At 62.5% G+C, this 55358-nt stretch carries 60 protein-coding genes (1 of these 60 running past the window's edge); 35 read left to right on the top strand and 25 right to left on the bottom strand.

The genetic code is table 11. The features are described 5' to 3' along the window. The 20 genes from CU669_RS15125 to CU669_RS15030 form a co-directional block, all read left to right on the top strand. Positions 1-983, top strand: the 3' portion of a protein-coding gene (locus tag CU669_RS15125) for a portal protein (RefSeq protein WP_112146179.1). 679 nt of this gene lie to the left of the window's left edge; the window shows 983 of its 1662 coding nt (coding positions 680-1662); its start codon lies beyond the left edge, outside the window; it ends in the stop codon at positions 981-983. Between the two features lies 1 nt (position 984). Further along, complete coding sequence (locus CU669_RS15120) at positions 985-1290, top strand: Bbp19 family protein (protein ID WP_112146177.1); 306 nt, start codon at positions 985-987, stop codon at positions 1288-1290. A 51-nt stretch (positions 1291-1341) separates the two neighbouring features. After that, the gene (locus CU669_RS15115) at positions 1342-2067 is read left to right on the top strand and encodes a hypothetical protein (protein WP_112146175.1); all 726 of its coding nucleotides are present in this window, start codon (positions 1342-1344) and stop codon (positions 2065-2067) included. Positions 2068-2125: 58 nt separating this feature from the next. Beyond that, a complete protein-coding gene (locus CU669_RS15110; RefSeq protein ID WP_112146173.1) occupies positions 2126-3148 on the top strand; it encodes a major capsid protein in 1023 nt (340 codons plus the stop codon). A gap of 33 nt (positions 3149-3181) precedes the next feature. Then, entirely contained in the window at positions 3182-3652 is a 471-nt protein-coding gene (locus CU669_RS15105) for a Bbp16 family capsid cement protein (RefSeq protein WP_112146171.1), read from the top strand. Between the two features lie 7 nt (positions 3653-3659). Further along, a complete protein-coding gene (locus CU669_RS15100; RefSeq protein ID WP_112146169.1) occupies positions 3660-3842 on the top strand; it encodes a hypothetical protein in 183 nt (60 codons plus the stop codon). Between the two features lie 46 nt (positions 3843-3888). Beyond that, positions 3889-4215 carry a hypothetical protein gene (locus CU669_RS15095; RefSeq protein WP_112146166.1) on the top strand — a complete coding sequence of 109 codons (327 nt, stop codon included), beginning with the start codon at positions 3889-3891 and terminating at the stop codon, positions 4213-4215. An 88-nt stretch (positions 4216-4303) separates the two neighbouring features. Further along, positions 4304-4996: a hypothetical protein gene (locus CU669_RS15090; protein WP_146747745.1), complete on the top strand. Its 693-nt coding sequence runs from the start codon at positions 4304-4306 to the stop codon at positions 4994-4996. Continuing rightward, a complete protein-coding gene (locus CU669_RS15085) occupies positions 4993-7344 on the top strand; it encodes a ubiquitin-activating E1 FCCH domain-containing protein (protein ID WP_112146162.1) in 2352 nt (783 codons plus the stop codon). Before CU669_RS15090 ends, CU669_RS15085 begins: the two co-directional genes overlap by 4 nt. Then, on the top strand, positions 7341-8264 hold the full coding sequence (locus CU669_RS15080) for a GNAT family N-acetyltransferase (protein WP_112146160.1): 924 nt from the start codon (positions 7341-7343) through the stop codon (positions 8262-8264). The genes CU669_RS15085 and CU669_RS15080 overlap by 4 nt, the downstream gene beginning before the upstream one ends. Continuing rightward, a complete protein-coding gene (locus tag CU669_RS15075; RefSeq protein WP_205119467.1) occupies positions 8257-8706 on the top strand; it encodes a hypothetical protein in 450 nt (149 codons plus the stop codon). The genes CU669_RS15080 and CU669_RS15075 overlap by 8 nt, the downstream gene beginning before the upstream one ends. A 1-nt stretch (position 8707) precedes the next feature. Then, positions 8708-9253, top strand: a complete 546-nt coding sequence (locus CU669_RS15070; protein WP_112146158.1) for a virion core protein, T7 gp14 family — start codon at positions 8708-8710, stop codon at positions 9251-9253. Continuing rightward, positions 9253-11646 carry a hypothetical protein gene (locus CU669_RS15065; RefSeq protein WP_112146156.1) on the top strand — a complete coding sequence of 798 codons (2394 nt, stop codon included), beginning with the start codon at positions 9253-9255 and terminating at the stop codon, positions 11644-11646. Before CU669_RS15070 ends, CU669_RS15065 begins: the two co-directional genes overlap by 1 nt. Positions 11647-11649: 3 nt before the next feature. After that, positions 11650-17439, top strand: coding sequence for an LPD3 domain-containing protein (locus CU669_RS15060; protein ID WP_112146154.1), 5790 nt, complete (start codon positions 11650-11652; stop codon positions 17437-17439). 85 nt (positions 17440-17524) lie between these two features. Beyond that, complete coding sequence (locus CU669_RS15055; RefSeq protein WP_112146152.1) at positions 17525-18928, top strand: hypothetical protein; 1404 nt, start codon at positions 17525-17527, stop codon at positions 18926-18928. A gap of 1 nt (position 18929) precedes the next feature. After that, positions 18930-19256, top strand: a complete 327-nt coding sequence (locus CU669_RS15050) for a hypothetical protein (RefSeq protein ID WP_112146150.1) — start codon at positions 18930-18932, stop codon at positions 19254-19256. 84 nt (positions 19257-19340) lie between these two features. Then, positions 19341-19772 carry a hypothetical protein gene (locus tag CU669_RS15045; RefSeq protein WP_112146148.1) on the top strand — a complete coding sequence of 144 codons (432 nt, stop codon included), beginning with the start codon at positions 19341-19343 and terminating at the stop codon, positions 19770-19772. Positions 19773-19897: 125 nt separating this feature from the next. After that, the gene (locus tag CU669_RS15040; protein ID WP_161539672.1) at positions 19898-20314 is read left to right on the top strand and encodes a hypothetical protein; all 417 of its coding nucleotides are present in this window, start codon (positions 19898-19900) and stop codon (positions 20312-20314) included. Further along, positions 20314-20745, top strand: coding sequence for a lysozyme (locus CU669_RS15035; RefSeq protein WP_112146145.1), 432 nt, complete (start codon positions 20314-20316; stop codon positions 20743-20745). Before CU669_RS15040 ends, CU669_RS15035 begins: the two co-directional genes overlap by 1 nt. Next, on the top strand, positions 20745-21152 hold the full coding sequence (locus tag CU669_RS15030) for a hypothetical protein (RefSeq protein ID WP_112146143.1): 408 nt from the start codon (positions 20745-20747) through the stop codon (positions 21150-21152). Before CU669_RS15035 ends, CU669_RS15030 begins: the two co-directional genes overlap by 1 nt. A 146-nt stretch (positions 21153-21298) precedes the next feature. Here CU669_RS15030 and CU669_RS15025 read toward each other — a convergent pair whose 3' ends face one another. The 10 genes from CU669_RS15025 to CU669_RS21390 form a co-directional block, all read right to left on the bottom strand. Then, positions 21299-21589, bottom strand: a complete 291-nt coding sequence (locus CU669_RS15025; protein WP_112146142.1) for a hypothetical protein — start codon at positions 21587-21589, stop codon at positions 21299-21301. Positions 21590-21944: 355 nt separating this feature from the next. After that, positions 21945-22202 (bottom strand): hypothetical protein, encoded by a 258-nt coding sequence (locus CU669_RS15020; RefSeq protein WP_112146140.1) that lies wholly within the window; start codon positions 22200-22202, stop codon positions 21945-21947. Beyond that, entirely contained in the window at positions 22202-22552 is a 351-nt protein-coding gene (locus tag CU669_RS15015; protein ID WP_112146138.1) for a hypothetical protein, read from the bottom strand. The genes CU669_RS15020 and CU669_RS15015 overlap by 1 nt, the downstream gene beginning before the upstream one ends. Continuing rightward, positions 22549-22731, bottom strand: coding sequence for a hypothetical protein (locus tag CU669_RS15010; RefSeq protein WP_112146136.1), 183 nt, complete (start codon positions 22729-22731; stop codon positions 22549-22551). The genes CU669_RS15015 and CU669_RS15010 overlap by 4 nt, the downstream gene beginning before the upstream one ends. After that, on the bottom strand, positions 22728-23099 hold the full coding sequence (locus CU669_RS15005) for a hypothetical protein (protein WP_146747743.1): 372 nt from the start codon (positions 23097-23099) through the stop codon (positions 22728-22730). The genes CU669_RS15010 and CU669_RS15005 overlap by 4 nt, the downstream gene beginning before the upstream one ends. A gap of 113 nt (positions 23100-23212) precedes the next feature. Beyond that, positions 23213-24394: a hypothetical protein gene (locus CU669_RS15000; RefSeq protein ID WP_112146132.1), complete on the bottom strand. Its 1182-nt coding sequence runs from the start codon at positions 24392-24394 to the stop codon at positions 23213-23215. Next, on the bottom strand, positions 24391-24582 hold the full coding sequence (locus tag CU669_RS14995; RefSeq protein ID WP_112146131.1) for a hypothetical protein: 192 nt from the start codon (positions 24580-24582) through the stop codon (positions 24391-24393). Before CU669_RS14995 ends, CU669_RS15000 begins: the two co-directional genes overlap by 4 nt. Continuing rightward, positions 24579-25259, bottom strand: coding sequence for a pentapeptide repeat-containing protein (locus CU669_RS14990; protein ID WP_112146129.1), 681 nt, complete (start codon positions 25257-25259; stop codon positions 24579-24581). Before CU669_RS14990 ends, CU669_RS14995 begins: the two co-directional genes overlap by 4 nt. Further along, positions 25256-25576 (bottom strand): hypothetical protein, encoded by a 321-nt coding sequence (locus tag CU669_RS14985; RefSeq protein ID WP_112146127.1) that lies wholly within the window; start codon positions 25574-25576, stop codon positions 25256-25258. Before CU669_RS14985 ends, CU669_RS14990 begins: the two co-directional genes overlap by 4 nt. Further along, on the bottom strand, positions 25573-25749 hold the full coding sequence (locus CU669_RS21390; protein WP_161539671.1) for a hypothetical protein: 177 nt from the start codon (positions 25747-25749) through the stop codon (positions 25573-25575). The genes CU669_RS14985 and CU669_RS21390 overlap by 4 nt, the downstream gene beginning before the upstream one ends. A 149-nt stretch (positions 25750-25898) precedes the next feature. On the opposite strand from CU669_RS21390, the gene CU669_RS14980 reads away from it, so the two are divergent. Continuing rightward, a complete protein-coding gene (locus CU669_RS14980) occupies positions 25899-27968 on the top strand; it encodes a PAS domain-containing protein (RefSeq protein ID WP_239988732.1) in 2070 nt (689 codons plus the stop codon). Positions 27969-28157: 189 nt separating this feature from the next. Here the strand turns inward: CU669_RS14980 and CU669_RS14975 are convergent, their stop codons facing one another. Continuing rightward, complete coding sequence (locus tag CU669_RS14975; RefSeq protein WP_112146126.1) at positions 28158-29465, bottom strand: radical SAM protein; 1308 nt, start codon at positions 29463-29465, stop codon at positions 28158-28160. 97 nt (positions 29466-29562) lie between these two features. Between CU669_RS14975 and CU669_RS14970 the strand changes: the two genes are divergently transcribed. Further along, the gene (locus CU669_RS14970) at positions 29563-33111 is read left to right on the top strand and encodes a response regulator (protein WP_239988731.1); all 3549 of its coding nucleotides are present in this window, start codon (positions 29563-29565) and stop codon (positions 33109-33111) included. Positions 33112-33191: 80 nt separating this feature from the next. Here CU669_RS14970 and ykgO read toward each other — a convergent pair whose 3' ends face one another. Beyond that, positions 33192-33317 carry a type B 50S ribosomal protein L36 gene (ykgO, locus tag CU669_RS14965; protein ID WP_008614494.1) on the bottom strand — a complete coding sequence of 42 codons (126 nt, stop codon included), beginning with the start codon at positions 33315-33317 and terminating at the stop codon, positions 33192-33194. A 151-nt stretch (positions 33318-33468) separates the two neighbouring features. On the opposite strand from ykgO, the gene CU669_RS14960 reads away from it, so the two are divergent. Next, positions 33469-34260: an N-formylglutamate amidohydrolase gene (locus CU669_RS14960; protein WP_192884622.1), complete on the top strand. Its 792-nt coding sequence runs from the start codon at positions 33469-33471 to the stop codon at positions 34258-34260. Here CU669_RS14960 and CU669_RS22055 read toward each other — a convergent pair. Beyond that, positions 34257-34379 (bottom strand): hypothetical protein, encoded by a 123-nt coding sequence (locus tag CU669_RS22055; protein WP_275667818.1) that lies wholly within the window; start codon positions 34377-34379, stop codon positions 34257-34259. The two genes, CU669_RS14960 and CU669_RS22055, sit on opposite strands and share 4 nt — an antisense overlap. 104 nt (positions 34380-34483) lie before the next feature. On the opposite strand from CU669_RS22055, the gene CU669_RS14955 reads away from it, so the two are divergent. Next, the gene (locus CU669_RS14955) at positions 34484-34747 is read left to right on the top strand and encodes a DUF2312 domain-containing protein (RefSeq protein WP_112146124.1); all 264 of its coding nucleotides are present in this window, start codon (positions 34484-34486) and stop codon (positions 34745-34747) included. A gap of 7 nt (positions 34748-34754) precedes the next feature. Here the strand turns inward: CU669_RS14955 and CU669_RS14950 are convergent, their stop codons facing one another. The 3 genes from CU669_RS14950 to CU669_RS14940 all read right to left on the bottom strand — a co-directional run bounded on the left by CU669_RS14950 (position 34755) and on the right by CU669_RS14940 (position 35939). Further along, positions 34755-35168: a dihydroneopterin aldolase gene (locus CU669_RS14950; protein WP_192884621.1), complete on the bottom strand. Its 414-nt coding sequence runs from the start codon at positions 35166-35168 to the stop codon at positions 34755-34757. A 78-nt stretch (positions 35169-35246) separates the two neighbouring features. Beyond that, positions 35247-35732 (bottom strand): 2-amino-4-hydroxy-6-hydroxymethyldihydropteridine diphosphokinase, encoded by a 486-nt coding sequence (gene folK, locus CU669_RS14945; RefSeq protein WP_112146122.1) that lies wholly within the window; start codon positions 35730-35732, stop codon positions 35247-35249. Further along, positions 35733-35939, bottom strand: coding sequence for a YdcH family protein (locus CU669_RS14940; RefSeq protein ID WP_112146120.1), 207 nt, complete (start codon positions 35937-35939; stop codon positions 35733-35735). It abuts the gene before it with no gap. Positions 35940-36029: 90 nt separating this feature from the next. On the opposite strand from CU669_RS14940, the gene CU669_RS14935 reads away from it, so the two are divergent. Continuing rightward, complete coding sequence (locus CU669_RS14935) at positions 36030-37115, top strand: ATP-dependent 6-phosphofructokinase (protein ID WP_112146119.1); 1086 nt, start codon at positions 36030-36032, stop codon at positions 37113-37115. 50 nt (positions 37116-37165) lie between these two features. Then, complete coding sequence (msrA, locus tag CU669_RS14930) at positions 37166-37801, top strand: peptide-methionine (S)-S-oxide reductase MsrA (RefSeq protein ID WP_112146117.1); 636 nt, start codon at positions 37166-37168, stop codon at positions 37799-37801. An 8-nt stretch (positions 37802-37809) separates the two neighbouring features. Here msrA and CU669_RS14925 read toward each other — a convergent pair whose 3' ends face one another. Genes CU669_RS14925 through purM form a run of 7 tightly spaced genes read right to left on the bottom strand, consistent with a single transcriptional unit; the run spans position 37810 to position 43796 of the window. After that, positions 37810-39822, bottom strand: a complete 2013-nt coding sequence (locus CU669_RS14925; protein ID WP_112146115.1) for a sensor histidine kinase — start codon at positions 39820-39822, stop codon at positions 37810-37812. Between the two features lie 21 nt (positions 39823-39843). After that, positions 39844-40368: an adenine phosphoribosyltransferase gene (locus CU669_RS14920; protein WP_112146114.1), complete on the bottom strand. Its 525-nt coding sequence runs from the start codon at positions 40366-40368 to the stop codon at positions 39844-39846. A 56-nt stretch (positions 40369-40424) separates the two neighbouring features. Then, entirely contained in the window at positions 40425-41381 is a 957-nt protein-coding gene (locus CU669_RS14915; protein ID WP_112146112.1) for a glycosyltransferase family 9 protein, read from the bottom strand. Beyond that, positions 41374-41988 carry a phosphoribosylglycinamide formyltransferase gene (purN, locus tag CU669_RS14910; RefSeq protein ID WP_112146110.1) on the bottom strand — a complete coding sequence of 205 codons (615 nt, stop codon included), beginning with the start codon at positions 41986-41988 and terminating at the stop codon, positions 41374-41376. The genes CU669_RS14915 and purN overlap by 8 nt, the downstream gene beginning before the upstream one ends. Continuing rightward, positions 41985-42407, bottom strand: coding sequence for a type II toxin-antitoxin system VapC family toxin (locus tag CU669_RS14905; RefSeq protein WP_112146109.1), 423 nt, complete (start codon positions 42405-42407; stop codon positions 41985-41987). The genes purN and CU669_RS14905 overlap by 4 nt, the downstream gene beginning before the upstream one ends. Then, positions 42407-42667 carry a type II toxin-antitoxin system Phd/YefM family antitoxin gene (locus tag CU669_RS14900; protein ID WP_112146107.1) on the bottom strand — a complete coding sequence of 87 codons (261 nt, stop codon included), beginning with the start codon at positions 42665-42667 and terminating at the stop codon, positions 42407-42409. The genes CU669_RS14905 and CU669_RS14900 overlap by 1 nt, the downstream gene beginning before the upstream one ends. A gap of 58 nt (positions 42668-42725) precedes the next feature. Next, positions 42726-43796 (bottom strand): phosphoribosylformylglycinamidine cyclo-ligase, encoded by a 1071-nt coding sequence (gene purM, locus CU669_RS14895; protein ID WP_239988730.1) that lies wholly within the window; start codon positions 43794-43796, stop codon positions 42726-42728. 72 nt (positions 43797-43868) lie between these two features. Here purM and CU669_RS14890 point away from each other — a divergent pair, with 72 nt between their 5' ends. From CU669_RS14890 to CU669_RS14875, 4 genes are read left to right on the top strand one after another with little or no spacing between them, the layout of a single operon-like run. Continuing rightward, positions 43869-44945, top strand: a complete 1077-nt coding sequence (locus tag CU669_RS14890; RefSeq protein ID WP_239988729.1) for a DUF2066 domain-containing protein — start codon at positions 43869-43871, stop codon at positions 44943-44945. Then, entirely contained in the window at positions 44924-46042 is a 1119-nt protein-coding gene (locus tag CU669_RS14885; protein WP_239988728.1) for an AI-2E family transporter, read from the top strand. The genes CU669_RS14890 and CU669_RS14885 overlap by 22 nt, the downstream gene beginning before the upstream one ends. Next, on the top strand, positions 46039-46752 hold the full coding sequence (locus tag CU669_RS14880) for an HdaA/DnaA family protein (protein WP_112146104.1): 714 nt from the start codon (positions 46039-46041) through the stop codon (positions 46750-46752). The genes CU669_RS14885 and CU669_RS14880 overlap by 4 nt, the downstream gene beginning before the upstream one ends. Next, a complete protein-coding gene (locus CU669_RS14875; protein WP_112146102.1) occupies positions 46727-47506 on the top strand; it encodes an SDR family oxidoreductase in 780 nt (259 codons plus the stop codon). Before CU669_RS14880 ends, CU669_RS14875 begins: the two co-directional genes overlap by 26 nt. Here CU669_RS14875 and CU669_RS14870 read toward each other — a convergent pair. Further along, positions 47503-48024, bottom strand: coding sequence for a SixA phosphatase family protein (locus CU669_RS14870; protein ID WP_112146100.1), 522 nt, complete (start codon positions 48022-48024; stop codon positions 47503-47505). The two genes, CU669_RS14875 and CU669_RS14870, sit on opposite strands and share 4 nt — an antisense overlap. A gap of 88 nt (positions 48025-48112) precedes the next feature. Between CU669_RS14870 and CU669_RS14865 the strand changes: the two genes are divergently transcribed. The 3 genes from CU669_RS14865 to CU669_RS14855 all read left to right on the top strand — a co-directional run bounded on the left by CU669_RS14865 (position 48113) and on the right by CU669_RS14855 (position 52311). Further along, positions 48113-50257 carry an RNA degradosome polyphosphate kinase gene (locus CU669_RS14865; protein WP_407671595.1) on the top strand — a complete coding sequence of 715 codons (2145 nt, stop codon included), beginning with the start codon at positions 48113-48115 and terminating at the stop codon, positions 50255-50257. Between the two features lie 10 nt (positions 50258-50267). Then, positions 50268-51752: a Ppx/GppA family phosphatase gene (locus tag CU669_RS14860; protein ID WP_112146096.1), complete on the top strand. Its 1485-nt coding sequence runs from the start codon at positions 50268-50270 to the stop codon at positions 51750-51752. A 106-nt stretch (positions 51753-51858) separates the two neighbouring features. After that, on the top strand, positions 51859-52311 hold the full coding sequence (locus tag CU669_RS14855; protein WP_456095312.1) for a YaiI/YqxD family protein: 453 nt from the start codon (positions 51859-51861) through the stop codon (positions 52309-52311). Here the strand turns inward: CU669_RS14855 and CU669_RS14850 are convergent. Beyond that, complete coding sequence (locus CU669_RS14850) at positions 52308-53081, bottom strand: amidohydrolase family protein (protein ID WP_112146094.1); 774 nt, start codon at positions 53079-53081, stop codon at positions 52308-52310. The two genes, CU669_RS14855 and CU669_RS14850, sit on opposite strands and share 4 nt — an antisense overlap. A gap of 70 nt (positions 53082-53151) precedes the next feature. On the opposite strand from CU669_RS14850, the gene CU669_RS14845 reads away from it, so the two are divergent. Both CU669_RS14845 and CU669_RS14840 read left to right on the top strand, forming a co-directional pair. Beyond that, positions 53152-53889: a GntR family transcriptional regulator gene (locus tag CU669_RS14845; RefSeq protein ID WP_112146092.1), complete on the top strand. Its 738-nt coding sequence runs from the start codon at positions 53152-53154 to the stop codon at positions 53887-53889. A 38-nt stretch (positions 53890-53927) separates the two neighbouring features. Then, complete coding sequence (locus tag CU669_RS14840; protein WP_112146090.1) at positions 53928-55211, top strand: MFS transporter; 1284 nt, start codon at positions 53928-53930, stop codon at positions 55209-55211. The last annotated feature ends 147 nt before the right edge of the window (positions 55212-55358 follow it).

Below are 55358 nucleotides of genomic sequence, written 5' to 3'. Positions count from 1 at the left end.
ATCCCCTACTGAACAAGAAGGCCTTTCTCTCGGCCTATTGGGAGATGGGGCAGCGCACGGACGAGTTCTTGGAACTGAAGGGCTATGACGAACTGCCGTTCATGGCGTTCCGCTGGCGCACCTTGTCCAATGAGCCTTATGGCGAAAGCCCTGGCATGGCCTGCCTGGGCGACGTGAAGGCGCTGCAAAAGATGCAGTTGAAGTCGGCCCAAGCCATAGACAAGCACGTCGATCCGCCGATGGTCGCTTCGGTCGATATGAAGAATGAGGCTGCCTCGCTTCTGCCCGGCGGCATCACCTATGTCCCGAACCAAAGCCAGGTCGGGTTCAAGCCCGCCATCGAGATCCAGCCCAACATCCAGGGCATCGAGGCCAAGATCGCGGAATGCCAGAAGCGCATCAAGACTATGTTCTATGAGGATCTGTGGCTGATGCTACAGAACATGGAAGGCGTGCAGCCGCGGAACCAGATGGAGATCGCAGAGCGCAAGCAAGAGAAGATGCTGATGCTCGGCCCGGTGCTGGAACGTCTGCAATACGAATTGCTCGACCCTCTGGTGGATCGCGTCTTCGCCATCATGCAGCGGGCCGAACTGCTGCCGGTTCCGCCCCCCGAACTGACGAGCGGCAAGATTGATGTCGAGTACGTCTCGACCTTGTCCGAGGCTCAGAAGGCGGTTGATACCGGCTCGGTCGAGCGCATGGTTGCGTTCATCGGCAACCTGGCCGGTGCGCGTCCCGATGCGCTGGACAATCTGAATGTCGATGAAACCATTGCGCTTTATGGCGACATGATCTCGGCGCCGCCCAAACTGCTGATGGATGCGGATCAGGTGGCGGCGATGCGGCAGCAGCGTGCGCAGCAGGCCCAGCAGCAGCAGATGATGCAGCAGTCGATGGCGGCAACGCAGGGCGCCAAGAACCTGGCCGATACCGATGTCGGCGGCGGCATGAATGCCCTTCAGAAGATGATGGGGGGCTGACATGAGCGATGACGCGTTCAATGCGGCTGATCCCGAGAAAGTCCAGGCCCGCACCAAGACCGAGAAGCAGAAGGCGTATGCCCGTGACCGGGCGTTTCTGGCGTTGATGAACACGCAGGATGGGCGGGCCTGGGTCTGGAACATCCTGTCTGGCTGCCAGGTCTATGGCACGTCGTTCCATCCGTCCAATGCGCAGACGGCTTTCAATGAGGGCAAGCGCAATGTCGGCCTGATCCTGATGGCCGATGTCCACCGGCTTTGCCCCGATCTCTATCCCTTGATGGTCAAGGAGGCCAACGGGGGCTGACTGCATCGAGCGTCGTGATGACGCCCGATCCCATAGAAGGAGAGAACCTTAATGTCTGACGCTCCTGTTGATGCCGCTACGCCTGTAACCGAGGCGGCACCCAGCCAGGACAACGGTCTGACCGTATCCAACATGCTGGGCGAGGCGAAAGCCGAACCGACAACCGACACCACCATCGCCACCGAGGCTGAACAGCCCGGGGAAGCGAAGGCGGCTGACGAGAAGGAAGCGGAGAAGGCGGAAGGCGCTCCCGAGGAATACACGGACTTCACCATGCCGGAAGGCTTGGAACTGAAGGCCGAGGTACTGACCGACTACAAGGCATTGGCGAAGGATCTCAACCTGACCCAGGACGCTGCCCAGAAGTTGGTCGAGTTTGGCACTACGTCGCTCAAGGAGGCTGCCGAGGCGCCTTACAAGCTGTGGGCCGATACGCAGAAGTCGTGGCAAGACGCGGTGAAATCCGATGCGGACATTGGCGGTGCCAAGCTGCAAGAGAGCCTCGCCCTGTCTGCCAAGGCCATCGACGCCAGCGTCGGTGATGCTCTGCGCGAGGGCTTGAATGTCACCGGGGCGGGCAACCACCCGGCGATGGTCAAGCATTTCACCGAGGTCGGTCGGGTCGTTGAGGCTGCGACAGCCGCCAACCTGATCTCGAAAGGCCAAGGCTTGAAGGACTTGGTCAAGGTTCTGAGCAACCCGGAGTTCACGTCGGGCAAGCCGGTAACGGCTGCTTCGCGTGACGCTGCGCACACTCTCTACCCTGACCATGCGTGAGTGACTGAAATCAACGCCCCGTCGCGATGACGGCGCATCCCATAGAAGGAACTGAAAAATGACTTCTGCTTTGACCTCCACCGCTCTGACGCTGGCCGATTGGTCTAAGCGTCTTGACCCCGATGGTAAGGTTCCCAAGATTGCGGAACTGCTGAACCAGACCAACGAGATCCTCGAGGACTGCGTTCACATCGAAGGCAATCTGCCGACCGGCCATCGCTTTACCCTGCGCACCGGCCTGCCGACCGTCTATTACCGCACCCTGAACCAGGGCGTGCCGACCAGCAAGTCCACCACCACCCAGGTGGACGAGGCCTGCGGCATCCTCGAGGCTCGTTCTCACATCGACGTGGAACTGGCGAAGCTGAACGGCAATTCCGCTGCCTTCCGTCTGTCCGAGGACAGCGGCTTCCTCGAGGCCATGAACCAGACCTGGGTCAACGGTCTGTTCTACGGCAACCCCGGCACTGATCCTCGCCAGGTTCTGGGCCTGTCCACCCGCTATTCGTCGCTGTCGGCTGGTAATGCCCAGAACATCATCGACGCTGGCGGTTCCGGTTCCGACAACACCTCGATCTGGCTGGTTGGCTGGGGCGAAGATACGGTCGCTTGCCCCTTCCCCAAGGGCAGCATGGCCGGTCTGATGCATCAGGATCTGGGCGAGGAGACGGTCTACGATAGCAACAACTACGGCTATCAGGCTCTGCGGACTCTCTACCAGTGGAAGACCGGCCTGATGGTGAAGGATTGGCGCTATGCCGTCCGCATCGCCAACGTGGACGTGTCCGACCTGGTTGGTCAGACCGGTACTCAGGCCTCCACCGCCAGCACCGCCATCATTAAGGCGATGAGCCGTGCCATTGACCGCATCCCGTTCCCGGGTCGCTGCAAGTTGGCCTTCTACGCCAACCGCACGGTCTATTCGGGCCTCAAGGTCGCCGCCCTGGACAAGTCCAATTACGCGTTGGGCATCCAGGACGCCATCACTCAGTTCGGCAATGCGTACCAGATGACCACCTTCCTGGGCATCCCGCTGCGCAAGGTCGATCAGATCTCCAACGCCGAAACCCGCGTGACCTAATCGTCATCGGCTTCTTGAAGAAGGAATACAGAAATGGCTTATCAGGACGCCCGTTTGATCGTGTCGGGCACCGCTACGGGTTCGGCCATCACCGGTCAGACCCTCACCGGCACCGATACTTCGGTCCTCTCCACCTACTCCGTTGATCTCGGCATCGCCCGCGACATCGGGGAAGGCGAGGATCTGTTCATGCGCGTCACCGTGACCACCGCTCAGACCGGTGGCACCTCGGTGGAATATCAGTGCGTTGCCGCTGATGACGCCGCGCTCACATCTAACCTCGTCGTGCTCGGCTCCACTGGTGCTCAGGCGGTTGCCGGTCTGACCGCTGGCGCCCGCTTCATCGTCGATCCGCGTCCGCTGATCGGTTCGCTGGGCAAGCGGTATATCGGCGCTCGCGCCGTGACCGTTGGCGCGGTGGCTGCCGGTGCCGCGTATATCGACTTCGGCGTCGATTTCGAGGACGGCGCCAAGTTCTACGCCTCTGGCTACACCGTCAGCTAAGGGGTGAATGATGGCGCGATACCTCACCTCTGACCCGACTTGGGTCTTCGACAAGCTGATCCCTTCCGGGGAGGAGTTTGAGGTCGATGACAACGTGCCTCCGGCCAAGTGCTGGAAGCGCCTCGACGAGCCGAAACGCCGTGGTCGCAAGGCCGAGGCTGCCGGTGAAGACGACATCGACATCATGTAGTGCCGGGATGGGGGGCTTCGGCCCCCCTGACCCGAGGAGGGATAAGATGGGAAAGACCACCAGCAGCGGCAATGAACTTGCCATCACCGTCAAGACCGGAACCTTCGCGGCCACCGGTCAGTCTACCGCTCAAGTCATGGGCGGCTACTTCAATGCGGCCCTGTACGGCACCTTCGTCGGGACGATCTCCATCGAACGTTCGTTCGACGGCGGTACCACATGGGTTTCGCTTTCCAAGGACTCGACCGGCGCGGCTGCGTCGTTCACGGCCCCGATGTCCATCGTGATCTATGAGCCGGAACAGGGCGTCAACTATCGCTTCAATTGCTCGGCCTATACCAGCGGAACCGTGAACTACCGGTTCTCGGTATGAGCGCCGTGAAGTCACCCGGCAGCGTTGCTGTCGGCATCGGTGGTGTGGGCGTCAAGCATGCGCCTCCTCCCGGCAAGAAGGTGAGCAAATGACCAGCCAGATTGACATCTGTAACCGTGCGCTCTCGATGATCGGTGCGAAGACCACCATCTCCGACTTGAGTGAAATCTCGGCGGCGGCGCAGTTGTGCAATCTGCACTATGACAACACCCGCACGTCGGTGCTGCGTGTCCATAATTGGTCATTTGCTCGGCGTCAGGCGACACTGGCGCTCTATGCCGCGGCTGCTGGAACCCCCGAGAATGCGGCTGGAACCACTCCGCTCCCGATGGTCCCGTGGCTTTACGAATACGCCTACCCCGTGGACTGCTTGCGCGTCCGTTCGGTCTACCAGCCCAACAGCCAGGCGGCGCCCATCCCGTTCATCATCTCGTCTGATGTGGACAGCGGCGGCAATGACATCAAGGTCATCCTGACCAATCAGCCGCAGGCCATCCTGATCTATACCAAGGACATCGCCAACCCGGATCTGTGGGACAATGAGTTCGCTGATGCGATGGTCGCCAGCCTGGCGTCGGATCTCGCCATCCCGCTGACCGGTGACAAGGCCATTGCCGATGGCTGCTTCAAGGCTGCCAACGCCACCGTGCTGCAAGCTCGCACCACCGACAGCACAGAGACGCCGTCCAACCGGGAGAATATCCCAGATTGGGTCGCAGTCCGTGGCTATGCCACGTCATCGTCTGCCGATAGCGGCTTCATCAATTCGGTGCTGGGATGAGCCGGAACGCCATCCAGCCATCATTCGCTGCCGGTGAACTGGCGCCTAGCCTGTATGCCCGCGTCGATCTGGCGAAGTATCACATCGGCGCCAAGCGGCTGCTGAACTTCTTCGTCCATGCGCATGGCGGCGCCAGCAATCGGCCTGGGACAGTGTTCATCGGGCGCGTGAAGGACACCGCCAATCCGGTACGGCTGATCTCGTTCACCTTCTCGACCACCCAGGCCTATTGCCTCGAGTTCGGCAATCTCTACATGCGCGTCATCATGAATGGCGGTCATGTGTTGGAGAGCGCCAAGACCATCACTGCGGCCAGCCAGGCCAATCCCTGCCAGATCACCTCGGCGGCGCACGGCTTCTCCAATGGTGACGAGGTCTATGTAACCGGCGTTGTCGGCATGACGGCGCTGAATAACAAGCGGTTCATCGTCGCAGGGTCTGCCGCCAATACCTTCACCTTGAAGGATCTCGACGGAAACGCCATCAACTCGACGGCATACGGCGCTTACACCTCGGGCGGCACGGTGGCGCGGGTCTATACCCTGACAACGCCTTATGCGGGGTCTGACCTGGCGCTACTGAAGACCACACAATCTGCCGATACCATGACCATCACCCATCCGTCCTATGCGCCGCGGGATCTGACGCGCACTGGTCATGCGGCGTGGACACTGACGAGCATCACTTTCCAGCCCAAGGTCAATTCTCCGACCGGCGCGACCATCTCTGGCGGCGCGGGATCTTGGCACTATTCGTATGTCATCACCGCCGAGACAGACAGCCCGACTGAGGAGAGCATCCCCAGCACGGCTGTGACCGGCGCGATGGCACAGTTGAACCAGAATACCGGCGTGCAGAACATCGTCACTTGGACGGCGCCAGCGTCGGGCAATACGCCGGATCGGTATCGGGTCTATAAGGCGCGTCCGTCCTACAACGTCGATCCTGCTGCCGGGACTATCTATGGCTATATCGGACAGGCCACCGGCACGTCCTTCACCGATACCAATATCGACCCTGACTTCACCCAGACGCCACCGCAGGCCAAGAACCCGTTCGCCTCGAGCAACAACCCGGGCGTGGTGGAATACTTTGAACAGCGGCGCATCTTCGCTGCCAGCACCACCGGACCTCAGACCATCTGGATGACGCAGCCGGGCAGCTATTACAACATGGACACGTCCAGCCCGTCTGTGGCGTCGGACGCCATCACCGTCACCATCGCGGCGCGTGAGGTCAATGCCATCAACTGGCTCGTCCCCATGAACAGCTTGATTGTGTTGACGGCATCGGGCGCATGGAAGGCATCGGGTGGGTCAGCTTCTGATGCCATGACGCCTTCAAATGTGGTGATGAAGCCGCAGAGTTATTCCGGGTGTAGCTCTTACTGCAAGCCAATAATCATCAATAATGATATACTGTATGTCCAAGCGAAGGGCAGCACAGTGCGAGATCTTGCGTACAATTTTTATGCCGATGTTTTCACTGGCTCGGATATGTCGGTGTTGAGCAACCACCTGTTCTTCGGTCGCACCCTGATGGAATGGGCGTATGCCGAGGAGCCGTACAAGATCGTGTGGGCTGTCCGCGATGATGGTGTCCTGCTGTCCTTCACTTATCTGAAGGAACAGGACGTTTACGCGTGGGCGCGACACAACACTGATGGGAATTTCAAGTCCGTCGCCACCGTGAGCGAGGGCGCCGAGAATGCCGTCTACTTCGTGGTCGAGCGCACCATCCCCGGCGTCAATGGCGGCAACCCGGTCAAGTATGTCGAAAAGCTACATAGCCGCAACTTCCTGACCAATGGCGCGGGCGATGTGACGCAGACGTGGTTCGTGGATTGCGGGCTGCAATACAGCGGGTCTGCGACCACCACAGTGACAGGCCTCGACCATCTCAATGGCAAGACGGTGTCCATCCTGGCTGATGGCAATGTCCAGCCGCAACAGGTGGTGAGCGGCGGATCTGTCTCGGTACAGTCGGCATCGACCACCATCACGGTCGGCCTGCCCTATACCGCCCAGCTTCAGACGCTGAACCTCGACGTGCAGGATCAGGGCGGCACTATCCAGGGCAAGCGCATGAAACTGTCGGGTGTCACTGTCCGTCTCGAGAACAGCCGTGGCATCAAGATCGGCCATGACTTCTCGACCATGTATGAGGTGAAGGAGCGGACCAATCAGCAGTATGGCACCGCCATCCCTCTGACAACCGGTGACGAGTTCATGCGTATGGGTCCGGTCTGGGATACCGATAGCTCCATCTGCATCCAGCAAGACAACCCGCTTCCCTGCACCATCCTGGGTGTCATCCCAGAAATCCGCGTGGGGGATACGCCCGGATGAAGATCGAAGTCGTCACCGCTGAAGCCTGGCATATCCCATATATCGTGGTGGGGATGCGAGAGGCTGACCGTGACGAGGTCTGGGCGTCGTCGCATGCACTGCCGATTGACGCTCTGGAACGGTCGCTGTCGGCCTCCACGATGGCATGGACGGGCATGGTCGATGGCATCCCTGTCTGCATGTTCGGCGTGGCTCCTCGCAGCCTGCTGGATGGGCGTGTCGGCGCTCCGTGGATGCTCGGTACATATGAAGTCGAACGTCATTCAAAGGCCTTCCTGCGCAGGAACAAGGCCTATGTCGCCCAAATGCTTGAGGCATATCCGGTGTTGGAAAACCATGTGGATGTCCGGCACGGCATCTCTATCAAGTGGCTGCAATGGCTTGGCTTCACCATTGGCCCGGTTGCGCCTCATGGGCCGGACGATATGCCGTTCCACAAGTTCACCATGCGGCGGCGGGTTCCTGTTGTTGTGCGGGCCTGCTCTGTCTCCGAGATCCTGGCGAATGACAATCTGCCGTCGCTGCATCAGGAGTTCGCGTCCGAGGTGGCGACGTTCGCCGCTCCCGCTCCGTTGGAGAAGATGGAGGGCTATCGGGCGCTTGAGGCTGGTGGAGGTCTGCAAGCCTATGGCGCCTTCATGGGAAGCCTGCTCGTCGGGTTCGTCATGGTGCTGGTGTCCAATGCTCCGCGCATCAGCATCCCCATTGCGGTGGCCGATGGCATGTTCGTCGGGCGCGAATACCGCAAGACCGGCGCCGGGCTGAAATTGATCCGTGCTGCCGAGGGCCATGCCCGCCAGGTCGGATCTCCCTGCCTGATGATCGGCACGCCGTCCAATGGTCCGTTGGTCAAGGTGCTGCCTGCCCTTGGCTATGACGAAACCAATCGGGTCTTCATGAAGGCGGTGCGTCATGGGTGAGCTGACCAATGTCCTGGGCGCCATGTCGGCTCTGGCCGTCGCCAATGTTACCCGGTTCGAGGACGAGGTGTTGAAACTGCCACAAGTGCAGATCGAGACGCAGCACGCCTTCCATGCCGGGATGTATGCGCGGACCATCAAGATGGCGAAGGATGTCATCCTGACGGGTGCGCTGATCCGCATCCCCACCATCCTGATTATCAATGGCGATGCGCTGGTCTACCGCGAGGATGGCCCCGTCCGCTTCACCGGTCATCACGTCATGCTCGGTGCTGCCGGTCGCAAGCAAGCCTTCGTCGCCCTGGAAGACACCTATCTCACCATGCTGTTCCCCACCGAGGCCAAGACGGTCGAGGAAGCGGAAGCGGAATTTACCGAGGATGCTGACCGGCTGATGTCGCGCAAAGACGATGCGGTGAACAGCTTTGTGATGGAGGCTTAGAATGTCCGGCAGTATCTCCGCAACAACAATCGCCTATGCGTCCATTGCAGCGACAGTGGCATCGACCGCAGCGACCATGTATGGGCAATCGCAGCAGGCAGCAGCCCAGCAAGACCAGGCCCAATATCAGGCTGCCGTCGCTCGCAATAATCAGGTCATCGGTCAGCAGAACGCCCAAGCGGCGCTCGACCAAGGCGCTGCTCAGGAACAGGTGCAGCGGCAGAAGACCAAGAACCTCGTCGGTGCGCAGCGGACGGCGATGGCTGCCAATGGCGTCGAACTGGATAGCGGATCACCGGTTGACGTGCAGTCCTCGGCGGCTTCGATGGGCGAACTGGACGCACTGACCATCCGATATAACGCTCAGAACAAGGCTAATGCCTACCTCGCCCAGGCGGGCAATTCCGGTGCGCAGGCTGGTCTGTATGACATGCAGGGCGCCAATGCCTCGAGCGCGGGTGCCATCGGCATGGGATCGTCGCTGCTGGGTGGGGCGTCGAGCCTTACGGACAAGTGGTCAACCTATCAGCAGAAAGGTGTCCTCTGATGCCGACAGTCCCCATCAATAGTGCCACCGGGTTCAATCAGACTGTCGCGCCAGAAGCGGCATTGCAGCCCACCCAGAGTATCAGCACCTCGGCGGATATGTTCGGCGCGGGCGTCGGGCAATCTCTCATTGGCGTGGGTCAGACCCTCGGGCAGACCGGCAACATGCTCGAGAAGCATGCTGTGCAGATGCAGAATGACGTTAACGTATCGTTCACAAAGGATGCGGTCCTGGCGGCAAACCAGAAGATCCAAGACCTTCTATATTCGACCAAGCCTGACAGCCCCGGCTATCTGACAACGCAGGGCCGCACCGCTCTTGATGCCCGCGCCGATACTGAGCAGAACCTGATGAAGATCAGGTCTGACGCTCTCGGCGCCATCGGCAATCCAGAAGTGAAGAAAATGGTCGATCAGGAGCTTCTGCGCCGCCTCGAGGTCGCGCAGACTTCTATCGGCTCCCATGCTCAGCATCAGCAAAAGAATTACTGGAACGAGACATCGCAGGCCACCATCCAGGCTGCCAAGTCCAACGCCATGACAGATCCGCTCAACCCCACGAACGTGGCGTCGGCGGAAAGCGACATCATGCATGAGGTGGCGCAGCAGTCTTCGCGGGCTGGCATGTCGCCCGAGATCGACCCGGCGACCGGCACCATCGTCAAGGATACTCCCGAGGCGCAGGCGTACCGTCACACTCTGTACCAGACCCATATCAGCGACATGTACACCGGCATGACCAATCGCATTGCCGACATGCCCGAGAGTTCAGGCGGTGGCGTTGACGCCGCCCGCAAGTTCTACAATTCAAACATTGCCAAGTTCACCGGCCAGGACATGGAGAAGGTCGAAAAGTCGCTGGGGCCAAAGACCGCAGCCGTTGACGCCGATGCCCTTGTCGCTTCGGTACAGAGCGGATCTCATCAGGCAGTGACCAAGGCGACGGTGCAGAGCGCCGATGCCGCTGGTGTCGATCCCAAGTTGGCGGCGACCACGATGGGCATCGAGAGCAGCTTCGGGCGAGATCCCAAGGCGGGCGCCAATGTCTATCAAGTGCAGAATGATACCTTCAAGGGTCTGGGCGGCGACATGAGCAAGCGCGGCGACCCTACCGAGGAACAGCGTGTCGGCATGCTAGCTCTCAAGAAAGCTCAAGCAGTCGCGGGCGAAGCCATCGGAGGAAAGCCTGAGAATTGGCAGACCTATCTCGTCTTTCAGCAGGGCGTAGGCGGTGGTCCGGCGCTTCTCAACGCCAAGACCGGAGAGAACGCCATCGACGTGTTGACCCCTGTTTATGGTGACAAGGGCAAGGCCACCGCCGCCATCGTCAAGAACGGTGGAACGCTCAATATGACCGCCCAGGACTTCTGCGACCTGATCCAGAAGAAATACAGCAACATCGAAGGTAATCTCGACCTGGCGAAGCAGACCGATGCCCCGACCGCTCCGGTCAATATGCCGACTGACCCTGCCGAGGCGCTGCGTCTGCGTGCGCAGCAGCTTCCGGGGCAGTTGGCTGCCATAGAAAGCTCGCCAGCCCCACAAAGGGTTAAGGACATGGCGCGGAACTCGCTGATAGCGAAGTTCAACAGTGACCGTGCGGCACTGAACGCCAGCCAGGCAGCCACCTATGAGCAGGCATATAAGGCACTGTCGCAGCCTGGCGCGAAGATGGCTGATGTGGTCAGCATGCAGAACCAGATGTCGCCAGAGCAGTGGTCGGCGTTGGGGAACTATCTGGTCGGGAAAGAAAAGGACAAGGGGTACGGCGACGGGTTCCAATCTCTGGTGCTGCGTGCCGCGTCAAAGGGGGGCGACCGTCTGACAGACCCGCAGGAAGTCTGGAAGGCGTATAGCGAAGGCCACTTGACCTATCCCGGGGCGAAGGAACTCTTGAGCGCCATAGGCACCGCGGGCAAGCCTGATGCAGCGGCAGAAAGCGACATGAAGGCCAGGGCCATCGACCAGGCCAAGACTGACCTGTCGTTCGAGGCCGACAACGGCTTCTACAAGATCCGCGACCCGAACGGCATGAAGGCGTTCAACACCCAGTTCATCCCGTCTTTTTACAAGGCCTATCAGGAAGGGCGCGACGCCGGGAAATCGCCGCATCAGCTTCTATCGCCCGATAGTCCCGACTATATCGTCGGCAAGCTGGTATCCGCCTACAAGCGGACGCCGCAGCAAATGATGCAGGACCAGATGAGCGCCAATGCGGAGGTGCCGCATCCGCAATCCGGTGTCGCGGCGAAGAAGATCGACCAGATCACTGATCCAGACGAACTAAAGCAGTGGGTGCGTGCGACCGGAAAGAAGCAGGAAGGCATCCAGCGTGCTGTCCAGCTTGGACTGATCCAGGCTCCAAAACCCGATATCGCCCCTCCGGTAAGGTGACACATGGCTGAACAACTTCAGACTGCTGACGAGTTCTTTGGCGCTGACCCTGTTCCAGGTCCGAGCGGGCCTCACCAGGATATGGTTGAGCCGGGTAACATTGACTTGGCAAAGCGGCCTCGCGTTCAGAATAGCGACGGCAGCATCAGTACTGTCAGGTCGATGTCGTTCAATGATGGCGCCAGCGAGGTTCTTGTCCCGACTGTTGTTGATGGGCGTATTGTCAGCAATGACGATGCCGTGGATCATTATAGAAAGACAGGCGAGCATCTTGGAAAATTCAGCACCGTAGACGGCGCCGATCAGTATGCCAGCAAACTGCATGAAGCTCAGGCAGCGTACTATGGTAAGCCAACTGCCGACGAGTTCTTCGGCCCCGAGCCGCAGACGCCCATTGCCGACAGCTTCGTGAAGACGATGGCTGTCCCGGCCATGAAGCTGTTGCAGGCCAAGCAGAACATTGCCGACGCCATCACAGGAGGCCTCAAGGCAGGCTTCGGAGATGACCCCATTGGCCTGACCGACAAGAGCCGGGAGGAGTTCCGCAAGGCTGGCATGTTCAAGAGCGAGCCGACCAGTTGGAACAACGTCCTTAGCAACTCCCTCAAGACCTTCAACGAGACGCTGATCGGCGGCGTTATCGCGCCTCCGCTCGATCTCGGCATCAGGACTGCCGGGGCCGTCATTGGCGGTGTCCAGGGTGGCTTGTACCAGACCGCCAAGGAATTGGGCCAAGAGCAGTTGGGCCGTGACCTGGCTGGCATCGTGGAAAGCGAAATGGGCACCTCGACCGCTCACGGCGTTCCCCATGTTCGTGATGCCGCGCCGGTGAGGGCCAGGGTTGAGCCGATGATGGGGGAACCGCACGCCATCGACGTTATTCTTCCCAAGGATGTGGCAGAAGCCCGCGCCAATGGCGTCATCGGAGAAGGTGACGCCGGGTATTTCGGTGCTGACCCGACGCCCGAGGACATGGCCGCTCGTCGTGCCGCTGCTGCCGATGTTGCGGTTCATGAAGGTACGCCCAAGCCCGATGTCCATTCATCTGTTCGGCAGATGGAACCGGAATTGATGGGGCGATGGGACGATTTGCACGCGCAGAAAGAAAGCCTTCGGTCGCAGATCGAGTCCGTCCCCGACCAGATCGACGCCCAGATCGAGGACATGCAGGCCAGGGCGAAGCGCGTGAAGCCATCTGCGGCGGCGGTTTGGGAACGCCGAATTGCCGAGATGCAGGCCAGCCGGGATGAATTGATCCAGCAGAAGCAGGCTGAACTCCGCAAGCAGCTTCTCGACGCAGATTATCAGATGCGCGACATCGGCCCCCAAGTGCGTGATGCCTATGCCCGCGCCGAGGATTGGACGGGGCCTCTAGAGGAACCGACCGCCGATCCGGTAAAGCAGGCCCCCCCCAAGCAGGAAGCCGGGCAGCCTGGTAAGATGACGCTGCAAACAATCCCGCAGCAAATCCTGATGATGGCCCGCGAGCATGGCTACGATATGCCCGCTTCGGCATTACAGGCCGCAGAGCGAGAAATGTTGGCCGAGGCCGGTATCCACCCGACGACTTTGGAAGACGGGTCGCAAGTCTACATAACCCAGCATCTGGTCGATGAGGCTGCGCGGCGCTACGCCGCAGGGGAGTGGAAACCCGGCCTCAAGTACGATGCCAGCCATATCGATAATTGGGAAAAGGCTAAGGCCGAAAACGGCCAAGAAAACGGCCAGAAAACGGCCATCCCATCGACCACCGAGGAACACCGGCAGGCCATCCGAGATGACATCTATCAGCGGCTGCTTGATGCTGGTCGCAGTGAGACGTTTGCAGGACATGAAGCGGAACTGTGGAAGGACTATTACACCCGCCGCGCTGATGCCCGCTTCGAGGGGCGGAAGGGTTCGGCCTGGGATCTGTACCAGCAGGAACGCCCCGATGTCGTCGGGCAGCGTGCGCCCAAGGCCACCACCCGCGAAATGGAGATGGCGCAGAAGGGGACGACGCTGAACCAAGATAAAGCGCCTGACAGCGAAATTGTCGCCAAAGCTACGCCAGACCGTAAAGCAGGGACATTCGCCGAGGCCAGGGAGCAGGCGGCGTCATTCGTTGGAAAGCTTCTGACAAACATAGAAACTGGGCTGGTTGCCACGGTATCAAACAACAATCTTGGGAAGATGTTAAGTTCAAAGGCTGCGAAGAAGTCTGTCTCGGAGGCCGATCACGCCCTTGCTGTGGCAAATGCAGACAAGCTGTTTAAAGTTGCAACTCTCGATGACACGCATCCTGACAAGAACGCAGAGCCTACCATTAAACATATCCAGCGATATGTTGCCCCTATGATTGGATCGAATGGCGATGTTGTTGCAGTTAAGCTGACCGTAAAAGAAACTACAGGCCCAAAAGAGCCAAACCCTATTTACTCAATTGAAGCTGTTGATGTAAGTGGGTCCGGTCTACTAGCCCCATCTGGCGATGGGATTGAGCGCGGCATCGGCGTCAAAGACGTTGCGACCTCCGCGATAGCCGGACCCTCTGAAAAGATGATCCGCGTTGCCGGTGAAGTCAAGGATGCCATCAAGCGCCTTAAGCAAACCACTCGCGGCACCGTCAGCCTTCTAGACCGGGGCCTGCACTCCCTCGTCACGCTGATGAAGGACGCGGATGCCTCTACATTCATGCACGAAAGCGCCCATATCTACCTGTCAGATCTGATGCGTGATGCTGCCGACCCGGCTGCGGCGGAATGGGTCAAGCATGACGGAAACAAGGTCTTGGAATGGCTGGGCGCGAAGGATGCAGAGAGCATCACCCGTCGCCAGCATGAGAAGTTCGCCCGTGGCTTCGAGCGGTATCTGATGGAGGGTGTGGCGCCCAGCCATGCCCTGGCCCGCGTCTTTGCCGAGTTCAAGCAGTGGCTGACGGCCATCTATGACAAGGTCGGTAAGTTGAAGGCACCCATCAGCGAGGATATCCGCGATGTGTTCGCCCGTTTCTTTAATGACACAAACGAGCGCGTCGTCGTTGCGCCAGAGATTGAAAAAAAGCCCGGATTGGCGGATATTCATGAGAGGGATGCGGAGACGACGCCGCCCCATCTGGCCGATCCGGTTGCAGATCATGTGAAGGTCGAGCGTCACGCCGATGTGGCGAAGGTTCACCCGGAGGAAAGCGATGCCATCCCAGGCGGAATTGCAGGCGAAACTGGATCAGACGCGGTCAGAAGTCCGGCACTGGACAATCCGACAGATGGACCCGTCGCACTCCCCGGAGAAGCAGGCCAAGCTGAAGGAATGGGAGAGGTCGGCCCGGGCGGAACTGACGCTGCGTCAGGCGGCACTGGATCACGCGATGCAGCAGCAGGCGGGAATACCGCAAGCCCTGGCGGAAGGACAGAACCCCCAAGCAGCGCCTCCGAGCCTTTCGGGCGGGACGACCGGCTCTTAGACAAGGCTGGTAACATCCGCCTCGATAACCTCGGAACTCCCGAGGACGTGAACCAAGTCATCCGTCAGGCTGCCGCCGAGAACGGCGATTTCACAGATGCCCGCCGTGGCGTCATCACTGATGCCGACGTAATCAGCCTGTCCGAGGCTCTGGGCATGAATGCCTTTGAGCTGAACAAGCGCAAACTTGGGCAGGCCTTCAATGCCGAGCAGATCATGGCCGCTCGCAAGTTGCTGGTTCAATCCGCAACAGCGGTGCGCGATGCCATGAAGGCGGCAGCCGAGGGCGGAGATGCCGAACTGCTCAAGTATGCAGAGATCCGCGCCCGCCATCTGATGATCCAAGAACAGGTTTCTGGCATCACCGCAGAGGCTGGCCGCGCCCTACGTGCTTTCCGCGCCATCGAAGGCATGGAAGACGCCAAGCAAATCGACATACTGCTTAAGCAGTCCGGTGTTCCAGATCTCAAGCAGTTGCGGCAAGAAGCCGAGTTCGGGGCGCAGTTGAAGACCCCGGCTCAGGTTTCGCGCTGGGTCAATTCGACCCGTGCCGCTTCATTCAAGGACATGATTGTCGAGTACTACATCAACAATCTTATCAGCGGCCCCGTCACCCATATGGGCTATGCCATTCACAATGGGTTGCTGCTGGTGTCCAAGGTTGGAGAGACGGCCCTTGCTGGCGGTATCGGTGCAGCCCGAGAAGTCATCAGCGGAAAGGAAATTCCTGACCGGGTGTATGCCGGTGAGGCTATCGCCCAAGTATTCGGCCTGATGCATGGCGGCAAGGAAGGGCTGAAGGCGGCATGGAATGGCCTGCTGTCCAACGAATTGCAGCGGCTGCCCGGTGAGACGCTGGCCGACGCCGACAACATCAACTCGCAGCATGCCTTGCAGAACCGCCAAGCGATTACCGGCGCCAATGTCAGCCATCTTGTTCATGGCATGGGTGAGAAGATCGGCCAGAATTGGGAACTGTCACCGACCGCGCAGAAGGTTTGGGATGCTGTCGGTGGCGTCGTTCGCGCCCCTGGTCGCCCGATCCAGGCGGTTCATGCCCTGACCCGCTTCATGGCCTATAGCCAGGAGGTCTATTCTCAGGCCTATCGTCAGGCTGCTGCCGAGGGCAAGTCCGGCTATGAGTTGTCCAACCGGGTGGCGCAGATCGTCAACGCCCCTCCGGTCGAGATGATGAAGTCGGCGTCTGAGACAGCCACCAACATGGCCCTGATGAAGACCCATGAGTTCGGCACCTTCGTCAATGCCCTGTCGCGGCTGTCCAATTCCAGCCTACCGGCCAAGATCGTCATTCCGTTCGTCTCCATCGTCTCTAACGTCCTGCGTGAAGGCCTGGTCGAGCGCAGTGTTGCCGGTGTCCTGCTCGACCAAGAAGTCCGCGACAATCTGATGGGCCGAAACGGAGGCGCTGCCCGAGACGCCCAGGCAGGGCGCATTGTTGTTGGCTCGATGATCAGCGCAATTGCCGTCTATGAAGTGTTGAAGGACAATGTTACCGGTGCCGGACCCGATGATCCCCGCGAGCGGGCCATGTGGATCGCAGCCGGGCATTCCCCGTACAGCATCCGTGGGGGGAACCACTGGATTAGCTTCCGTGGCGGCCCCATCGGAACACTGCTCGGCATCACCGCAGACATTGTCGAGATCGCCAAGCACTCGGATGATAAGACCTTGGGCGAGGCTGCCGGGGCAATGGTCATCGGCGTGGCGAAGGCCATCAAGGATGAAAGCTGGCTGCGTGGCGTGGCGGATCTGATGGGGGCGGTCGATAGCCCCAACCGTAATGCCGAACGCTATATCAGCCAGTTGGCTGCCAACTTCGCCGTGCCGTTCTCTGTCGGCGCCGGACAGATTACGCACTTGATTGATCCGACCATGCGCGATGCCCGGGGCGTTGTCGATACCATCAAGGCGAAGGTTCCTTTCTTGTCGAAGACCCTGCCGTCGAAATACGACATGTGGGGACAGCCGATGGAGTATTCCCGTTTCTCCCACAACAATGGCAAGCCAGACCCGATTGCGACGGAGATGGAGCGGCTTGGCATCACCATGAGCAAGTTGAAGCGCGACATCCGTGGCGTCGAGCTTACAGACCAGCAGTATGGCGATTACCAGCGCCTTGCTGGGCGGCTGACCCGCCAGGTTCTCGAGCAGACGATTAATGCACCTGGCTGGAATACGGTGTCGGATTTTGCCCGCCGCGAGACGCTGTCAAAGATCGTTACCGGCACCCGTCAGCAGGCGCAGGCGGCAATCATCGCCCAAAGCCGCGGCGGAAGTAACGACATCCTCGCCCAGGCGATGAAGAACAAGCGAGAAGCGGTCGGTCAGTAGCATCGGCGCTAGGATTTGTGCGTATTTTGCTGTAACTTCCACAACATGCAGCGTCGGATGACGCCGCGTCTCGGAGATAGAGAAGATGACGATTGCAACGTCTTCCTCGTCGGTGTCATACCAGGGCAATGGGGCGACTACCGTCTTCCCCTATGCCTTCCGCATCGACAGCGCCACCTATGCCGTCGTCACCATCACCGACACAACGGTCACGCCGAACACTGTCGCAACTCTGACCAGCGGGCAGTATTCTATCTCTGGCATCGGTGTCTCTGGCGGCGGCAACGTCACCCTGCTGACTGATCCAGCGACCGGCGCCATCCTGGCCGCTGGCAAGTATCTGACCATCCGGCGCGTGGTGCCGTATCAGCAGAACACCAGCATCGTTAATCAGGGCGGCTTCTATCCTTCCGTTATCGAAGGTGCGCTGGACTATCAGGTCGAGGTGTCGCAGCAGTTGGCCGAACAGATCAGCCGGGCGATTACAGTCCCGGTCGGATCTGGCATCGACCCGGCGACATACCTGACCACCGTGCAGACGGCGGCGACCACCGCGACAACCCAGGCCGGTATCGCCACCACTCAGGCAGGCAACGCGGCTACGTCCGCTGCCGCCGCCACCACCAACGGTGCGGCCCAGGTCACTCTCGCTGCCGCACAGGTGACGCTTGCCACAACGCAGGCGACCAATGCCGCGAACAGCGCCTCCGCTGCCGCTGCGAGTGCTGCCGCTCTCCCCAACGCCGCCGCCATCGGCAACGGCAAAGTTCCGCTGTCCAACGGCACCACCTGGACCGGGACGACTGTCGGCGTGGGCGACATGCTCAAGTCGGACAACCTTTCGGGCTTGGCGAACTACACCACGGCTCGTAGCAACCTTGGCCTCGGCACGGTCGCAACCCTCGCGCTTGACACCGACACCACGCTTGCCGCCAACAGCGACAGTAATGTGGCGACACAGAAGGCGGTGAAGGCTTTCATTGATACCAGGATCAAGCGGACGCGAGTCACTTGGACATCAGATACCGCGCTGTCGTCTTGCTCCTCTGGCGGAACCCGAGTTACTGCCGCGCAGACGTTGATAATCCCTACGAATGGAATAATCCGAATCGAGGCACCGCAGATACAGCTGAATTGGACCCAGAGCGCCAATATGTCGGTTGGGATCGGCATTGAGATTAATGGGACGACCTATTGGGGTACGGCAGTTGATAGCGTCGGCACATTCTATGCGCCCAGTCGCGTAAGTGGATCAGCATCGAACCTCGTCATCAAGGGAATGGTCGTCTCCGATAGGTCTGTTGGCACCGCTGGGAAAGGCTTTATGGGGGTCGTCCTAGACATCGGTGCTATCGGCTGTGCCACCGGCTCACAGGCTGCCTGCTATGTTCGTATGGGGCACACGGCGGACGCCCTTTACACTGATGTCGTAACCGTCAAAGGCGTAACTACAGCGGCAGTGTTTCAGATTTCCGTTGAGGGGGATTAAAATGGCGGACCTTACGGATGTTATCCGAGACCTGACAAGCATCGACGGATTTAGCCTGGACTCCTCCGGGAATATCGTTGACTGGCCCCTCGGAAGCGCACAGCCAAGCCAATCGCAGATAGATGCTCACATTCCCGTCTGGGAAGAGAAGCGTTCCAAGATGCTGGCGAGGCAGAAGACCCTCCTGAAGATCGCCGCCCTAGAGGATTCCATCACCGACCGTCGCTGGCGTGAGGCTGGCCCGGATGATGCAGGCGGAACTTCCGAGGGCCGCGCTTGGCTCAAGGATATATCGGACCAGATCGCCACCTTTCGGAGTGCGCTGTAATGGGACTGTTCATGCTCGGTTTCGCCTCCGCCATCGGCCTCGCCATTGCCATAGGAATCATCTGGCTCATTCGGAGCGGCGTCAATGTCGGCTAGCCTCGCAATCGCCATGTGGGCTGTCATGGGTGGCCTATGGCGGCGTATGGATGGCGGATGGCTCGGCCTGCCCAAGTCCATCTGTATCGCCCTCGGCGGCGTCATGGCATCTCCTCCGATCTATCTCGCCTTCCTATCCGTGTTCGGCTGGTGGCCTGAAGCGGCGGCGATGACGATCATGATCGTGATCTTAATCATGCTGTTCTTCATCGCGTCTCTGCATCCGGGTCCGTCGTTCACGAACATGGAAGTGTTCAAGAAATACGCCATCTTCGGGTTGGGCTATTGGCTGGCTCGTCTCTGGTGGCCTGATAGCTGGCGCGTCGGGGGCTTCATCGACGGCCCCTATGCCATCGGAGAAATCTTCCTTGGGGCTTCGACGTATGCGGCCCTAATGGCCGCTTGCTTGGCGGTGATGTGATGTCTCGAACTACTGGAAAGAATGGCGAGTGGTCTCCAACCGTTCCGCCGCCCGAACGCAAGGCAATCGGCAGATGTTCCACTGACGTTGACATTGGGGAGCGGGTGGCCGCCATGGAGGAAAGATTGAAGGGCGCAGAGGACGGCATTAACCGGGTTGAGTCTGGATTAACCCGCGTTCATTCTCGCGTCGATGATGTGATGCGAATGCTCGAAAGCATCGGCACCGGCATAAAGGCCAGCGTCGATACCTGCATCCAAGAGCATGAGCGCGACGAGGCCATCATTCTCGACGCCCGGTTCGGCTCGATGGATAGCCGGTTTGGCGCTCTGGAAAGCAAAATGGATTACATCGCAGAGCAGGGTAAGGCTCGCGGCGACGAGGCTAACAAACACTTGGAAGACCTTCGGCGCATGGGCCTGTCGGTCATACTGACGATGGGCGGCTTAGTCGCCGGTATCGGCGGCTGGTTGATCTCGTTCCTGATCGACAAGGGGCCGCACATTCTGCTGCTAATCGAGAAACTGGATCAGGTGAAATAATGGTAAGCCTTGCCTGCATTGAACTTGTGAAGAAATTCGAGGGCTGCCGTCTTGAGTCCTACCGCTGTCCCGCGAACGTCCCAACGGTGGGATGGGGCCATACCGGGCGCGAGGTCCATGACGGGCTAGAGATAAGCCAGGCGCAGGCTGATGCCTGGCTGATGGAAGACTTGCTTGAGGCGGAAAAGGACGTGCGCTTTCTGGTGGGTAAGCACCCCGTGTCCGAAAACCAAATGTCCGCGCTCACGAGCTTTCAATTCAATACCGGCAAGCTGGCGGGAAGCACGCTTCTCCGCAAGGTCTGCGAGGGGGACTTCGACGGCGCGTCAAATGAGTTTAGCCGGTGGGTCCACGCTTCCGGAAAGGTTCTTCCCGGTCTAGTCCGTCGCCGCGCTGCCGAGGCGGAATTGTTTGAGTCGGAGGATGTGTGATGGCGCTCGACCCGATCACTGGAGCCATGGAGCTTGTCGGCACCATCGGAGGGTGGGTGAACGACAGCTTTAAGGCCAAGCGAGAATTGGCTGCCGCCGAAGCCGAGAACAAGGCGCGTCTGCTGCGTGATGCCCAGACCAATAACGCCGCATGGGAAATGGCGAACCTGACGGATAAGGATCAGGGGCTACGCCGCGCCTGCTTTGCCATCTTCATCTTCCCGTTCTTCTGGAGCATCTTTGACCCGGCTGGCGTCACCAATTATTTTCAGGTGGTGCTGACGGCCATGCCGGAATGGTACGTCCAGATCGTAATTGCGATGGTCGGCGGTATCTGGGGCATCTCCGCGCTGAAGAATGTGGTGCCGAGCATCCTCGGTCAGACGATCAACATCTTGAAGAAATAGCACCGGGCAAACCTTGAACATTGCTAGACTGCCCTAGACTTCCCTAGATAGATAAGGCCGGAACCTTTCGATCCCGGCCCTCCGCCATACGCTCGTCGTGCTTGTCCCCCGTTGAGTCGGTCAAGACCGGGGCGCGTTCTCCGCGGTCACTGGCTGGCCTTGAACGGGCTGGCGGCGAGGGCGTTACGCATTGCCATCTCGAATCGGTCTTCCGCTAGGCCAGCGGGTTCGTTTGGCGAGAACCCCAAGCAATAGCGGAAGTGCCGACGCATCTCCTCCGTCGCCTCCACCGGCACCACGGCGCAGCCAGCGGCTTCCAGGGCGGTGAGGTAAAATTCTGCCGGGGTCACATATTGCGTCCATCCGGGGGAGCCTTCATGTTCTCCAATGGCTGTCGCCATCACCTCCACCAGTTCATCGCGTGTCTTTGGCGTCATCACTCCGTCCCCTTCTTTTGGTGCCTGTCGCAAATATCGGTGCTGTGTAAGAACGTGTGTTCTTCGCTGTAGTCAGGGTTCCTTACGTCGTAGTCTTCTCCGATCCATGCAGGGGGCGCGGGGTATTTCAGGCACTCGCCTTCACCCTCGTAGTCCCATGACCAGTTCTCACACGTTCCGCAAGAACGAGACTTACGTATGCCCGGCGGGTGGATAGCTCGCTTCCCCATCACTCCCCCTCCTTCTTAATCCGCTACGCGGCGGTAAATTCCACGACTGCGCAGCAGCATGACGCAGTAGAAGTCTGCCAGCGCGTTGAATGCCGGGCACACGTTCGCAAGTTCTTGACCGGTCATCACCCTTCCTCCAGCATCAGCGCCGCTAGATACCGGAGTCCCTTGGGTGTTATCGTCGGGAGTTTGAATGGGTCTTCTTTGCACCGGGCCAATCCGTGCTCGATGATGATGGCCCTGGAGGTGCCCCCGGTGTGGTAGCCCTTAGCGGTCGCCATGATCGCCTCGTTCACCACTTCGCGCTTGGGCATTGACCCAAAATTGGCGTAGGCATGAACGCGCTCGATCTCCTCGTCGGGTATGATTTCTGCTGGGCGCATCACCCTTCCTCCATCGCAATCTTCGCAGCGAGTATCGCAAGCAGCCGGGCGCGTTCCTCGGTGGGGGTTTTCCCGATACTGATCATCGACTGGGCTTTGTTGGTGGGGCTCCAAATAAACGCGTATATCCCATCGGTGAAGATGTCCACGATCATGGACCACCCCGGCAGAAACCGCTTCCGCAGCGCCTCCACGGCGTCGAGGGAGGCCGTCACATTCCGCTGCCACCCAATCGGGTCAGCACCGGCTTTGACAGGCACCCGGTAAATCTCGTCATCTAGGTCAGTGTCCGGCCCCTCGGCAGCGGCCACGCGGTCGTACAGTTCGCGGAGGATGGTGGGGTTAGTCATTTCGTCACCTCGACGCAGGACGCTGAGAACGCGGCCTTGATCATGTTCTGGGAGAGTGCCTGAAACCCAGAAATGACGACAGGCGCCGCCGCTTGGCACGTCTCCAGAGAACTAAACTCAACGACAGACGGGCCACCGTTAAATCCGCCGATCCAAATCAGCATGAGCGCGATTTTCATGACTCGCCCTCCAGTTCCTCTACGCGGTCCAGCAAGGTCTCCACCTTGGTCTCTGCCATCATCCGCATGGCAGATTCCATGGCTAGGTCTGCCTCTTGCTCATGCACAGCCACTTCCAATGCATCCACGAGGTCCAGCAGGGCTGGAAGAGCATTGCGAGCGGCGGCGATGAGGGCCGTATCTTCCAGTGTCCCACCCCTCACCGTGAGCTTGGGGTGCCCCCCGCGCTTCCAGCATTCGGGCAGCATGGTCCCCTTGTCGTCTCGCCAAGCAACCATGACGGCTGTACCGTCAGCAGTCCGCGCCCAAGGCCCAGGTGTAGCCGCAGCTTCCAGCCGCCGCAGTTTTGCGAGTTGTTCAGCGTGCATTGGGGCTCTCCTTGGGCTGCGGAGGTTCATGCTCCGCGTCAGGGTCGATACTGTTGAAGGTAAAGAATTGATCGCACAGCCCCATCCCGGCGGCTTCTTCGTGGGCCTCTCGATTAGTCATTGGGGTTCTCCTTGGGCTGCCAATTGTTCCATGTATCGCCCAGGCATGTCGGACACTTGGCACGGTGCGAGATAACCCCCGGCTCGTAGAACCGGCACGTCAGGCAGTTCTTCACAGGTGGGGCGGGTTCGTGGCTGTCGCTGGTGACAACTTCCTCGACAGCCTTGACGAAATCTTTGTCGTCGTGCGCCTCGATCCACTGATCGGCCTCGTGGCTGTCGCCGGTGGCGGGTTGCTTGCACTTGCAGCAGCGCGTCTTCTGCCTTCCATTGACATAGCCACACTCGCATACCCACACCGTGTCAGGCGCATCATAAGCCCCCGGCACCGTCTCCTGCGTCACGCGGGTTAGTTCGTCCAGGGCGGCTTTGCGTTGCTTAGGCAGGATGGCGTCGATGTCGTCACCGGCCCATGCGTCCATCAGTGCTTGTTCGGTTTCGGCGTTGCGAATATCCGCCTCCACCATGGCTTCGTGGCTGTCGCTGGTGGCGGGTTGGATGTTCTGGTAGGCGCGGACAGCGAACATGACTTTGTTCGCATACTCCCACGGCATCGTCCCGGTTTCCCGCTCGTTGACCCACGCCACCGCCGCGTCCACCACGGCTTGCATCCTGTTGATGATCCCGCCAGCATCGGCCTGCGCCTTGATTGCCTTGGCCTCCCACTGTTGGCACCGTTCCCAAGCGGCCCCACATTCCAGGATGCGGCTCTCAAGATCGCGGTCAAGGGCTTCTGCTTTGGCCTTCCAGTGGTCGCGGTCTGCGATGCACTTCCGTAAATGTTGCGCAACGAACGTGTCATCTTCCTCCACCGGGGAGCCGTCGCTGTGCCATGCGACTTTTATGGTGGTGACGTAGCAATCGTCGTCGTCAAGATAGGCAGCAGCCAACTCCCGCGTTGGGTACACACGCCCCATCGAAAATGGGAGGCTGCCGTGCCTCTCGCCAAAGCTCATAACATTAGACCACCCCTCGATCAGCACCGGCTTGGCGGGGACGTTGCGGATGTCCGGGCGGTTCTCGTCGGTCATCAGCCAGAACTCGTCAGTGGCGGTCTTGGTGACGTTGTAGACGACGAAACCGTACGGGGTGTCGTTGCCCAGCGCGTACAAGACCATAACAGGGCGCGGCGGGGTCTCGGTGGTTTCCACCGGATTGGTAAAGTCAATGGTCATTTCGTTTCTCCGATATACCGGGCCTTCAACCCACCCTTGATCCGTGTCACGTAGAACTCATGCGTTCCGACAGTGAACCCGCCAAGGATGCGGTGCGTTGCCTTATGCTTCGTCCACGTCGGGCGGTTGATGAATAGAGCGGCACGCAGGATTTCGTCGTTGTCCGGTGCTTCGATGACGATCTTCATTTCTCAGTCTCCCCAACCTGCGACTGATGGGCCTTCGCCATCGTCATAATCGTGACCTTCCACAGATTCCAGAAACGAGAAGCATTCGCTCCGCCCATGGCGGCGATCTTCCGGTCGCTGAAACCATCCCATGCTTCGGTAGGGTGGACCTCACACCCAATCTTGATGTGCTTGTCGGTGATCATGACCGGCCACGTCCCTCCCGTGAAAAACGCAGGGTTAATGGTGACGATTTGATCGTTGCCCAGGTTGGCACCGTACAGGTCGGCACCGTACAGGTCGGCACCGTACAGGTCGGCATCGCGCAGGTCGGCATCGTACAGGTTGGCACCGCGCAGGTCGGCATCGCGCAGGTCGGCATCGCGCAGGTCGGCACCGTACAGGTTGGCACCGCGCAGGTCGGCATCGCGCAGGTCGGCACCGCGCAGGTTGGCACCGCGCAGGTCGGCATCGCTCAGGTTGGCACCGTACAGGTTGGCACCGTACAGGTTGGCACCGTACAGGTTGGCACCGTACAGGTTGGCACCGTACAGGTTGGCACCGTACAGGTTGGCACCGCGCAGGTTGGCACCGCGCAGGTCGGCATCGCGCAGGTTGGCACAGGCCCCACCCTTGGAGCGCAGCCACAACCGGTGCTGTTCGATGATCGCAGGGAGGTCATTAACGGTAATGGTCATTTGTGTTGCTCCTCATACAAATCGCCGTAGAACCGGCGGCATCCGTTGCATTCCTCGTCATACGTCGGCTCGGCCTCTGTCGGGGCGCGGACGCAGCCGGAGCAGGATTGATCCATGTCAACCTTGATCGCGGGGGCATCGCGGTAGGCATCGCGCTCTGCCAGGAACTCATGGCAATCGCGGCGCAACACCTCCGCGTGCTGTTCAAGCTCGTCGATCTCAGCCAAGGCGTTGTGGCAGACGCCGCTCACCAAGAGCGATGGATAGTGGCGGGCGAGGGTGGAGAGCCAGCGGCGGGCGGTGGATTGACTAGTCATCGCGGCGTCCTCCGACCAACTTCACCGATCAGCACCGCCCAATACGGTGGCACGGGCAGGATGTAGCGCGAGGCGAAGTAGTCCCCGTTCCAAATCTCGCGATAGATTTTGATCCGCTGGCCGGTGGCGATGTTGTCCATCACGGCGGCTCGGAAGGCGTCTTCGTAGGTCAATGGTTTCCCTCCACATGAACGCGATGAAACACCATCGGAGAAACTAAGCGTTACAAGCCTTTGTATTGCTTATGGTTTCGTGGTATTGCATCGGGATCATGCATGGAAGCCAATCTAAATCGTATGGGGGCGATGGTGGCGAAGGTGTCGTGTTGGGCAGTGTCCCGGTCCGACCACTCTATTCCACCACTCTCATCAGGTTCGTGGCGGTCTTCGGAGTAGGCGTCGCCCTGGCGGTGGCTGCCGCCACCGCGGCGGCATTGTGGACCGGCCGCCAGGAAGCCATTGCGGCCAGCGCCAACATGACGGCCAGTCTGGCCCGTGCCCTGACCGACGCGGTGGCCCGCTCGGTCAACTCCATCGACGTGACCATGATTTCCGTCGCCGACATGGTGCGCGAGGCCGGTCAGAGCGGTTCTGATTCCGCCTTGCCGGGCTCGGTGGCCCAGCGCCTGAAGCAGACTCCTCATTTACGCCAGATCCTGGTGGTGGGCGTGGACGGGGTGGTTGGTTTCGACAGCGCCGGGGGCGCGGCTGGGCGACGCATGGACGTGGAGTCGACCATCGAGGAACTGAAGCGATTTCCGCGCTCGCTGGTGATCGGGCTGCCGGTGGAGGGGCGTTTCATCGGCGGTGACGCCAGGGCAGGCGGCCAAAGCCTGATCCCCGTCAGCAGTGCCGTGCGCAATGCGGATGGCTCCATCGTGGCCTTGGTGGTGGCGGCCATCAATCCAGAGCACTTCCAGGGGATCTTTCATGAAATCGAGCAGGACACCCGCGCCCGTGTCCAGCTCTGGCGGTTCGACGGCGTTCTCCTGGCGGGGGCTTCGACCTCCGGCCGCTTTTCCACGATTCCGGCAAGCGAACTGCCGCTGTTTCGCTCTTATATCAAGCGCGCAGAGATGGGCGGCTTCATCGATGTGGACGACGATGGCATCCTGCGCATCACCAGCTATCGCACCACGCTCGCTTGGCCGCTGGTGGTCAGTGTCGGCATCGCCATGGATGACGCCCTGTCCAATTGGCGCGCCAATGCCGCCCAGGTGGGCTGGCCGGTGGGGCTGGTGACTCTGGCGGTTTTCGGCCTGACCGTCATTCTGGTGCGCACTTTGGCCCGGCGGGCGCGGGACGAGGCCATGCTGCGCCTCAGCGACCGGGTCTTGGCCATTGTCTCCAACGGCGTGACCATCGCCGATGCCGCCAGCCCAGACCTGCCGCTGCTCTATGTCAATCAGGCCTTCGAGCAGATCACCGGATATTCGGCCGCCGAGGCCCTGGGCCGCAATGCGCGCTTTCTCCATGCCAATGATGCCGATCAGGAGGGGCTGGATCAAATCCGCGAGGCCCTGGCCGAAGGCCGTAGTGTGACCGTCAAATTGCGCAATTCGCGGGCCGACGGCGTGCATTTTTGGAATCACGTTTCCTTGACGCCGGTGCGCAACGCCATGGGCGTCATTACCCATTGGGTCGGCGTTCAACGCGATATCACCCAGGACGAAGAGTCACGGGCCGCCTTGGCCGACGCCTATACGGCGCTGGCGCGTTATAGCGCGGACATGGAGCGGTTTTCCTTCGTACTCGCCCATCACCTGCAAGAGCCCGCCCGTCAGATGCGGCTTCAGGCCCAGTTGTTGATGCATGGAAAGGGAGACGGCGTCAATTCGGCGGATCGGGCGACGGCCGAGCGGATTATCGATGCCTCGGCGCGGCTGGTGGAGCTGCTGCGCGACGTGCAGGTCTATCTGGCCGTCGAACGCGAGCCGGTCCTTGGCGCGGTGGGGTCGTCGCGCCATGCGCTGAATTCGGCCATCGCCACATATTCTGAACAATGCCCGGGCGGGACGCTTCATCTCGATGCCGGTGATTTGCCCGACGTGGCCATGCCGCAGCGGCGGTTGGACGATTTGTTCGAGATCTTGGTGGAAAACGCGGTGGAATTCCGCCATGACGACCGATCGCCCCGGATCACGGTGACGGTCGAGCCCGACGGTGCATTCTGGCGATTCCGCATGTCCGACAACGGTATCGGCATCGAGTCTTGCTATTTAGAGCGGATATTCATTCCGCTGGAACGGCTTCATCTGCGCTCGAACCACAAGGGCACCGGGATCGGGCTGGCAGTGGCCCGCCGGATCACCGATTCGGTCCATGGCCGGATCTGGGCGGAGTCCGACGGCGTCACCGGCTCGACCTTCTTCTTTACCCTGCCGAAGGTTTAAGGCCCATCGACATTCAGGCGGATAGGCCAAGACATGGGCGACAGATGCACACAGATTTCCGCTGCGCGGGACACAGATAAGGAAATCTGTGCTTATCAGTGTTCATCTGTGGCTAAAATTCCTACTGGACCGACGGAATATTCTTTTGGCGGGCAAGATGCCCGCGCTCCGGCATTGACGATTTTCATATTACCCGAAGGGGTCGTCGCACTTGCCGCACATGGGGACATCCTTGACGCAGCCCTTGCGGAATCCGTCCAGGATACGGCGATAGGTCTCGCCGTTGCGGATTTCGGCCAAGCCCTGGTCCATGATGTTGCCGATCTTCAGCAAGGCATTGGAATCGTAGCAGCCGCAAGCGGTGACGGTGCCGTCGCAGAACACGCCCACCGCCTTGAGGAAGATGCGGCACGGCATCAGGCGGTGATGATCGATATCCTTCAGGGTCCAGACGCCATGCCGTTCGTGCAGTTGGCCGCTTTGCACCGAGCCGCCGAAATTATTGGCCTGGACCGTGTAAACCTGATGAATGCCCTGGGTCGCCAGGAAAGCCTTGGTCTTGTGCAGGTTTTCCTGCCAATCGCCAAGCGCCACCGCCTTGACCACGAATTTGGTCTTGGTGCCGCTCAACGCCTTATGGATGGCCTTCATCGTGGTGATGGCCTTGTCGAACTTGGCCCCCACATAGACGCTTTCGTAGCTTTCCGCATCCCAACCGGCGAAGGAGAATTGGAGATAGGCCAGCCCGACCTTGGCGAGACGTTCGATGCGCTGAGGCGTGAACGGTGTCCCGTTGGTGACGATGCCGACCTCGAAGCCCTCGGCGACCGCACGCTCCAGGCATTCGAAGATGCGCGGATGCAAGAAGGGTTCGCCCTGTCCCGCCAAGATATGCATGGTCTTGATGCCGCAGGCCTTGGCCTCGGCGATGACCCGCTCGAATACCGGCTCTTCCATGAAGCCGGAATTGTCCTTCCAGATTTCCCAGCCGCACATGGTGCAGTGCAGATTGCAACGGCGGCTTAGCTGCACATAGATCTCGTAGGGCACCAGATTGCGCCGCTCGGCGGGCGCGATGACCAGGGCGCGGGCCTTGGCCAGTTGCGCTTCGGATTCCGGCTGAAGTCCTGCCTCTTCCAGGGCGACCCCGGCTAGATAGGCGATGCGGCCGGAATTGGGCAGCACCTGGACCGCATGCTTGAGCAGGGGCAGCGCCTCGCGGGGGCGGCCCAGACCCACCAGGCTTCCGGCCAGGCCGACGATGGTGTCCAGATGGTCGGGCACGATGGTCAGCAGCCGGCGGAACAGGATTTCCGCCTCGGCGGGACGGTTGAGCACCAGCAACAGTCCGGCGCGGCGGTAATCGGCTTCCGGATTGCCGTCCAGCGGTTCCAGCAAGGCGATGGCGTCGGTCAGGAACTGACTGTCCATCAGCCGTTGGGCCTCGGCGATGATGGCGGCGGAATCGGGGGCTTTCTTCTTGGCGGCTTTCTTCATGGCGGTGGCATCCTAGCACCAGCCCGTGTCGGACTTCCATGACGGCGTTGCCTGGGGCATTATGACCCCCGTCGAGGAAAACCGGGGGATCTGGCGCGTGGGCAGCGCTGTGGCGGAAAAGGGAAGGCAGAGCCGCTGGCGCTTCGGCATCCGCGCCAAGCTGGTGTTCGCGGTCGGCGCCGTCGCAGGCATGATCCTGGTCGCAGGCGTGTTGACCTGGTTCAGCTATTCCGAGATCGAACGCCTGCTGGCGGCGGTGACCCGCACCAATCTGCCCAGCGTGTCCAATGCCTTGAAACTGTCCGAGGCGACGGCGCGGCTGGCGGCGGCGGCGCCCGCCCTGGACGGCTCGCAGTCGCAATTCCAGCGCCAAAGCAATTTTGTCGCCCTGCAACAGCAGACCGAACGTCTGCTGGCCCTGATCGACCAGTTGGCGGGAAGCTCCACCGATACCGGACGGGTGGAGGAGCTGCGCTCCATGGTCGCCGCCTTCGCCGACAACGTCATCGACCGCAACATCCTGGTGGATAAGCGCCTCCAACTGGTGGAGCGATCCCGTTCGCTGGCCGAGATCATCACCCGGCTGGATCTGGAGGTTCACCGCTCGGTGGAGGGTATGGCCGCCGATCCCATTCTGGCGGTGGTGGTGCTGGCTTCCAACTATCTGCGGGAAGCGGTTGTCGCCCCTGACCTGGAAAAGGTCGGCGAGTTGCGCAGCGCCTATGAAGAGCAGGTGCGCAAGCTGCCCCTGCTGGTGGATGCCGCCGGAGATGGGCAGCACGGCGCCAGGGGCCGCGAGCTGACGCGCCGCGTGCTCAATCTCGGCACCGGTCCCGAAAACGTGTTCGAGCTGCGCTCGCTGCAAATGCTGACCATCGCCCGGCTGGCCGCCGCCAATGACGAGGGCCGCGATCTGGTGGCGCGCACGTCCTCGGCGGTGGGGCGTCTGGTCTCGGCGGCCGAGGCCGATGCCGCCGAGAACGAGCGACGCACCGAGGCGGCGGTCTCCATCGGGCGCACCACCTTGCTGGTGGTGGCCATGCTCACCTTCTTCGGGCCACTGCTGTTCGTCTGGCTCTATCTCGGCGGCTCGCTGGTATCGCGCCTGACCGGGTTGGCCGAATCCATGCACCGCATCGTCGAGGGCGATTTCCACACCCCCATCGCCAGCACCGGCAACGACGAAATCGCCGACATGGCGGCCGAGCTGGTGGTGTTCCGCGACGCCATGGCCAAGGTGCAGGAATCCACCCGCGCCCTGGTGGACAGCGAGGAGAGGCTGCGCCGCATCCTCGACACTTCTCCGCTGGCGCTGGCCATCTCGCGGGTGTCGGACAATTCCATCGTGTCGGTCAATCCCCGCTGGACCGAGCTCTACAGCATGTCCGAGGCCGACGCCCTGGGCCTGAACGTCGCCCGATGCTACGCCGATCCGGAGAACCGGGCCCGTCTGGTGGAGCTGGTCCGCGAAGGCGGATTCGTTCCCGGCTTCGAGTGCCGCATGCGAAACAGCACCGGGCGCGAGTTCTGGGCCATGCTGTCGGCCGCCCGGATCGAGATGGACGGCGAGCCGGCGGTGATCGTATCGTCCACCGACATCACCCGCCACAAGGCGGAAGAGGCCGCCCTGGCCGAGGCCAAGCGCACGGCCGAGGACGCCAGTCAGGCCAAATCGCTGTTCCTGGCCACCATGAGCCATGAAATCCGCACGCCCATGAACGGGGTGCTGACCATGGCCCAGCTGCTGGAAGACATGCCGCTGCAGGCCGAACAGCGCGAGATGGCCCGCGTCATCCGCGATTCCGCCACCGCGCTTCTGACCATCATCAACGATATCCTGGACTTCTCCAAGATCGAGGCGGGCAAGCTCGAACTGGAAATGGTCGAGATGTCGGTGCTGGAAATGGTGGAAGGGGTCGCCGAACTGCTGACCCTGCGCGCCCAGGAACGGGGCATCGGCCTGATCACCTATGTGGACCCGACGCTGCCCGAGCGGGTGTTGGGCGATCCGGTGCGGCTGCGCCAGATCATCACCAATCTGGCGGGCAACGCCATCAAGTTCACCGACAAGGGCTATGTGCGCATCGGCGTCCAGGCGGTTGATCCCTCCGAGCGGCCGCTGCGGCTGAAATTCTCCATCACCGATACCGGCATCGGCCTTGATGCCGAGCAGCAGGCCCGCCTGTTCGAACCCTTCATGCAGGCCGATATCACCATTTCGCGTCGCTATGGCGGCACCGGATTGGGCTTGTCCATCTGCCGCCGTCTGGTGGCGATCATGGACGGCGATATCGGCGTTTCCAGCAATATCGGCGCCGGGTCCACCTTCTGGTTCCAAGTGCCCCTGGCGGTGGCCCTGGAAGAACCGGTCGGCGGCCCCGACCTGTCTGGTGTCGCCGTGCTGGTGCTGGCGGAAGGCCCGGCGGCTGCGGAATGCATTCGTCAGTATCTCGGCCATCTCGGCGCCCAGGTGGCGGTGGTGGCCTCGGCCGACGGCGCCATGGCGGCGGTGCGCGCCGCCTCCCTTGCGGGCTGGACCTACGACATTGCCCTGCTGGATGCCGGCGGCGATTACCGCCAGCGCCTCGGTCTGGCTGGCGCCCTGATGACCGCCTCCGGTGATACCGGCCAGATGAGGGTGGTGATGATGGTGCCGCAGGATACCTATCCGAGCGTGGCGGCCGAATCGCGCGAGGCCGGTCTCTTCGCCGCCCTGCCAAAGCCGGTGCGCCAACGCGGCTTGTGGCGGACGGTGGCCGCCGCCGCCGGTCGCGCCGCCGCCGAGGTGGAAGAGCAAGCCGAGGGCAGCCAAGCGGAGACCTGGTCCCAGCCCACGGTGGAAGCGGCGTCGGCGGCGGGCGCCCTGATCCTGGTGGCCGAGGACAATCCAACCAACAAGGTGGTGATCCGTCATCTGATGGAACGCCTCGGCTACGCCATCGAGGTGGTCGATAATGGTGCCGAGGCCTGGGACAGCATGCAGATCCGCGATTACGGGCTGTTGCTGACCGACTGCCATATGCCCGAGATGGATGGCTACGAACTGACTCACCGCATTCGCGAAGCGGAGCGGGCGACCGGCGATTACCTGCCCATCGTGGCGCTGACCGCCGACGCCTTGTCGGGGACCGCCCGGCGGTGCCACGAAAGCGGCATGGACGGCTTCCTGGCCAAACCCATCGACCTCAAGCAGTTGGATGGGGTGATCCGCCGCCTGCTTCCCGCCGCAGCCGCCCTGCGCAAGAAGCGGGCGCCGCTGGAAATGGTTGCCAAGGCCTTGGTGGCCGACCTGGGGGAAGAGCCCGCCGATGACCAAGTCCCCGTCTTGGACCTTGAACCCATGCGGCTGATCTTCGGCGAGATCGGCGACGAAGTGCGCGAATTGCTGCACCTGTTCATCGACACCACCCGTCCGCTGGTGGAGGAGTTGGCCGCCGCCGTTCTCGCGGGTGATGCGGTGGCGGCCCGCGAGGCGGCCCATTCCTGCAAGGGAGCGGGCAATAGTGCCGGGGCCTTCCGCTTCGGCGCGTTGTGCGCCGCCATGGAAGCCGTCTGCGCCGAGGGCGATCTGGCGGCGGCGGACTCCCAGATGGAGCCCATCAGGATCGCCTTCGACCAAGCCGCTGAGGCGGTGGCGGCGGTATAGCAGGCAAAACGAAAACCGCGCCCGGTTGGGAGCGCGGTTTGCTGTGATCGGGGCCGAAAGGGCCGATCAGGCGCCGGGTGTCAGCCCTGGCGAGCCTTGAAGCGCGGGTTGGTCTTATTGATGACGTAGACCCGGCCCTTGCGGCGAACGATGCGGCAGTTCTTGTCGCGCAGCTTGGCCGACTTGAGGGAATTGCGAATCTTCATGGTCCAACTTCCTAAAATAATCGCCGTCACCGGGGTGCGCGACCGGAGGCGGGAAAATACGGAAACCAGGGGGGGCTGTCAACACCTCGCGCGAATATATTTTGTATGGTTCATCTCGAAAGCCGACCACGGGTCGGTTTATAGTGTCTCCATGTTGACCTTCATGCCCGATCCGTCTCCGCCATTGCCACCCTTCGAGATCATCGAGGGGGCTGACGACGCCCGTTTGCTCCTGGTCTGCGACCATGCCTCGAAGCTGATTCCCGCCGATCTCGGCGAATTGGGGCTGGTCCAGGCGGAGCGGGAATGCCATGTGGCCTGGGATATCGGCGCCGCCGAGGTGACGCGGCGGCTGGCGGCCCGCCTCGGCTGCCCCGCCGTACTGGCGGGCATCAGCCGTCTGGTGATCGACTGCAACCGCCAGCCGGGCGATCCGACATCCATTCCCGCCTGCTCCTGCACGGTGGAGATTCCCGGGAACAAGCGACTGAGCGAGGCGGACGCGGCGACGCGGGCCGAGCGCTGGTTCTGGCCCTATCACACCGAGATCGGCAATCGTATCGCCCATCTGTGGCGGCACGGCCTTGCCCCGGCGGTGGTGGCCATCCATTCCTTCACGCCGCGCATCAAGGGCTTCGCCCCCCGGCCCTGGCATGTGGGGGTGCTGTGGAACCGCGATCCCCGCATGTCGGACCCGCTGCTGCGGGCCCTGCGGGCCAGGGACGGGCTGGTGGTGGGCGACAACCAGCCCTATTCCGGCAAGGAGATCAACTACACCCTGGACACCCATGCCGGGGCGGCTGGCCTTCCCAATGTATCGTTCGAGATCCGGCAGGATCTGGTGGGGGATATGAAGGGGTGCGGACGCTGGGCGGATCTGCTGGCCGAGGTACTGATCCCGGTCCTGGCCGATCCCGAGCTTCACCAGGCGCGGGTGTATTAAAGGATCTTGGAGAAGAACCAGCAGCGGCCGTGCTGCTCGTCGTTGTCGGCGTCGATCTCGCATCCGCCGCAGGCGCCGAGTGTCAGGCAGGTCAGGATCAGGACGAGGAAAGCTTTCATCCCGTCAGCCTACCGCCCTGACCCATTGTCCGCAACAGCCGCTTGAACCGGGATCGTCCCTTGGCTATGGTCGGGGCCCGTTGCGTTGAAAGAGGCCGTATCCCATGAGCGATGAACAGCAGAACAGCCAGGTCGGCGGCATTGCCGCGGAAGCTCTTCGCCAGTTCATCGACCGGATCGAGCGGCTGGAAGAAGAGAAGAAGGCCTTGGGCGCCGATATCAAGGACGTCTATGCCCAGTGCAAGAGCCAGGGCTTCGACACCAAGATCATCCGCAAGATCGTGACCCTTCGCAAGAAGGACCGCGCCGAGCGCGAGGAAGAACAGCAGATCCTCGACCTCTACCTGGCCGCCATCGGCGAGGCGTAGGGCGCTATTACCCCCGGCCGCGCTCGATCTCGATGCCCACCGAGGCGGCCTCGGCATAGACGTCGAGCTTCTCGACCTTGATGCGGGTGGTTTCGACCCGTTCGTCGTCCAGGCACAGCTCGGCGATCTTTTCCGCCAGGGTTTCCACCAGATTGATGTGGCCCTCGGCCAGCAAAGCCTTGATGCCGTCGATGACGTCCTCGTAGGAAACCACGTTGGCGATGTCGTCGCACAGCGGTCCCGCTTGCTCCAACACCGCCATGTCCACGTTGATGCGCACCCGCTGGGGGGCCAGCAACTCGTGAGCATGAATGCCGATGGAGCATTTCAGCACCAGATCGCGCACCAGGATGCGGTACAGGCGGCGGGCGGGCGCCTGGGTGGAGCTGGACTCCATTTGCTTCCTTTGCACGAACACCATGGCGGTTCCTTCACCGATGCCCTCGACAGAGGGGGGACGGGGTGGGTCATAGCGCGCCCGCCAAGTCCGGCGCAAGTGCTATAGCGGGCCGAGCCGTCTGATATCGTCATCGGTGGGCAGTCGCGCCAGCATGGCGGCCATGGTCTCGTCCGTTTGGGGATGGACCAGCTCGGCCGCGATCTCGGCCAGCGGCGCCAGGGCGAAGCGGCGTTCCGGCAATCTGGGATGGGGGATGGTCAGTTCCGGTTCGTCCATGATCAGCCCGTCATAGAGCAGAATGTCGAGATCGATCAGGCGGGGGCCGAAGCGGACGGACTCGACGCGGCCCAATTCGTCCTCCAGCCGCTTGAGGCCGCGCAGAAGGTCCAGCGGCGCCAGATCGGTGCGGCCCGCCACCGCCATGTTGTAGAAGGCGGGTTGATCGGTGACGTAGAGCGGTGCCGTTTCCCACAGGCCGGACACCGCGTCCACCAGCATCAGTGGGGCCAAGGCCTTGATGGCCGCGCGCAGATTGGCGGCACGATCACCGAGATTGGTGCCCAGCCCGAGATAGACGTGGCTCATTTAGGCGATGATGTCCGGAATCAACATGTTCTCGAACTTGGCGATCTCGTCCTTGAGCGAAAGCTTGCGCTTCTTCAAACGCTGAAGACGCAGTTGGTCGAACGGCAGCTCGTCGGCGACGCGCGAAATCACATCATCCAGATCGCGGTGCTCGGTCTTCAGTTCGGCGAGCCGCCGACGAACGTCTTCAAGGGTGTCATCGATCATGGCGGAATTGGAACATGAATGGAGGTTAGACGGTAGCAGAACTCGTCGGGAAACGGTATGGATAAGGTAGGGATATCCGGAGAAGAGCTCATGGCTGAAAAGCGCATCGGTATATTGACCAGCGGCGGCGACTGTGCAGGTCTGAATGCGGCCCTGCGCGCCGTGGTCCATCGTGCCATCAGGAACTATGGCTGGCGCGTGTTCGGCATCCGCGACGGCAGCCTGGGGTTGATGGAACGCCCCCTCGACTACGTGGAATTCGATCTGTCGCTGGTGACCGGCGACATGCTGCGCCTGGGCGGCACCATCCTGGGGACCATCAACAAGGGCGATCCCTTCGCCTATCCCATGCCCGACGGCAGCGTCAAGGACCGGTCCCAGGACTTCGTGGACGGCTACAAGGAGCTGGGCATCGAGGCGCTGATCGTCATCGGCGGCGACGGCTCCATGCGCATCCTCAACAACCTGTGCCGCAAGGGCGGCATTCCCATGGTCGGCATTCCCAAGACCATCGACAACGATGTCGCCCATACCGACTATGCCATCGGTTTCGCCACCGCTCTCAACGTGGCGGGCGAGGCTATCGACCGTCTTGCTCCCACGGCGGCCAGCCATCACCGCGTCATGATCCTGGAAGTCATGGGCCGCGATGTGGGCCATATCGCCATCAATGCCGGCATCGCCGGCGGCGCCGACGTAGTTCTGATCCCGGAAATTCCCTATACGCTGGAAGCTATCGCCAGGAAGATCGAGGAGGTCAGCGCCGAAGGCCGCAATCACGCCCTGTTGGTGGTGGCCGAAGGATGCAAGACCGAGACCGGGCAGGCGGTCACCACCGTCCAGACCGGCGGCGAGAACCGCTATGGCGGCATCGGCCAGTATCTGGCGGCGCGGCTGGAAAAAATGGTCGAGGCGGAAACCCGCGTGACTGTTTTGGGCCATGTGCAGCGGGGCGGCATGCCCTCCATGCGCGACCGCATCATCGCCTCGGCTTTCGGCGTCTATGCCGTCGACCTGATCGCCCAGGGCAAGCTGGGCCGCATGGTGGCGTGGCAGCACGGCCAAGTGACCGATGTTCCCATCACCGACGTGGCGGGCCTGACCCGTGCCATCGATCCCTACGGCACCCTGGCGCAGACGGCTCGGGGGCTGGGAATTTATATCGGCGAGATGTGACGGTCGGCGCTTCGTCCCCATATGGGATATAAATTGCCGGAGGAAGTCCCATGGCGCTGTTCGGACCAAGCAAGACGGTAATGGTAAGCGCCGCCCAGGCGCTGCCCGGCCGCGACGAGGCATTGCCGGTCCCCGAGCGGCACGAGGTGCTGGGCACCCATCTAAAGCCACCGTTCCCCCAGGGCGTCGAGATCGCCGTGTTCGCCATGGGCTGCTTCTGGGGGGCGGAGCGGCTGTTCTGGCATGCCAGAGGGGTCTATTCCACTTCGGTGGGCTATGCGGGCGGCTTCACCCCCAATCCGCTCTACGAGGAAGTCTGTTCCGCCCGCACCGGCCATACCGAGGCGGTGATGGTCGCTTTTCAGTCCGACGTCACCAGCTACGGCGCCTTGCTGCGGTTGTTCTGGGAGGGCCATAATCCCACCCAGGGCATGCGCCAGGGCAACGATATCGGTACCCAGTATCGCTCGGCCATCCTGACCACCACACCGGAACAGGCGCGCCAAGCCCTGGAATCCCGCGATGCCTTCCAGGTGGAGTTGACCAAGGCGCGGTTCGGCGCCATCACCACCGAAATCGCCACGCTGGACCGGTTCTATTGGGCGGAATCCTATCATCAGCAGTATCTGGCGAAGAATCCGTCCGGGTATTGCGGGCTGGGCGGAACCGGAATTCGTCTCGGCTGATGCGGCCGTCAGATGTCGGCCGCCGACGTATCGGCGTTGAGCACCCTTGCGGCGCCAAAGGTCACGGTAACGGTGGTGCCGTGGCCCAGCTCGCTTTCCATGGCGAAGGTGCCGCCATGGGCGGTGACCAGGGTCTTGGTCAAGGGCAAGCCGAGGCCGCTGCCCTCGTATTTACGCGATAGGCGGGTATCGGCCTGAACGAAGGGCTCCATGACCCGGACCAGATCCTCGGGCGTCATGCCGATGCCATTGTCGGCGACGATGATCTGGAAGTCCCCGGTGGCGATGATCTCGGCCTTGACGGTCACTTGGCCGCCATCGTCACTGAACTTGACGGAATTGGACAGTAGATTGAGGACGATTTGGCGGATTCGCCGCTCATCGGCCAGCAAATGGGGCAGTCGGGGCGGCAAGTCCTCGATGATGGCGATTCCGGCATTCTCGGCGCGGCGCGCCATCATTCGGGCCGAGGTATGAATGATCTCGGCCACATCCACCTGGGATTCCTGAAGGTCAGTCATGCCTGCTTCCGCCTTGGACATGTCCAAGATGTCGTTGATCAGGTCCAGCAGGTGCATGCCGCTTTCATGGATGTCGCCCACATAGGTGCGGTAGCTGGCCGGTTCCAGCGGGCCGAAGATCTCGTGCTTCATCATTTCCGAAAAGCCGATGATGGCGTTGAGCGGGGTGCGCAGCTCGTGGCTGATATTGGCCAGGAAGGTGTTCTTGGCCCGGTTGCCGCGCTCGGCCTCGTCCTTGGCCAGGCGCAGCGTCTGTTCGGTGTGCTTGCGGTCGGTCACGTCGGTGAAGCTGAGGATCAATCCGCCGCCGGGCATGGAGGAGGAGCGCACCTCCATCACCATGCCATTGTCGGCGGCGTGCTCGAACACCATTTCCGGCCGTTCGCGGATGCTTTCCGACAGATCGCTGGTGATGCGGACGGCATCTCCGCTCTCGGGGTTGTCGGTGGCGGCCAAGAGGGCGAGCAGCAGCGAAATGTCGATGGCGCCCGGCATGATCTCGCCCTCGGGCAGCCCCAGCATGCGCAGGGCCGCCTTGTTGAGGGCGGTCAGGGTGTCGTCGCCGTCGAACACCGCCACGCCTTGCGGCATGTTGTCGATGATGCCCTGCAAGCGCCCCGCTTGTGATCGGAACCGCGACTCGCTTCGGATCAGGGCGCTTTCCACCCGCTTGCGCTGGGTGATGTCGCGCACCACGCCGATGAAGGTCACCATGCGGCCATCGCGCATTTCCGTGATGGCCAGATCCAGCGGAAACGTGGTGCCGTCCTTGCGCTGGCCCACCACCTCGCGGCCCGACCCGATGATGCGGCGCAGGCCCGAGGCGAGATAGGAACGGATATAGCCGTCATGCTGGCGGGCGAAGGGTTCCGGCATCAGCATGTTGACGTTGCGCCCCACCACTTCCGTGGCACCATAGCCGAAGATCCGTTCGGCGGCGGGGTTGAAGGACAGGACGCTGCCGGTCTCGTCGATGGTGACGATGCCGTCCACCACCGTGTCCATGATCCCCTTCAGCCACGCGACGGTGTTTTCCAGCGAAGTCTGGGTCTGTTTGCGGATGGTGATGTCGCGCAGGATGCGCAGCCAGCCGCCATCGTGGGTGGGATAGGCGCTGGACATGACCCAGTGGCCATCGCTGAACTGCTCTTCCACGCCGCTATGAATGCGATTGAGCAGCTTGTCGTCGATCCAGGTTTGGTCCAGCCCTTCGGCGCGGGCGAAGGCCTGGACCAGATCCTCGAACCGCATGCCCGGTTCCAGCAGGTGGGAAACCTGCCGCAACTGGGCGCGGTAACGTTCGTTGCAGGTGATCAGGCGGTAGTTGGAATCATAGAGCGCCACCCCGTCGGTGCCGTTGCTCAGGGCCTCGACCAGCAGACGCTGGGCGGTCGCGGCTTCACCTGGATCCGCGCTCACCCGTCGGCGGCGGGCCCAGGCCAGCGTCGCAGCCGAACCCGCCAAAGCGCCGATCAAGGCAGCGGCAGCCGCGACCTCCATGATGACTCCCTCTATGCCGCCCTATTCGTCGTAGGCGGCGAGACTGGTGAACGGTACGTCCAGTTCCTTCAGGCGCTGACGGCCGGGCAGGAAATTCAGTTCGATGATGCTGGCGGCGCCGGTGACATGGGCGCCGATCTTGCGCAGCAGCTCGATGCTGGCCGCCAAGGTGCCGCCCGTGGCCAGCAGATCGTCCAGCACCACGACGCGGCTGCCGGGCTCCACGGCGTTTTCCTGGATCTCGATGGTGTCGGTTCCGTATTCCAGGGCGTAGTCGTGGCGGATGGTCTTGCCGGGCAGCTTGCCCTTCTTGCGAAGCATGACGAAGCCGCAGCCCAGCTTCAGCGCCAGGGGGGCGGCAACCAGAAATCCGCGCGATTCGATACCGGCCAGCACGTCGGGCTGGAACTTGCGCACCTCGCGGGCCAGCCTGCCCATGGCCACCTGCCAGGCGTCGGGATGGGCCAGCAGGGTCGAGATGTCATAGAACAGGATACCCGGCTTGGGAAAGTCGGGGACGCCGCGGATGTGGTCTTTGATATTCATGGAGGCGCTCTATGTTGCTTTGGCTCGCTGCATGGTAGCGGCATGCCGCAAAGCGGTCAAAGTAAACACTTGATCAAGACCTGTTTGACCGCGGTGATCGGAATGGCGGTCATGGCATCGCCGCCGAAATCCTGGGCGCGAATCAGATGGAGCCGCGCCGCGCCGGGGGCGAATTTGGCGGGCGGCGTCGGGCCGAACAGCGAGACCAGCGGGATATCGGCGCAGGCCAGCATATGGCCGGTGCCGCTGTCATTGGCGACGGCGGCACCCATGCGACGCGCCAGGGCGATGGTCAGCATGGGGGTGGGCTTCTCCGCCTGCTGCAACGGCAGCAGCGCTTGGGGAAGCGCGGCGCGGATGGTTTCGACCCAATCGGTCTCGGCCGGTCCCAACAGAAAGACGGGAATGGCCGAAATGGATTGGGCGAGCTGACAGAACCGTTCCAGCGGCCAGCATTTGTGCTTTCCCCCGGCGCCGGGCGCGAAACCCACATAGACGGGACCGGCGGGCAGCAGGCGTTCGGCCAGCGCTTCCGTCGCGGCGTCGCGGCGCAGGGCGGCCGGATGGTGATCGCGCCCCGGCTGGGCGGCGTCCAGCAGGCGCATCATCTGGGCGATCATGGCGGCCGGGCGTTCGCCCTCGGGCGGTCGGGCGTCCGACAGGCGGAACCCGGCCGTCGCCGAGATGAAACGGCCGTGGCGGATGCGTTTGAGGATCAGGGTGGTCAGCAGGCGGCGCTGGGTGTCGATGATCAGGTCGAAGCGGCGGCCGGGCAGGGGATTGCGCAGCAGTTCGGCGGCGCGGCTGCCGATGTTCGCCTCGTCGAGCACCTCGTCGATCAGGCCTTCGACCAGCGGCGCCAGGGTGTCGGCGAATACCGTGTGGCCCTTGCCCGCCATCCAGGTGATGCGCGCGGCGGGAAAGGCGGCGCGGAGCGCGCGGACGAAGGGCAGCTTGATCAGGCCGTCGCCGACAGCGTCGATGCCCACATAGACGAGGATGGTCTCAGGCATCTCGGATCAGGGCGCGGGCGCCGTCCAGCGTGACGCGGCCCTCCGCCAGCAGCCGCAGCGCCAGGGGATAGGCCTTGTGCTCTTGCTCCAACACGCGGGCGGCAAGGGAGCCCTCGGTATCGGCGGCCAGAACCGGCACGGCGGACTGGACCAGGATGGGGCCGTCGTCCAGGTCGGGCGTCACCAGATGGACGGTGCAGCCGTGCAGCTTGACCCCGGCGTCGATTGCGCGCTGATGGGTGTGCAAGCCCTTGAACGAGGGAAGCAGCGAGGGATGGATGTTGATCATCTTTCCGCGCCAGGACTCGACGAATCCGGCCGAGAGCAGCCGCATGAAACCGGCAAGGCAGACGATCTCGACCCCGGCGGCGCGAAGCGCCTTGTCCATCTCGGAATCGAACGCCTCGCGCGATGCAAAGCCCTTGTGCGGGATGACCTGGGTGGGCACCCCCGCCGTCCTGGCCCGTTCCAGGGCGTAGACTTCGGGAATGTTGGAGATCACCAGCACGATCTCGGCCGGATAGGCGGGATCGGCGCAGGCGTCCAGCAGGGCTTGCAGATTGCTGCCGCGCCCCGAGACGAGGACGCCGACCTTCCTGCGGGTCATGGGGAGGGCTCCTCGAAAGGGTTGAAGACATTCACTCCGGTTGGCGTGAAGTCGGAAACATTGCGGGTGACGACGGTCAGCCCATGTTCGATAGCGGTCGCCGCGATGGCGAGGTCGGGATTCATGTGGCCGATACGATCAGCCTGCCGCCCCCAGCGTCTGGCGATGGGCACCGTCATCGGGAGGATTTGGTTGCGATAGACCGACAGAATCTGATCGAACCAAACGCTCAACTGGGTGGCGAAGACGGGATTGATGCGACGCTGAGCCTCGATCCCGCGTTCCAGCTCGCCCAGCGTGATGACGCTGATATACAGGTCGTTGGCGGCTCTCCGATCCAACCAGGAAACCACCATCGGATTTCGCCGGGCAGCGGGTTTTCGCATCTCGGAGACAACCACCGTGTCCAGCAGAAACATCAGAACTCCACGTCGCGCAGGCGGAGTTCTGAACGCTCGAATTCGCCGCCATCGGTCGGCATGGCGAGCAGATGCTGGGCGAAGGTGGGGCGAGTCTCTTCCTCGACCCGGCGCAGACGCTCGTAATCCTCGCAGGAAAGAATCACGGCCGTCGGCTTGCCGTGCTTGGTCACCGTCTGGGGCTCGCCGTGACGGGCCGCTTCGACAACCTCGCTGAAATGGTTCTTCGCGTCCTGGATCGACCATACCGGCTGGGTCATCCGACCACCTTCTGGCTAGAAATTATGTCCAGAATTGTGGGGCTGCCCCTGTTTCATGTCAAGCCCAGCCGTCCTGATGGAGCACCTGACTCTGGGCCTCGTCGCCGTTGCGCGCCCGGATATGGCCGATGCGATAGACGGTCTCGCCGTGGCTTGTCAGGATGCGCTCGGCGTCTTCGGCCTTGTCGGCGGCGCAGACCACCACCATGCCGATGCCGCAATTGAAGGTGCGCGCCATCTCGTGGGCGACGACGCCGCCCTCCTTGGCCAGCCATTTGAAGACGGGCGGCAGGCTCCAGGCGGAGCCGTCGATCTCGGCCACCACGGCCTCGGGCAGCACGCGCGGCACGTTCTCGATCAGGCCGCCGCCGGTGATATGGGCCAGCGCCTTGATGGTTCCGGCCCGGATGGCGGCGAGACAGCTTTTCACATAGATGCGGGTGGGTTCCAGCAGGGCTTCGCCCAGCTTGGCGCCCGGCGCGAAGGGAGCGGGCGAGTCATAGGACAGGCCGCCGCGCTCGACGATGCGGCGCACCAGGGAATAGCCGTTGGAATGCACCCCGCTGGAGGCGATGCCCAGCAGCACGTCGCCCGCGCTCACGTCTTCCTTGGGCAGCAGTTCGCCGCGCTCGGCGGCGCCCACCGAGAATCCGGCCAGATCGTAATCGCCCTTGGAATACATGCCGGGCATTTCGGCGGTCTCGCCGCCCACCAGGGCGCAACCGGCCTGGCGGCAGCCCTCGGCGATGCCCGCCACGATGGCGGTTCCCGCCGCCACGTCCAGCTTGCCGGTGGCGAAATAGTCCAGGAAGAACAGCGGCTCGGCGCCCTGGACCACCAGATCGTTGACGCACATGGCCACAAGGTCGATGCCGACGGTGTCGTGCTTGTTCGCCTCGATGGCGACCTTCAGCTTGGTGCCGACGCCGTCGGTGGTGGCGACAAGGATGGGATCCTTGAAGCCTGCCGCCTTTGGGTCGAACAGGGCGCCGAAGCCGCCGAGACCGGCGGCACCGCCGGATCGCGCGGTGGACTTGGCGAGCGGCTTGATGGCCTCGACCAGGGCTTCTCCCGCGTCGATATCGACGCCGGCATCGCGATAGGTCAGGCCTTGCTTGTCATTCTTCACGGGAATGGGCTTCCTCGAAGGCTTCGGTGTGGTATGGTCGGCACGGAATTTCAGTGGAAGATACTTGATCCCATGTGGTTTGCAATCGCTTCTGTCCGCTGCCTTCCGGGCGCGTTGATCCTGGCGTTTCTCCTGCTTGTGCCGACCTTTGCCCGGGCGGCCGACGCCTTTGCCGTGCGCGGCCTGGAGGTGGACGTGACGGCGGGCTCTGTCGCCGCCGCCAAGGAGCAGGCCATGGCCGAGGCCGAGCGGGCGGGCTTTCGCAGGCTGCTCGAACGCCTGACCCAGACGGCCGATCACGCCAAATTGCCCAATGCCGACGCCCTTCAATATGTGCGCGACGTCGCCATCGAGCATGAACGCTCGTCGGCGGTGCGCTACATCGCCTCATTGACGGTGCGCTATAACCAGAATGCGGTGAAGAAGCTGCTGCGCGATGCCGGGCTGAAATATGCCGAGCCGCGTCCCCGCCCGGTGGTGGTGGTGCCGGTGTTCAAGGCGCAAGGCGCCGGGCGCTCCGCGTTGTGGGACGATCCCAATCCCTGGCGGGCGGCCTGGGTGGGGCAGGGGACCGGGGCGCTGGTTCCGCTGGCCGTTCCCACCGGCGATACCGCCGATATCGCGACTCTCGGCCCGGAAAAGGCCCTGGCCAATGATCCCGAGGCGCTGGGGGCGTTGGGGGCGCGATTCCGCACCGGCGACGTGCTGGTGGCGGCGGCTGCGGTCAATTCGGCCGGGACCGGCCTCGACGTGGCGCTGACCGGCCTGCCCGGCGTGCTCAAGCCGTTCGACGTGAAGACCTATTCCCTGGCGGAGGGCGGGCTGGAGGCCGGATTGCGCGCCGCCGTCGCCGATATCGCCCAGGGACTGGATGCAACCTATAAGCAGGGCAATCTGCTGGCTTTCGATCGCGCCGCCACCATGGCGGCCATGGTGCCGTTGCGGGGCATGGACGACTGGCTGGCGGTTCGCGACCGGCTGGGCCGGGTGCCGCTGGTGCGTCGTTGGGAAATCATCTCGCTGTCGCGGGAAGAGGCGGCCCTGGTGCTCCATACGGTCGGCGAGCCGGAGCAGGTCAAATCGACCCTGGGCGCCGCCGGGCTGTCCATGGACTGGAGCGACGGCTATTGGACCATGAGGCCGAAGTGATGAGCGTGGTGGATCGACGGGCGAAACAGAGCATGACGCCGGGGCAGCGAATCCGGATCTGGGCCTTTGGCGCCGTGGCCTTCCTGGTCATGCTTTATCTGTTGCGCGGCGTGCTGTTGCCTTTCGTGGCCGGCATGGCCATCGCCTATTTCTTGGACCCCCTGGCGGATCGGCTGGAAAAAGCCGGGTTGTCGCGCATCCTGGCGACCACGGTCATCACCTTGGTGTTCTTCTCCCTGTTCGGCGTGCTGCTGTTCCTGCTGATTCCCGTGCTGGAGCAGCAGGTGATCACCTTCGTCCAGCGCCTGCCTTCCTATGTGGCGACCTTGAACGAGCGGGCGCGGCCCATCTTGCTGGAATTCTACAGTCACCTGTCGGCGGAAGAGATCGAGAAGCTGCAAAATTCCGTCGGCGCCTATGCCGGGACCGTGGCGGGGTGGGGACTGGATCTGATCAAGGGCGTGCTGACCGGCGGCATCGCCATGCTGTCCATCTTGTCGCTGCTGTTCATCACGCCGGTGGTCACCTTCTATCTGCTGCGCGACTGGGACCGCATGGTGGCGACAATCGACGGCTGGCTGCCGCGCCATCGCGCCGAGCTGATCCGTTTCGAATTGAAGGAGATCGACCGCACCCTGGCCGGTTTCGTGCGCGGCCAGGCCACCGTCTGCATCACCCTGGCGGTGTTCTACGGCGCCGGTCTGACCATAACGGGTCTCGATCTCGGACTGATGATCGGCATCGGCACCGGACTTGGGGCTTTCGTTCCCTATGTGGGCATGCTGATCGGCCTGATCGCCAGCGTCGGCCTCGCCATCGCCCAGGGGGCGGAATGGCACCTGCTGGGCGGCGTGGCGGTGGTCTTCGCCATCGGCAATATGCTGGAAGGCAATTTCCTGACGCCCAAGCTGGTGGGCGACCGGGTGGGGCTGCATCCGGTGTGGATCATCTTCTCGCTGCTGGCCGGCGGTGCCCTGTTCGGCTTTCTCGGCATCCTGCTGGCGGTGCCGGTGGCGGCGGTGATCGGGGTGCTGACCCGCTTCGGTCTCGACAGCTATCTGAAAAGCTCGCTGTATCACGGCGGCGAGGATTCGTGAGCCAAACGCAGATTCCGCTGGATCTGGGCCACCGTCCGGCGTTGTCGGAGGCGGATTTCCTGGTGGCGCCCTGCAATGCCGAGGCCCATGCCTGGCTGTGCCGCTGGCCTGACTGGCCGAATCCGGCTTCCGTGATCCACGGCCCTGCCGGTTCCGGCAAGACCCATCTCGCTCATCTGTTCGCCGCCCGTCTGTTTGCCATTGGGGCCAAGGCTCGCATCATCGAAGCCGCCGCGTTGGACATGGCGGCGCCGCCGCTCCTGCTGGACGGGGTCAAGGCGGTGGTGGTGGAAGATTGCGACCGGGGCAAGCTGGACGAGACGGCGCTGTTCCATCTGATCAATCTGGTCAAGGAAAGCGGCGCCAATCTGTTGTTGAGCGGCCGCGAGCCCGCGTCGCGCTGGCCGGTCAAGCTGCCCGATCTGCGCTCGCGCCTCAACGCCATGCCGTCGCTGGCCATCGGCGCGCCCGACGACGAGCTGCTGGCGGCGGTGCTGGTCAAGCAATTCACCGATCGTCAGGTCAGGATCGGCGAGGGTCTGGTACCTTATCTGCTGGGCCGCATGGAGCGCAGCTTCGAAGCCTGCGCCCGGCTGGTGGAGCGGCTCGACCGGGCCGCCCTGGCGGAGCGGCGCGCCGTGACGGTGCCGCTGGCCCGCCGCGTGCTGGAACAGGAGGATCAGGATGGATCTGGGCATCAAGGGTCGTAGCGCCATCGTCTGCGGCGCCTCGCGCGGATTGGGGCGCGCCTGTGCCGAATCCTTGGCCCGCGAGGGCGTCCAAGTGCTGATGGCGGCGCGCCGCCCCGATGTGTTGGAAAAAGCCGCCGAGGAAATCCGCGCCCGCACCGGGGCGGTGATCAGGACGGCGGCGGTGGACGTCACCACGCCCCAGGGCCGCGCCATGCTGCTGTCCATGCTGCCCGATCCCGATATCCTGGTGACCAATGCCGGTGGCCCGCCGCCCGGCGATTTCCGCGATTGGGACCGCGACGCCTGGATCAGGGCGCTGGACGCCAACATGCTGACCCCCATCGAGCTGATCAAGGCGACGGTGGACCAGATGATCTCCCGCAAGTTCGGCCGCATCGTCAACATCACCTCGGGCGCGGTGAAGGCGCCCATCGACGTGCTGGGCCTGTCCAACGGGGCGCGGGCGGGACTGACCGGCTTCGTCGCCGGTCTGGCGCGCAAGACGGTGCGTCATAACGTCACCATCAACAACCTGCTGCCCGGTCCCTTCGACACCGACCGCATCGCGGCGGTGCTGGGGGGCCAGGCCAAGGCCGAAGGCATCACCCTGGAACAGGCCAAGGCCCGACGCATCGCCGACAATCCCGCCGGGCGTTTCGGCGACCCGTCGGAATTCGGCGATGCCTGCGCCTGGATCTGCTCGGCCCAGGCGGGCTACATGACCGGCCAGAACATCCTGCTGGACGGTGGGGCGTTCCCGGGGGTGCTTTAGGGAGACGGGATATCCTTGGGCCGCACGAAGCGGACCAGCGAGCCGCTTCCTGCCTCCATCTCACCCCAATGGCCGATATCCAGCTCGATCTCGGCCAGGGCGCCGGTGGAGAATTTCGCCGCCATGCGTTCCAGCGCCTCGGGCTCGCCGCTATGGCCGACCAAGGTTTCCGCCAGACGGCCGATGCCGGGATTGTGGCCGACCAGCAGCACCGAGGCCATGTGGTCGTCCACCTTGCGCAGCCGGTGCAGCAGATCACCCCGGCTGGCTTCATAGATGCAGTCCTCGATGGAGGCGGACACACCTTCCATGCGGGGCTCGATGCAATCCCAGGTGGCGCGGGTTCGCTTGCTGGTGGAGACAAGCACCAGGGCCGGGCGGATTTTCTGGCGCACCATGAAGTCGGCCATGGCATGGGCGGCGGCGCGGCCCCGCTCCGACAGCGGGCGGTCGATATCGTCGAGGCCGGGATCATCCCAACTGGATTTGGCGTGGCGGAGCAGGAACAGTTTTCTCATGATCTTAACGGGCCGCCCATGACAGTGATGTTATGAGGATATATAAATGCATGGTGGGACGCCAAGCTTACCCGATCGGAGCACCCTCGTGACGAATTCGCATCCAGTAGATCCGCCTGTCCTCGACATGGAATCCAAGGAACGCTTCATCAATCGCGAGCTTTCATGGCTTGCCTTCAATGTCCGAGTCATCGACGAGGCGTTCAATCATCATCACCCCTTGCTCGAGCGTTTGCGATTCCTATCCATCTCGGCGGCGAACCTGGATGAATTTTACATGGTTCGCGTCGCTGGCCTGAAGGGGCAGGTGGAAGCGGGGGTCATGACCACCAGTCAGGACGGGTTGACCCCGGCGCAGCAACTGGCGGCCATCAACCTTCAGGCGGCCGAGCTGCTGTCGGCGCAAAAGCGCTGTTGGCGCGAGCTGAAGGAAGAGATGCGCACCGCCGGTATCGCGGTGATCGACCGGACGGAACTGAGCAAGTCCGACATGAAGTGGCTGGAAAACCGCTTCATGGAGCATGTGTTCCCGGTCCTGACGCCCTTGGCCATTGATCCGGCGCATCCGTTCCCCTTCCTGCCCAATGCGGGATTCGCCCTGGTGCTGCACCTGTTCCGCCTGGAAGACGGCGAGGTGCTGCGCGCCCTGCTGCCGCTGCCGTCCCAGGTGGAACGCTTCACCCGCCTGCCCGGCGAGTCCATCCGTTTCCTGCCGCTGGAAGAGCTGGTCCTGCTGTTCATCGGCCATATCTTCCCCGGCTTCCGCATGGAGGCCAGCGGCCTGTTCCGCGTCATCCGCGATTCCGAGATGGATATCGACGAAGAGGCCGAGGATCTGGTCCGGGTGTTCGAATCCGCCTTGAAGCGCCGCCGCCGTGGCCATGTCATCCGCTTGACCTTCAACGACGGCATCCCCGAGGACTTGAAGAACCTCGTCATCGCCGAAATGCACACCGATCTCGACGATGTATTCGAGATCGACGGGCTGCTGGGGCTGGTCGATACCCGCAAGCTGATCGTCGACGAGCGTCCCGACCTGCTGTTCCCGCCCTACAACGCCCGCTTCCCCGAGCGGGTGCGCGATTTCGGCGGCGACTGTTTCGCCGCCATCCGCAAGAAGGACATCGTGGTCCACCATCCGTTCGAAAGCTTCGACGTGGTGGTGCAGTTCATCCGCCAGGCCGCCCGCGACCCCCAGGTGGTGGCCATCAAGCAGACGCTGTATCGCACCAGCGCCGATTCCCCCATCGTCAAGGCGCTGGTGGAAGCGGCCGAGGCGGGCAAGTCGGTCACCTGCATGGTGGAATTGAAGGCCCGCTTCGACGAAGAAGCCAATATCCGCTGGGCTCGCGATCTGGAACGGGCGGGCGCCCAGGTGGTGTTCGGCTTCCTGGAACTGAAGACCCACGCCAAGATTTCCCTGGTGGTGCGCCGCGAAGGCGGCAATCTGGTGTCCTACGTCCATTTCGGAACCGGCAACTACCACCCCATCACCGCCAAGGTCTATACCGACCTGTCGTTCTTCACCTGCGACCCGGCCCTGTGCCGCGACGCCGCCAAGACCTTCAACTACATGACCGGCTACGCCACGCCGGACAAGCTGGAAAGCCTGTCCATCGCCCCCATGTTCCTGCGCAAGAACATCGTCGAGCTGATCGAGAACGAGATCGCCAATGTCAAGGCGGGCAAGCCGGGCGCCATGTGGCTGAAGATGAATTCACTGGTCTGCCCGCAGCAGATCGACGCGCTGTACCGCGCCTCCCAGGCGGGGGTGAAGATCGATCTGGTGATTCGCGGCATCTGCTGCCTGCGGCCCGGCGTGCCGGGCTTGTCGGAAAACATCCGGGTCAAAAGCATCGTCGGGCGCTTCCTGGAGCATTCGCGCATCTTCTGCTTCGGCAACGGCCACCGATTGCCGTCGCGCCATGCCAAGGTCTTCATCTCGTCGGCGGACTGGATGCCGCGCAACATGGACTGGCGGGTGGAAAGCTTCGTTCCCATCGAAAACCCGACGGTTCACCGTCAGGTGCTGGACCAGATCATGGTCGCCAATCTGAAGGATCAGGCGCAGACATGGCTGCTGCGCGCCGACGGGACTTACGAGCGCTTCAAGGCGGAGGAGGGCGCCTTCAACGCCCATACCTATTTCATGACCAATCCGTCGCTGTCGGGACGTGGCAGCGCGGGCGAGCGGGGACGCAAGCCGAAGCTTCAGATCGAACAATCGTCATGAGTCGTTCGGAATGAAGATCAAGCTCCGCCAGGAGCCCATCGGCATCGTCGATATCGGGTCCAACTCCATTCGCTTGTGCGTCTACGACATCGCCCAGCGGGTGCCGGTGCCGCTGTTCAACGAGAAGGCGGTGTGCAGCCTGGGCCAGGGACTGGGCGTGACCGGTCGCCTCAGCGCCGAGGGGGTGGAAGCGGCCTTGGCCACCATCGGCCGTTTCGTGGCGCTGTGCGACGCCATGGAGGTGTCGCGCCTCGACATCCTGGCGACGGCGGCGGTGCGCGACGCCACCGATGGCGATGCCTTTGTTCACGAGGTGGAGCGTCGCTTCAAGGTGGAGATCAAGGTGCTGTCGGGTGGCCAGGAGGCCAAGATGGCCGCCATGGGCGTCTTGTGCGGCACGCCCGACGCCAACGGCATCGTCGCCGATCTGGGCGGCGGGTCGCTGGAACTGGTGACCGTCCAGGATCGGGATTTCGGCCGCTATGACACCATGCCGCTGGGCCTGTTGCGGTTGGCCGAGGCCTCCGGTGACGATCGCCAACGGGCCGTCACCATCGTCGAGGGCCATCTGAAGAATCTGCCCTGGCTGAAGGAAGGCAAGGGCCGCAATCTCTATGCCGTCGGTGGCGCTTGGCGCGCCATCGCCCGCATCTGTATCGCCCAGACTCAGCATCCGCTGACCGTGCTCGACAACTTCTCGCTGGACGCGCGCGAGGCGCTCCGCATCCTTGATCTGGTGTCCAGCCAAAGCCGCAAGTCGCTGGAAAAGGTTCCCGGTGTGTCGCGCAAGCGGGTCGGCGGGCTGCCCTTGGCGGCTCTGGTGCTGGAAAAGGTGGTTCGCGCCGTCCAGCCGTCGCGGCTGGTGTTTTCCATCTACGGCATGCGGGAAGGCCAGTTCTTCAAGCGTTTGCCCGACAAGATGAAGGCGGAAGATCCCCTGTTGGCGGTGTGCCGCCACATGGCGGCGCTGAACTCCCGTTTTCCCGAACATGGCGACGAGCTGCGGGCCTGGATGGCGCCGCTGTTTCCCAACGAGGCGTCCCGCGAAAAGCAGTTGCGCCACGCCGCCTGCCTGCTGTCGGACATCTTCTGGAACGAACATCCCGATTACCGGGCGGAACAGGCCTTCCTGCGCATCCTGCGGCTGCCCTTCATGGGGGTCGGCCATCGCCACCGCGCCGCCATCGCCTTCGCCATCTATTGCCGCTATCAGGGCGACGAGGATTCGCCCCTGGTCGCGCGCGCCATCGGTCTGGTGGAAGAGGCTTGGCTGCGCCGCGCCCGCATCATCGGCCTCGCTTTGCGTTTGGCCCACACGTTGTCGGGCGGCGCTCCCAATCTGCTGCGCCAGACCCGTCTGGTGGCCGAGGACGGTTATCTGGTGTTGGAGGTTCCGGCCGAGAATCCGGCTTTCGCCATCGAAATCGACCGCAGTTTCGACCGTCTGGCCAAGACCATGAATTGCGAGGCCTTGGTGGTGAGGCGGATGGGATGAACCCGACGAGCATTTTCGCGAGGAGGCAAGGCCAAGGGCCGTCGCGGCTCGTGCCGTGGAAGCCAAGGGCGCGGACGCGCCCGCCCGGCGCCAAGGGGCAAACATGATCCGCATCTTCATCGACGGCGACGCCTGTCCGGTCAAGGACGAGGTGTTCAAGGTGGCGGGGCGCTACGGCTTGCCGGTCACGGTGGTGGGAAATTCCTGGTTGCGCCTGCCCAATGATCCGCTGCTGACCATGGTCGTGGTGGCGGAAGGGGCCGACGCCGCCGATGATCGTATCGTCGAGATGATCGAAGCCGCCGATATCTGCGTCACCAATGACATCCCCCTGGGCGGGCGCTGTCTCGCCAAGGGGGCCTTGGCCATCCGCCCCAACGGCAAGCCCTTCACCGAGGCGTCCATCGGCGACGCCCTTGCCACCCGCGAACTGATGAACGCCCTGCGCGAGACCGGCGCCATCACCGGCGGCCCGGCCCCTTTCGCCAAGCAAGACCGTTCGCGCTTCCTCTCCGCCCTCGACACCATGGTGCATCAGGCCAAGCGGTTGGCGCGCTAAAAGCCGAACAAGCGTGCCGCATTGCCGCCGGTGACGGAAGGCAGGGCCGAGGCGGGCAGGTGGGGGGTGATCCAGCGCATTGCCTCGGACATGCTTCGGCCCGCCTCGTGCTGGGTCCATGGCCAGTCGCTGCCCCAGATCAGCCGCTCGGTCCCGGCTCTCTTTGCCAACAGGGCGAGGCAGGCACCGGCCACGGTGGGAGGGCTGCGATACGGCGCCGAGACCTTGACCCAGACGCGTGGCAAGGCCGCCGCGTCCAAGATCGCCCCAAACCCAGGACAACGCGGCGAGGTCGGGCGCCCGAGATGATCGATCACGATGGGCGCCCCCGAGACCAATAGCGACGGCAGTATTTCGAGCCAAGCATCGCCTTCGGCCTGGACCTCAACCGCCAATCCAAGCTCCATGCATTGGGACAGAAAGCGTCGGCCGCCGATGTCCTTCAAGCCACGGTGGGAGCGCCCGATGAGATTGAGCCGCATGGCTCGCACTCCCCTTGCTTTCAAATCGGCCAATTCCTCCGCTGTTGCCGTGAGCTCGGCGACCGCCACGCCGCGTAGGCGTTCCGGGTAACGGGCAAGCACGCCAAGCAGATAGGAATTGTCCGTGGCAAGAAAGGATGGCTGTACCAGCACGCCGCAATGGATGCCATGGGCATCCAGTTGGGCCAGCCACGCCTCGGCCGGAGCTTCGTAGTCCGGTTGATAGCGTCGGTCCTGGGCCAGGACGACACTGGCGTCGAAAGCATGGGCATGGGCGTCGATTCGCATTGGGCTTGACTCTTTAAAACATATAGTCCTCTATAAGACTATATGTTTAGTAATGCCGGGGCAAGCCGCAATGACCTCCGAAGCCGCTCTTCTCCACGCCACCGATTCCAGGCTTCCGCTTTATGCCCGGTTGCGCGACGTCCTGACCCGTCGGGTGGCCGCGGGCGAGTGGGCGCCCGATCGGGCGATCCCTGCGGAAAGCACCTTGGCGGACAGCTATGGCGTTTCCCTGGGCACGGTCAGAAAGGCGTTGGAACAGTTGGTCGACGAGGGCTTGCTGGAACGGCGCCAGGGCAGCGGAACCTTCGTGCGCCGCGCTCGGTTCGACCAATCCTTGTTCCGCTTCTTCCGCCTGTCGGGCGGGGGGGCCATTCCCGCCAGCCGGATCCTCCGCCGAGAAGTGGTCGATGCCTGGCGGTTGCCCGCCACGCCCCTGGGAGTCATGGCCGGGGGCAAGGCCATTCGCATGCAGCGGCTGCGGCTTTGGGGCGACGAGCCGTTCCTGGCCGAGGACATTTTATTGCCGTTCGAACGCTTCGCCGGACTGATGGACCTGACCACCGACGAATTGGGCCCCCTGCTTTATCCCGTTTATGAAGCCGTCTGCGGCCAAATCATCGCTCGGGCCGAGGAGGAATTGACCGTGGCGGTGGCCGACGAGGCCGCCGCGCGCCTGCTGCGCTGCCCGGTGGGAAGCCCGGTCGTGCGCATCGAACGGCTTGCCCTCGCCCATGACGGCACGGCGTTGGAATGGCGGCGCAGTTCCGGTCTCGCCAGCCAGTTCCGCTACAAGGTCGACATCAAATAGGGCAGGACGGACCAAACCGCCGCCCAAGGGAGGGATTCATGTATCGCTGGTTCAAGAGTATCGGCGCCCCGGAGCGCAAGACGTTTTGGGCCTGCTTCGGCGGCTGGACACTCGATGCCATGGACGCCCAGATGTTCAGTCTGGTGATTCCGACCCTGTTGGCGTCCTGGCATATCAGCAAGGCCGATGCGGGTGTTCTGACCGGCGCGACCTTGGTGGCCTCGGCCATCGGCGGCTGGCTGGCCGGATGGGCGTCGGACCGCTATGGCCGGGTTCTGGTGCTCCAAGGCACCGTCATCTGGTTTTCAGTCTTCACCCTGCTGATCGCCTTTACCAACGACTTCCAGCAATTGATGGCGGCGCGCGTCCTCCAGGGCTTCGGCTTCGGCGGAGAATGGGCGGCGGGTGCGGTGCTGATGAGCGAGGCGATCCGCTCGGAACACCGTGGCAAGGCGCTGGGTGCCGTTCAGTCCGGCTGGGCGGTGGGCTGGGGCATCGCCGTACTGCTTTATACCCTGCTGTTCCATCTGATGCCGGAGACAGATGCCTGGCGGGCGCTGTTCATGATCGGCATCCTGCCCGCCCTGCTGACCATCTTCATTCGTCGCGAGGTGAAGGAGCCCGAGGTCTATGCCGCCACCAAGAAGACCGGTTCCGGCATGGTCGGGTTCCTGGGGATCTTCCGGCCCGATCTATTGCGGACCACCTTGTTCGGCGGTTTGCTGGGCCTGGGCTCCCATGGCGGCTATTACGCCCTGATGACCTTCCTGCCCACCTATCTCAAGACGGAACGCCACCTGTCGGTGCTGTCCACCGGCAGCTATCTGGCGGTGGTCATCATCGGCTCGTTCCTGGGCTACATCACCAGTGGCGTGGTGTCCGACACCATCGGGCGTCGGCGCAATTTCCTGCTGTTCGCCATCTGCTGCCTGATCAGCCTCAGCCTCTATCTGTTCGTGCCCATCAGCGACACCCAGATGCTGGTGCTGGGCTTTCCGCTCGGCTTTTTCGCCTCTGGCATTCCGGCCGGGATGGGGTCGTATTTCGCCGAACTGTTCCCGACCTCGGTGCGGGGCGCGGGGCAGGGGTTTTGCTATAATTTCGGCCGTATCCTGTCCTCGGTCTTTCCCATCCTGGTGGGATGGTTGTCGGCCACATCGACCCTGGCCACCGCCATCGGCGTCTTCGCCGCCCTGGCCTATACCATCGTGGTGTTTGCGGTGCTGATGCTGCCGGAAACCCTGGGCACCCAGTTGATTCCAGGCAGCGAAAAGGCGGCGGTGGGAGGGGATTCGGCGGCATCCGCCGCCAGGGAGGCTTAGGCTGTATCGACATTCAGGAAATTCGGCTGAAATCGGGCCGGAACGTCGTCCGGCAGCAATTTTTGCCACAGATGATGGGGTGGACGGCCCCTGCTCACCGGCGTCGCAATGCGCCAAAGTGGTCGTTGGAAACAGACCATAAAGAGG

It is taken from the genome of Paramagnetospirillum kuznetsovii (genome assembly GCF_003284725.1).
Classification (GTDB): Bacteria; Pseudomonadota; Alphaproteobacteria; order Rhodospirillales; family Magnetospirillaceae; genus Phaeospirillum; species Phaeospirillum kuznetsovii.
Note: the sequence above shows the minus strand (reverse complement) of the source record. Positions and strands in the feature narration are given on the sequence as shown.

Excerpts from the sequence above, each read along its gene's own strand:
- CU669_RS15120 (WP_112146177.1), top strand. The coding sequence starts at position 985 with ATGAGCGATGACGCGTTCAATGCGGCTGATCCCGAGAAAGTCCAGGCC.
- CU669_RS14850 (WP_112146094.1), bottom strand. The coding sequence starts at position 53,081 with ATGCGAATCGACGCCCATGCCCATGCTTTCGACGCCAGTGTCGTCCTG.
- CU669_RS15070 (WP_112146158.1), top strand. The coding sequence starts at position 8,708 with ATGTCCGGCAGTATCTCCGCAACAACAATCGCCTATGCGTCCATTGCA.
- CU669_RS15035 (WP_112146145.1), top strand. The coding sequence starts at position 20,314 with ATGGTAAGCCTTGCCTGCATTGAACTTGTGAAGAAATTCGAGGGCTGC.
- CU669_RS15030 (WP_112146143.1), top strand. The coding sequence starts at position 20,745 with ATGGCGCTCGACCCGATCACTGGAGCCATGGAGCTTGTCGGCACCATC.
- ykgO (WP_008614494.1), bottom strand. The coding sequence starts at position 33,317 with ATGAAGATTCGCAATTCCCTCAAGTCGGCCAAGCTGCGCGACAAGAAC.
- CU669_RS14975 (WP_112146126.1), bottom strand. The coding sequence starts at position 29,465 with ATGAAGAAAGCCGCCAAGAAGAAAGCCCCCGATTCCGCCGCCATCATC.
- CU669_RS15020 (WP_112146140.1), bottom strand. The coding sequence starts at position 22,202 with ATGCGCCCAGCAGAAATCATACCCGACGAGGAGATCGAGCGCGTTCAT.
- CU669_RS15055 (WP_112146152.1), top strand. The coding sequence starts at position 17,525 with ATGACGATTGCAACGTCTTCCTCGTCGGTGTCATACCAGGGCAATGGG.
- CU669_RS15050 (WP_112146150.1), top strand. The coding sequence starts at position 18,930 with ATGGCGGACCTTACGGATGTTATCCGAGACCTGACAAGCATCGACGGA.
- folK (WP_112146122.1), bottom strand. The coding sequence starts at position 35,732 with ATGAGCCACGTCTATCTCGGGCTGGGCACCAATCTCGGTGATCGTGCC.
- CU669_RS14935 (WP_112146119.1), top strand. The coding sequence starts at position 36,030 with ATGGCTGAAAAGCGCATCGGTATATTGACCAGCGGCGGCGACTGTGCA.
- purN (WP_112146110.1), bottom strand. The coding sequence starts at position 41,988 with ATGACCCGCAGGAAGGTCGGCGTCCTCGTCTCGGGGCGCGGCAGCAAT.
- CU669_RS15000 (WP_112146132.1), bottom strand. The coding sequence starts at position 24,394 with ATGACCATTGACTTTACCAATCCGGTGGAAACCACCGAGACCCCGCCG.
- CU669_RS14900 (WP_112146107.1), bottom strand. The coding sequence starts at position 42,667 with ATGACCCAGCCGGTATGGTCGATCCAGGACGCGAAGAACCATTTCAGC.
- CU669_RS15075 (WP_205119467.1), top strand. The coding sequence starts at position 8,257 with ATGGGTGAGCTGACCAATGTCCTGGGCGCCATGTCGGCTCTGGCCGTC.
- CU669_RS15025 (WP_112146142.1), bottom strand. The coding sequence starts at position 21,589 with ATGACGCCAAAGACACGCGATGAACTGGTGGAGGTGATGGCGACAGCC.
- CU669_RS22055 (WP_275667818.1), bottom strand. The coding sequence starts at position 34,379 with ATGAAAGCTTTCCTCGTCCTGATCCTGACCTGCCTGACACTCGGCGCC.
- CU669_RS14985 (WP_112146127.1), bottom strand. The coding sequence starts at position 25,576 with ATGACTAGTCAATCCACCGCCCGCCGCTGGCTCTCCACCCTCGCCCGC.
- CU669_RS14920 (WP_112146114.1), bottom strand. The coding sequence starts at position 40,368 with ATGAATATCAAAGACCACATCCGCGGCGTCCCCGACTTTCCCAAGCCG.
- CU669_RS15060 (WP_112146154.1), top strand. The coding sequence starts at position 11,650 with ATGGCTGAACAACTTCAGACTGCTGACGAGTTCTTTGGCGCTGACCCT.
- CU669_RS15015 (WP_112146138.1), bottom strand. The coding sequence starts at position 22,552 with ATGACTAACCCCACCATCCTCCGCGAACTGTACGACCGCGTGGCCGCT.
- CU669_RS15100 (WP_112146169.1), top strand. The coding sequence starts at position 3,660 with ATGATGGCGCGATACCTCACCTCTGACCCGACTTGGGTCTTCGACAAG.
- CU669_RS14875 (WP_112146102.1), top strand. The coding sequence starts at position 46,727 with ATGGATCTGGGCATCAAGGGTCGTAGCGCCATCGTCTGCGGCGCCTCG.
- CU669_RS14955 (WP_112146124.1), top strand. The coding sequence starts at position 34,484 with ATGAGCGATGAACAGCAGAACAGCCAGGTCGGCGGCATTGCCGCGGAA.
- CU669_RS15095 (WP_112146166.1), top strand. The coding sequence starts at position 3,889 with ATGGGAAAGACCACCAGCAGCGGCAATGAACTTGCCATCACCGTCAAG.
- CU669_RS14890 (WP_239988729.1), top strand. The coding sequence starts at position 43,869 with ATGTGGTTTGCAATCGCTTCTGTCCGCTGCCTTCCGGGCGCGTTGATC.
- CU669_RS14950 (WP_192884621.1), bottom strand. The coding sequence starts at position 35,168 with ATGGTGTTCGTGCAAAGGAAGCAAATGGAGTCCAGCTCCACCCAGGCG.
- CU669_RS14925 (WP_112146115.1), bottom strand. The coding sequence starts at position 39,822 with ATGGAGGTCGCGGCTGCCGCTGCCTTGATCGGCGCTTTGGCGGGTTCG.
- CU669_RS15090 (WP_146747745.1), top strand. The coding sequence starts at position 4,304 with ATGACCAGCCAGATTGACATCTGTAACCGTGCGCTCTCGATGATCGGT.
- CU669_RS14870 (WP_112146100.1), bottom strand. The coding sequence starts at position 48,024 with ATGAGAAAACTGTTCCTGCTCCGCCACGCCAAATCCAGTTGGGATGAT.
- msrA (WP_112146117.1), top strand. The coding sequence starts at position 37,166 with ATGGCGCTGTTCGGACCAAGCAAGACGGTAATGGTAAGCGCCGCCCAG.
- CU669_RS14860 (WP_112146096.1), top strand. The coding sequence starts at position 50,268 with ATGAAGATCAAGCTCCGCCAGGAGCCCATCGGCATCGTCGATATCGGG.
- CU669_RS15085 (WP_112146162.1), top strand. The coding sequence starts at position 4,993 with ATGAGCCGGAACGCCATCCAGCCATCATTCGCTGCCGGTGAACTGGCG.
- CU669_RS14940 (WP_112146120.1), bottom strand. The coding sequence starts at position 35,939 with ATGATCGATGACACCCTTGAAGACGTTCGTCGGCGGCTCGCCGAACTG.
- CU669_RS15110 (WP_112146173.1), top strand. The coding sequence starts at position 2,126 with ATGACTTCTGCTTTGACCTCCACCGCTCTGACGCTGGCCGATTGGTCT.
- CU669_RS14915 (WP_112146112.1), bottom strand. The coding sequence starts at position 41,381 with ATGCCTGAGACCATCCTCGTCTATGTGGGCATCGACGCTGTCGGCGAC.
- CU669_RS15005 (WP_146747743.1), bottom strand. The coding sequence starts at position 23,099 with ATGCACGCTGAACAACTCGCAAAACTGCGGCGGCTGGAAGCTGCGGCT.
- CU669_RS15010 (WP_112146136.1), bottom strand. The coding sequence starts at position 22,731 with ATGAAAATCGCGCTCATGCTGATTTGGATCGGCGGATTTAACGGTGGC.
- CU669_RS14995 (WP_112146131.1), bottom strand. The coding sequence starts at position 24,582 with ATGAAGATCGTCATCGAAGCACCGGACAACGACGAAATCCTGCGTGCC.
- CU669_RS14960 (WP_192884622.1), top strand. The coding sequence starts at position 33,469 with ATGTTGACCTTCATGCCCGATCCGTCTCCGCCATTGCCACCCTTCGAG.
- CU669_RS14845 (WP_112146092.1), top strand. The coding sequence starts at position 53,152 with ATGACCTCCGAAGCCGCTCTTCTCCACGCCACCGATTCCAGGCTTCCG.
- CU669_RS14905 (WP_112146109.1), bottom strand. The coding sequence starts at position 42,407 with ATGTTTCTGCTGGACACGGTGGTTGTCTCCGAGATGCGAAAACCCGCT.
- CU669_RS15045 (WP_112146148.1), top strand. The coding sequence starts at position 19,341 with ATGTCGGCTAGCCTCGCAATCGCCATGTGGGCTGTCATGGGTGGCCTA.
- CU669_RS15065 (WP_112146156.1), top strand. The coding sequence starts at position 9,253 with ATGCCGACAGTCCCCATCAATAGTGCCACCGGGTTCAATCAGACTGTC.
- CU669_RS14990 (WP_112146129.1), bottom strand. The coding sequence starts at position 25,259 with ATGACCATTACCGTTAATGACCTCCCTGCGATCATCGAACAGCACCGG.
- CU669_RS15105 (WP_112146171.1), top strand. The coding sequence starts at position 3,182 with ATGGCTTATCAGGACGCCCGTTTGATCGTGTCGGGCACCGCTACGGGT.
- CU669_RS15080 (WP_112146160.1), top strand. The coding sequence starts at position 7,341 with ATGAAGATCGAAGTCGTCACCGCTGAAGCCTGGCATATCCCATATATC.
- CU669_RS14840 (WP_112146090.1), top strand. The coding sequence starts at position 53,928 with ATGTATCGCTGGTTCAAGAGTATCGGCGCCCCGGAGCGCAAGACGTTT.
- CU669_RS15115 (WP_112146175.1), top strand. The coding sequence starts at position 1,342 with ATGTCTGACGCTCCTGTTGATGCCGCTACGCCTGTAACCGAGGCGGCA.